Genomic DNA, 57,671 nt, shown 5'->3' with positions numbered 1-57,671 from the left:
GTTACTGTTGGAATGTAAAGACCATCCATATTATCCATCACTTCATTAATTGATGGTAATAATGTTTTATCTTTAGAAACCCAATCAGTTGTATAACCATTATCATCTGTACGACGGATACTTATACCGCTCGCAGTTCCTACAAAGTTATCTTCTGGAGTAAATTCAATATCTACGTTATTACTGTTTGGAGTAATTTTATATTTACCTTCTCCTGGTATTACATAATATCCATCAGCTTTTGGATTTACTACTTGTTTCGTTCTATTATCAATAATAACTGGAGCTACAGTTTGATCGATTTCTGCATTTTTATCACGGCTGTACTTGGATAGTCCTTGAGCCGTGAAAGCAACTGTTGCTGTTTGTGTCGCTCCTTGAACATCGATTGTTTCTTTACGTTCACCTTTTGGAGGGAAAGTAATTTGAGTTTTAAAGTCTTCTACTTCTCCAGATAAAGCTAAACCTGTTGGGTTTTCAATATCTGATTGATTACTAGCAATACGAACACGTGTACCTAATTCAGTAACACTTGGATCAATCATTGTTTTTGCATTTCTGAATTCAAGTCTAACTGTTCCATCTTTTGTAACAGTTGCCAAGTCAGAACGTTCATCCTCATCGAATGTTCCATTTTGGTTAAAGTCGATCCAACCGTAAACATACGCTTTAGCAGCACCATCAGTATGTGCTTCAACATCTAAAGTATACGTTCCTGGACGAGTACGGTCTAATTTAATCATATCATTAGTTTGACCTTTTAAGTTATCAGGTACGATTTGATCAACACCTTCATCAGCAGAAATAGTGTTATCATCACCTGTCCAGTCATTTGCGTTATTTTCATCCATATCAGGACTTACAGTTCCTAAGTATGGTTGAGCAAGTTTTGTACCTGTTACACCGTCTACCGTTCCAATTGAGTGTTGTGCTTTTCCATAACTTTCTGGAGCGTCTCCTTCATCAAGAGGGAAGAATCCAAGCATAGCAGATTGTTTACCTGATGATGCGATATAAAGTCCCACTTCTGAAGCTCCTTGAGTCATAACTAGAGGTACTGAAAAACGGCTAGCAGACACGTTCGGTCCGAAAACTCCAGTTCCTAATCCACCCGTAACTTGGTCTGGACTACCAAAGTATTTCCACGCTACTGGTTTTTTATCTGGGCCAACCTCATTAGCATTACGAAGTAATTCCAAGTTTAGTCCTGATATTCTAGCACCATTTACATCAACAAATTTTGATCTACTATAGTTATTTGCGGGATCAAAATAATTGTGTGTGTCTTGAACTACATACGTTTCAGTATTAGAAGCTTTTTTCCATTCTCCGATATGTTTCCAACCAGCACCATTTGTAGTGAATAACACTAATTCACCAGGGTTAGCTGACTCACCATCAGCAGCTACTACTGCAGGTTTTACTGATTTACCACGGAATGTTGCAGAAATCTCAAATTGAACACCGATATTCGCACCATTATACTCTGATGAAATTGTTGTTCGTTTTGAACCAGTATCAATTCCTTCTTGACGAATTTCAGTCCAACGATTTTGAGCGTCTGCTACTACTAATGCTTCTTCTCTGTTTGCGAAAGCTGCTCTAGTTGTAGGATCTCCAATAGTTCCAATGTATCCATTTTTTGCATTTGGATCATATGTAGCTTTTTCAGCTTCTGTAGCACCTTGTGCTTCCATACGGTTTTTATAAATTTCAGTTGCTTGGAATGGTTTAAGACTCTTAACCTTAATGTTAACTATATATCCAGGCATAATTTCTTTAGTGTAAGTTGATCCTACTTGAAGAGCTGTTCTACCGTCTTTAGATGTTGTAGTATTGGTCCAAGCAGTTGTATCTCCAAAATCTAACCAGTTAATTTGTTTAACTAGTTCTTTTGCATTAATTTTAGAAAATTCTGTTGGTTTTTCAACTTTTGGAGTTGAGGTTGCGTCTTCTACATCATCACCAATCAAGTTTGGATCATTGGCATCACCAAGGGCACGACGTGTACGACGTCGACCAGAAGTTTCTGCTGTTACAACAGGTTGCTCTACAGCAGATGCTTCGGCACCACTTGAAAGAGCATTCGTTGTAGAAGCTTCTGCTTGAACGTCCACACCTTGTGCTTCAGATGCTGTTTCTGAAGCAGGTGTCTCAGATGATGCTGATGTAACAGAGGCTGTCGTTGAAACTCCCGTAGTATTGCCTACACTTGTAGAGTCAGCAACACTAGTGGTAGATGCTGCAGTACTTGCTGACGTTGACGAAGCTGCTTGAGATGTTGTCTCACTAGAAGCTTGTGTTGTAGACGTTTCAGAAGTAGCTGCGCTAGCATTTGAAACGGTTTGAGACTGACTATTAGTCTCATAACTTGATAAGAGATTTGCGACTTCCGTCGAAGCTTGAGTAGCAACAGCATTCTGAGAAGATGTCTCATCACTCACTGTAGCAGTAGTGCTAGCTACATCTCCTGCTTGGACTAGGTTAGCTGTTTCATCGGCAGATACTTGACTAGCAGTACCAACCATAACCAGAGTTCCAAGAAGAACGGAGCAAACCCCTACATTCAGCTTACGAATCGAAAATCGACTTATACTATCATTAAATAAATCTTTACCCACTTTGGTAATCCTCCACACTTATACTATTAAGTATCTCACCCCTCAATGAGATTAAAAGTATTTAAAAATACTAATCGTTAAATATTTTAACAAAATTCCTAATATTTGTTAAAAGAAATGCTCTTATTTTCAATTTTTTTATAAGGTTCACTTAAAAATAATCATGTAAACAGTAGAATGATTATAGATATTACTATTTTTATAAACGTTTCAATTAATAATTTTATAATTATTTATTTTTAGAATTATCAGTAAAAAGAAACTTATGATTTCATTTTTTTCAAAAATCGATTTTCAGAATTAATAATTCATTAGAACTTTTAAATTAATAAGTCATTATTGAAATAAAAATGGTTGGTTATCTACTCAGTCCTTCTAAAAAATATAGCTTATAACCATCTTAACTATAGTTTAGAAGTCTATTTAACGACATTTTTTTATCCTGTTGTTTTCAAGAAAAACAAAATTTCTTTGAAAAGATAATTTCCCTCTTCTCTAAAGACCTTCTAAGTCATATGACACTTAGAACTAAATCTGTTGAAAATACAAACCAAATCAGCCATCTTGCTTTAAACCATTCGGAATAAATATGATATTCTTCACTTTTTCACTTGTTATTATTATCCAATTCATTTACCTAGCTAGGAAAAAAGCTCTATAATCTCTTCAATAGTTTAACCTACTAAATCGATTATAGAGCCAAAAAAAGAAGATCCAAAGACCTTCTTTCAATTTAAGTTCTACTTAAATTATTTTACTGTGCGGATACGCATAGTGTTTGTACCACCTGTACCTACTGGAACACCAGCAACGATAACAATGTTATCACCAGATTCTACAAGACCTGATTCCAATGCAACTTTTTCAGCAACATCAAACATATCATCAGTTGAGCTTGGTTTTTCAGTAACTACTGGAATAACACCCCAGTTAAGCATCAATGATTTTTGAGTAATTTCATCGAATGTTACAGCCAAGATATCAGCTTCTGGACGATATTTAGAAATCAAACGAGCAGTGTTACCTGATTCAGTAAGAGCAACAACAAGTTTGATATCCATTGAGTTAGTAGCATCTTTAACTGCAGACGCAACTACTTCAGTCTTAGTTGAACGGTCAAATGTTGATGAATCAAGACGACCATACTCTTTAAGAAGAGTTTGAGCGTTTTTATCAATTGTAGCCATTGTACGAACTGATTCAACTGGGTATTTACCATTTGCAGATTCACCAGAAAGCATTGTAGCATCTGTACCATCGATAACTGCGTTGAATACGTCAGATACTTCAGAACGAGTTGCACGTGGTTTTTCTGTCATTGTTTCAAGCATGTTAGTAGCTGTAACAACAACTTTACCAGCAGCGTTTACTTTTGTGATGATCATTTTTTGGTAAACTGGAACCATTTCGAATGGTACTTCGATACCCATGTCACCACGAGCAATCATAATACCGTCAGCAGCTTCGATGATTTCATCAATGTTATCGATACCTTGTTGGTTTTCGATTTTAGCCAACAATTGAACGTGTCCATTACCAGTTTCTTCACAGATAGCACGAACTTCTTGTACATCTTTTGCAGTACGTACGAATGAGATAGCGATAAAGTTAAGACCTTGTTCAAGACCAAAACGGATATCAGCGTTATCACGTTCAGCAAGTGCTGGGAAAGGAATTTTAGTGTAAGGGATGTTTACACCTTTTTGTTTAGCGATGATACCATCATTTTCAACATCAACGATGAATTCACGTTTTTCAGCATCTTTGTCTACAACACGAAGACCAAGTTTACCATCATCGACAAGAACTTGTTTACCAACTTCTACATCGTCAAAAACGTCAAGTGCACCTGCAACGTTCAAAGCGATAACGTCGCGAGTTGATTTGATACCTTGTTTAGTAGCAACACGAATTTGTTCACCAGTTTTGTATGCATACTCTTTAGCATCACCTTCGAACAATTCAGTACGGATTTCAGGTCCTTTTGTATCAAGAAGGAAACCTACTTTTTGACCAGCAAGGTCTTCTGCCATACGAACGACATCCATACGTTCACCTTGTTCAGCGTGGTCACCATGTGAGAAGTTGAAACGGAAAACGTTGGCACCTTCCTTGATCAATTGAGCAATGTTTTTAGCAGATGCTTCACGGTCAAGTTTTTCACCCCAGTAACCATCTTCACCAAATTTTTTGCCGCCACGGATTTCAACCGCAGGACCAAGTGTTGCAACGATTTTTACACGTTTATTCATGATAAATAAAACTCCCTTATATTTTTTGTCGCATTAGCGACGGATTAACAATAATTTAAGTAACTGAGATTAGCTCAAGTTAGACAATGAACGGTTAAGGTCTGCAAAGTCAAGACGTGCTTTGTGAGGATTGTTGACGATAATTTTACCGTCTTTAGTAAGACTGAACAAAGCTCCTTCTTCTGCTGTACCAAGGATTGGGCTTTCAACAAGCTCTTCATTGTGGATACCAACAGCTACACCACCAATACCTTGTTTAAGGAGGTCAACCGCATGTGCACCCATCCATGAAGCAAGAACACGGTCACGCGCAGTTGGTGAACCACCACGAACCACGTGTCCAATGTTTGTTGCACGAAGATCTGAAGTATCTCCAGCTTCTTTCATTTTAGCTGCAAATTCTTCAGCACCCATGACACCTTCAGCAACTACGATTACATGGTGAGTTTTAGCACCTGATTCGTAACCTTCTTTAACTTTACGTACAACTTCATTAATATCATACTCTTCTTCAGGTACGATAATTTGGTCTGCACCAGAAGCAATACCAGCCCAAAGAGCGATATCACCAGCGTTACGTCCCATAACTTCAACGACAAAAGTACGTCCGTGACTGAAAGCAGTGTCTTGAATCTTATCGATAGCTTCTGTTGCTGTTGCAACAGCAGTATCAAAACCAATTGTGTAGTCTGTACCAACGATATCGTTATCGATAGTTCCTGGAAGACCAACAGCTGGGAAACCATGTTCAGTCAAACGCATAGCACCATGGTAAGAACCATCTCCACCAATAACTACTACACCTTCGATTCCATGTTTTTTAAGTTGCTCAATACCTTTAAGTTGACCCTCAAGTTGGGCAAACTCAGGATAGCGAGCAGACTGAAGGAAAGTTCCACCACGGCTGAGGATGTTGTCTACGCCTTTGGCATCAAGTTGGAAGATATCTCCTTCAACCATACCAGCGTATCCACGGTTAATGCCGAAGACCTCAATTCCTTCAGAAATTGCTTTGAGAACAACTGCACGAGCGGCAGCGTTCATACCAGGGGCATCTCCACCACTAGTTAAAACAGCAATACGTTTCATTATTCCTGATACTCCTTTTATATATTTAACATTTTCATTATAACACAAAGAATTCTAAATGGCTTTAAATTTGAAAATATTTATTGTTTTTTTACCGTAAAACCGTTTTCAGCACATAAGGTGCTAATTCCCGATTAAGTTCCTCGTTCTTAGTTACTCTGTATCTTTGACTAACGATAGTTTCCTTACTTCCTTGATAACGGATAATGACAGGAATGTGTCCAGGATACTTAGCTAATATTTGAGAAACTTCTATGTCTTTATCATGATTCTCAAGTAAAATCCAGAAACGCTCCGTGCTAGCTTCCTCCATGTTTGACAAGATTAACTGAATGCGTCCATCACGCTCCTGGGTCCGTCCATCAAGATAAAAGAGACCACCTTCACTTAATTTATCCTTATTATAGAAATAAGTTTCTGGAAATAGGGTAACATCAAGTTTATTGATCCCATCAGTGACGTTCAGAAAGGCCATCTGATCACCTTTTTTAGTTCTGATAATTCGAACGGATTCTATCTGAACCAAAACCGTTGCCTTAGTATTAACAGCCAAATCAGAAATGGCTTGATAGGGACGAGAGGCCATTTTTTGAGCCAAGTGTAAAGGATGGGGGCTAAGCCCAACTCCTAGTAACTCCTGTTCTAAATTATAACGATCCGTCTGACTATAGTCTTCATAATCAACCCAAGAGTAAGATGACTCTGCAAACAAACTTCCTAACTCATTGACAAAAGTAAAGAGGTTGCTTAAATTACCAATGATTTTCTGACGATTTGGTTCAAAAATATCAAACAAACCAATCTGGATAAGAGGTGTCAGACTATCGACTTTCTGATATTTGCTAGGAATACGTGTCAAAAAGTCTTCTATAGAAATGTATTTACCATTTTGTTTGCGATCCTCAATAATCCAAAGGGCAAAATCTCTTGGCAAGCCTTTGATAGTCTTAAGACCTAATACAATCTTTCCATCTGAAATCTTGTCCAGATAGGGAATTCTATTAATATCAAGGCTGGCTAGAGAAAAGCCATTTTCAATTGCATCCTTAATGTAATCACTAGACGAATAGTTTAACATGATGTCATAGAAAATCTGAGGGTAATGCGTTTTGAAATAGGCTAATTGAAAGGCTAGTGCTGAATAAGCATAGGCATGACTTCTATTAAAGCCATAACCTGCAAACTTAGCCATCATACTAAAGAGTCGTTCAGCAATCTGTGGGTTACGTCCCAACCGACGACTTCCTTCCATGAACTCTTCGGACATCTTGGACATTTCATTGGCATCTTTTTTCGACATTGCCCGACGAAGCAAATCGGCTTTTCCGAGTGTAAAGCCTGCAAATACTTGGGCAATTTGCATAACCTGCTCTTGATAAAGCATGATGCCATACGTAGGCTCAAGGATTGGTGCAACTACTGGATCAATCAAATCTACTTTTTCCTTACCATACTTACGAGCGATGAAATTATCTGTATAATCGCTAGCTCCAGGTCGGTTAAGAGAGGTTGTCGCTACCACTTCTTCGAACTTAGCGGGTTTAATCCGTTTAAGAAGGTTAATAGCACCCGCCTGCTCAAACTGAAATATTCCCTTAGTTTTCCCCTTGGCAAAAAGAGCTAGGGTCTGTGGATCTTCCAAATCAATTGATTTGATATCTATAGCGACTCCATGCTCTTCTTCAAGTTTCTCCTTCATTTTTTGAACAAAGGTCAAATTACGGAGGCCCAAGAAATCCATCTTAAGCAAGCCATTGGCTTCGATTGCGGAGGCATCGTACTGAGTAATCATCATATCCTCACCAGCTTTTAGAGGAATATGGTTGGTCAGGTCATCGTCACTCATCACAATACCAGCAGCATGGATTGAAGTCTGTCTTGGCTGACCTTCAATAGCCTTAGCAATCTCAAAAGCTCTCTGAAATTCTTGTCTTTGATTAATCAACTGTCTAAATGACATATTCTTCTCATAGACAGAAGTCAAGGTGTCACGAAAAGAAATCTTTTTACTAAGTTGTGACAGTTCAAATTCCTTGGCTCCGAAACGTTTAAAAACATCTCGGATAGCCTGTTTGGCCCCAAAAGTTGAAAAAGTAACAATCTGAGCAGAGTGCTTACTACCATAACGGTTCCTAACATAATGAAGAAACTCGCTTCGATAGATATCAGGCAGGTCGATATCTATATCAGGCATGCTATAACGTTCTTCATTTAGAAAACGCTCGAAAAGCAAGTCATTTTTAACGGGATCAATTCCAGTAATATCAAGGACATAAGCTACCAAGCTTCCTGCAGCAGACCCACGTCCCATTCCCATATAATAACCACGGCTACGCCCAAAGCGTAATAAGTCCCAGACAATCAAGAAATAATCATCAAAGCCCATCTGATGAATGATAGACAATTCTTTGTCTAAACGTTCCTGATAAACTGCTGCGCTTAACTTTTTAGTTTCTAATCCAGATTGGGCTAATTGACGTAATTGGTCAACTGCTGGCATATCACGATTAAAACGGGGAAGCTTCAAATCCGTATCAAATTGATAAGTAATATCTGAAACAAGTTGCTCCAAATTGTTCAAAGCCTCTGGAATATCACTATATGCACTTTCCATTTCTTGAGGCGAGAAAAGAAGCTGATTCATAGGACAAATAGAGGCCTCTGACAAGGAAACGTTTTGTGAGATGGCGTGTAACATCTGAATTGTCGAGCGATCTACATTCTCAAAATAACGCACTGTATGTAAAGGAATTACAGGATAATCAAACTCTTTGCCAGCATCTTCTGGCCTTATCCCAATAAAAACCTCTGAACCAAGAGTCATTCCTGGCTCCCACTCTTCACTCGGAAGGATGAGGGCAATAGCATTCAGATAGTCCGAAAAAGCTGTAAACTCGCGTTGCCCTGAGGAGAGCTCTGTTGCCAACTTCATCAAATTTTTATAGCCCTGATTATTTTTTGCTAATAGACGAAAAGGAATTTTTCTGCCCTCGTAAAATAGATTAGCTTCCATACCAATCAAAGGACGTAAACCCTTGCTACTTGCAAACTGAGCAAAATGATAAGCAGCATAGAGATTGTCACGATCCATCAAGCCAAGGGCTTGATAGCCAAGCTTTTTGGCACGCTCAACGTAGGTGGTCAAATCTACAACACTATCCATGAAACTATAGACGGATTTTGTATCCAATTGTGCAAACATGAAGGCCTCCTTTCTATCTTTCTATTATAGCATACGCTCCTTGTAAAAACGCCTCTACCATGTTAACTGTTGCAAACAAAAAGAATGAGATAGAACAACACCTTAAACATTGTCCTTATCCCATTCTTTTAAGTCCTCATTATTATTTTACATACACATCATTGTTTCTTATTGCCAATATGATGGGCGTTGTTTTTCATAGGCAGCAATCAAATCTTCATATTGAAGAGTGATTCCAATATCGTCAAGCCCTTCAACCAATTTACGTTTCCACTCATGATCGATATCAAATGGAAACTCTCCTGCTGAAGATTTAATCACTTGGTTTGGAAGGTCAATCGTAATTTCCTCACCTGCAGGAAGAGCAGCCAATTTTTGACGTACTTCCAAGGGTTGAACGATTGGTAACATACCATTCTTCAATTCATTGTTATAGTGAATATCTGAAAATGATCCAGCAATAACACAACGGAAACCGTAATCTTCCAATGCCCATGCAGCGTGTTCACGAGATGACCCCGAACCAAAGTTATCACCAGTAACCAAAATGGTCGCATCGCGATACTCAGGTTTATTGAAGACGAAATCAGGATTTTCATCGTAATCATCATTAAGGTAACGCCATTCAAACATCAAATTCTTACCGAAACCTTTTTTATCAACAGCTTTCAAGAATTGTTTGGGAATGAGTTGGTCCGTATCGATGTTATCATTCATCAAAGGTACTGATTTCCCTGTATAGACGGTAAATTTTTCCATTATCTTCTCCCTTATGCTTGAACTTCTGGCATATCGCGCACATCTACAAATTTACCAGCGATTGCTGCAGCTGCTGCCATTGCTGGGCTACAAAGGTGAGTACGAGCACCATATCCTTGACGTCCCTCGAAGTTACGGTTACTTGTAGATGCACAATGCACACCTTCTGGAACATGGTCTGGGTTCATACCAAGACACATTGAACAACCTGGATCGCGCCATTCAAATCCTGCATCCATGAAAATTTTATCCAAACCAAGACGTTCAGCTTCTTTCTTAACTGGACGCGAACCTGGAACAACAATAGCTGTCAATGTCGGTGAGATATGTTTTCCTTTAACGAATTTAGCAGCTAACTCAAGGTCGCTAAGACGTGCGTTAGTACAAGAACCAATGAAGACATAGCCAAGATCAATATCTTTAGCATATTCACCAGGCTTAACGTCCATATACTCGTAGGCACGTTCATCATTAAAGTCCTTGATTTCTGGGAATGGTTGATCAAACTCAACACCCATTTCAGGGTTAGTTCCCCATGTAACCATAGGTGCCAATTCTGAAACATCAATAGTAATCACTTTATCATATTCAGCATCTGGATCTGAAACCAAAGTTTTCCAGTCGGCTACTGCTTCTTCGAATTTCTCACCCTTAGGTGCGCATGGACGCCCCTCAACATAATCATAAGTTTTTTGGTCTGGATTCATAAGACCCATCTTAGCACCAAATTCAATAGACATGTTACAGATGGTCATGCGTTCATCCATTGAAAGAGCATCGATAGCTTCACCACAATATTCAACTGCGTATCCTACACCAGCATCAACGCCATAGCGTGCAATGAGTGCAAGAATAAAGTCTTTTGAATAAACACCTGGCTGTGGTTTACCAACAAATTCAACCTTCATTTTCTTCGGTTTCACTTGCCACAAACATTGTGTCGCAAAGACATGTTCTACCTCAGATGTACCAATACCAAAGGCAATAGCACCAAAGGCACCATGAGTAGCCGTATGACTATCACCACAAACGACAAATTTTCCTGGTTGACTACGACCTGTTTCAGGACCAACCATGTGGACAATCCCCTGACGAGCAGTACCGTGGGTAGCCGCATCAATACCAAATTCCTCAACGTTTTTCGCCAAAGTATCAATTTGGTTTTTAGAAATAAGGTCACGAATGTTAAAAATATCAACCGTAGGAACGTTGTGGTCTGTCGTACCAAAAGTTAAATCTGGGCGACGAACTTTACGTCCAGCATCACGAAGTCCTTGAAAGGCCTGTGGACTTGTAACCTCGTGAATATAATGCTGATCCACATACATCAATTGTGGTTCGCCCTCATTTCCAGTAACGACGTGGCGTTCCCAAAGTTTATCAAAAATTGATTTTCCGCTCATAAAATACTCCAATTATAATCTAAGGATTAGCTAATCCGAAAGTCTTGTTAGAATAAGGTATAAAAGAAAGACATCTATAACAATTCCTATAAGCCAGCAAAGCTTAAAGTACCATTTGTTAATTTTATGTCTAAAAAGTCTCCCACCTAGAAAGGCACCAATACCACCAAAGATCAGTGTCTGTAATAATAATGCCTTCTCAGAAATCCGTCTCTTATGTCGGATAGCCTTATGTTTATCAAGGCCATAAACCAATAAGACGACAATATTCCATACCAACAAAACACTTAGTAACACTAGTTTTAGTGTCATGAGTTTAGAGATTGCCAATAATAGCTGCTGTCATTTCAGCAGTCGAAGCCTGACCACCCAAATCACGTGTCAAGATGCCTTGATTCAAGGTCTTATCAACAGCATTTTCAATCAATTCTGCCCCTTCAGTTTCATTGAAACTTTCACGTAACATCATAGCTACTGACAAAATCATTGAAATTGGATTGGCAATACCTTGACCAGCGATATCTGGTGCTGAACCATGAATAGGTTCATAAAGACTTGGACCATTTTCAGAATGACTGGCAGATGGCATAACACCTAAAGTTCCTGGAAGGACACTTGATTCATCAGACAAGATATCACCAAAAAGGTTTTCTGTCACAACCACATCAAAACGAGCTGGGTTGGTAATCATAATCATTGCGGCACTATCAACGAGCTGATGTTCAAGGGTTACATCTGGAAACTCCAAAGAAACTTCATCAGCAACCTTACGCCACAATTTAGAAGTTGCCAAAACATTTTGTTTATCAATGCTAGTGACCTTTTTGCCACGACCTTGAGCAATCTTGAAGGCACGACGCATGATACGACGAATCTCATCTGCTGAATAATCATTGATATCGCGAGCTTTATCTTCTTCCAAAATGTGCTCACCAAAGTAAATACCACCTGTGAGCTCACGAACAACGACGAAGTCTACGCCCTCAATACGCTCAGGTTTAAGAGGTGACAAGTGTTTCAAAGCATCAAAGATGCGGACAGGACGGATATTAGCAAAGAGATTCAACTCCTTACGAATGGCCAAAAGTCCTTGTTCAGGACGAACTGGCGCATTGTCATATTTAGGTCCACCAATTGCAGCCAAGAGGATAGCATCTGCTGATTTAGCAGCATCCAAAGTTGACTTAGGAAGTGGATGACCCTCGGCATCAATGCCAGCACCACCAAATGGTTTAGCATCGATGTCGTAATCAAATCCAATTTTTGAAGCTACTTTTTCAAGAACTTCAAGACCTGCTGCCATAATCTCAGGTCCAATTCCATCACCTGAAAGTGTTACAATTTTCTTTGTCATGTTTAACTCCTCTTCGGCTTATGGAAGGTCACGATAAGAAACCTTACGTGCCATCTCACCAGCATTTTCTTTTTGAACCAATGTATTAGCATTGATATAGGCAATTGCTGATGCTTTCAAGACGTCAAAGTCTAAACCAGATGCATTGAAAATAGTATCTGTATCTACATTTTCTACAGTTACAAGTACACGCGCTTGCGCATCAATACCATCAGTTACTGCGTCAATATTATAAGAAGTCAAGCGAACTGTTTGGTTGAAGAATTTGTCAATAGCATTGAAGATAGCTTCAACTGACCCTTGGCCATTTGCCAAAAATTCAACAGATTCACCATCTTCATTAGCCAAGCTTACTGTAGCAGTGATTGTTTCATCAGCATTAGTAGTCAAACGAAGATCTTCGAAGTGGAAACCTTCTGGATTATCTACACTTGTACCAGCAACAAGTGCACGAATATCTGCGTCAGTAATATCATGTTTTTTCCCAGCCAAGACTTTAAATTTGGCAAAGAGTGGTTTGATATCTTCTTCCACAAAGTCAAGCTCAAGTTCTTTCAATTTTTCAACAAAGGCATGACGTCCTGACAATTTACCAAGAGGAAGACTGTTACTCTTCACACCTACCAATTCTGGTGTGAAAATTTCATAAGTTTGTGGGTTCTTAAGAACGCCATCTTGGTGGATACCTGATTCATGAGAGAAGGCATTTCCACCAACAACAGCTTTATTTTTAGGAACAGGAATTCCAGAGAAGCGAGAAACAAGCTCTGAAGTATTCATTGTTTCATTAAGAACAATATCACTTGTTGCTTGGAAAAAGTCTTCACGAATTTTCAAAGCAACAGCTACTTCTTCAAGAGCAACATTACCCGCACGTTCACCGATACCATTAACAGTTCCCTGTACACGTCCAGCACCGTGTTTAATTGCTGTCAAAGTATTTGCAGTTGCCATACCGAGGTCATCGTGACAGTGAACACCAAAAACAACTTTATGGTCTGATTTAATATTTTCAGTCAAATGATCAAAAATACGTGCAAACTCTTCTGGAGTCGTAAATCCTACTGTATCTGGAATATTAATATATGATGCACCAGCATCAACCGCTGTTTGAACAACTTCAGTCAAGAAATCAAGCTCAGTACGAGTAGCATCCTCTGGTGAAAACTCAACAACATCGAAACGTTCTCGCGCATAAGTCACATGCTCTTTTACAGCTTCAAGAATTTCTTCTTTTGATTTCTTCAATTTAAACTCACGGTGAATCGGACTTGTTGCGATAAAGACATGAATTTGTGGATACTTGGCATCTTTCAAAGCCTCATAACAAGCATCAATGTCAGATTTTACTGAGCGTGCCAAGCCGGTAACAGAAGTTGTTGTCATAGCTTCTGCAATTTGTTTTACTGCCTCAAATGAATCTGGGCTAGCTGCAGGAAAACCTGCTTCGATTACAGAAATTCCCCATTTTTCAAGTTGCTTAGCAATGGCAACTTTTTCTTTGATTGAAAAGTTAACACCTGGTGTTTGTTCCCCATCACGAAGACTTGTATCAAAAAATTCAACTTTACGCATAGACAATCCTCTTTCTAAAAGTAAAAACGATAGTAGTAAAAAAACATCTCACTCGGAAACCCAAGCGAGATGTTTTTACCTCCCGCTTGGTAAGCCAAACAGGACTAATGCTTTTGCACTAGCCCTCATTACGCAATAGCAAAACAGTTGTAGTTGCGAATGTCATTTGACTCATTTCCTTTCGATGTATCTTGGTTAATATGATACATCTTTCCAACTTGAAAGTCAAGGAAAAATTACTGAATTGACTGACTTTTCTGACCACTTTTTACATTTCTTTTTCAAGAAAAGAAAAAAGCTGACCGAAGTCAATTTTTTATTTGTTAATGATAACTACTTATCTCAGCTTATTTTCCGAGGTAGTATTCGCTAACAACGTTCAATTTTTCGTCAAATTCGAATACCAATGGTGGGAAGTTTGGAATTTCAACATCCATGATTTCGTCATCTGACAAGCCTTTGATGTGTTTTACAAGGGCACGGATTGAGTTACCGTGTGCACCTACGAATACGTTTTTACCATCTTTAAGAGCTGGAGCGATTTTATCCTCCCAGAATGGAAGGGCACGTTCCAAACTAACTTTCAAGTTTTCAGCATCTGGAATTACTGAGTCATCAAGTGAAGCGTAACGACGGTCAGTGTGTGCTGAGTGCTCATCATCACGATCCATAAATCAAATTTCATTTCAGATTATAGATTAATTTACTGCCTAACCCCAGAAAGCATCTTCTACTGCTTGATCTGATGAAAAGAGCCAAACTTCCTTGATCTTTCCATCATCCATGCGAAAAAGATCAATACCATTCATGTTGAGTTCCTCGCCGTCTGGGCGAGTTCCAACAAAGGTCACATTGGCTGCTACAAGGTCAATATTTTCAGACACCCAGTTAGTCAATACTTTGAAGGTACCGTTTGTTTTTTCTGAAAATTGAGCCAAGTGTGCTCCAAGTGCTTCTTTTCCAACAACTGTACCGGAATTACTATGCTGACCTGGCTGGTGCCAGATAATATCATCTGCCATAGTCTCAAAAACAGCTGGAAAATCACCTGTTATAAGACCATTGTTATATGCATTGAAAATTTCTAAATTTACTGACATGAGTTACTCCTCGTTTCTTTTATTTATGATATAATATTATCACTTACTAACAAAAAGACAAGTAGGCACTTTATTGTTATCTAGTATCAAATACGATACTATTATTGTCAAATAAGAGAATAATTTTAAAAAATTTGGAGGAATTATGGTAACCAAAGTCAGTGAATACGGAATTTGTCCTTTTGCCACGACGCAGCGTGTACTAACAGGCAAATGGGCTCTAGTCATCATCTATCAACTCAGTACGGGGACTAAGCGTTTTAATGAACTACAACGTCTAATTCCTGGCATTACCCAAACCATTCTAACACGACACCTCAGACAGCTCGAGAAGGATAAAATCGTGGAGCGTAAAGTCTATGCTGAAGTTCCCCCACGGGTCGAATACAGTCTAACTGAAATGGGTAGAAAATTTCAAGGTGTCCTAGATGCCATTGAAAGTTGGGGACTGGAGTATATCGAAACTCTAGACTAATTATCTCCTTGGTTCATCTCACCTTACAAAGTGAGACGAACCGAGAGTCACTTCTCAAAAAAAGGCGGAATAAATCCCGCCTTTTATCTTTTATAATTATTTTCCGAGGTAGTATTCAGAAACAACGTTCAATTTTTCGTCAAATTCGAATACCAATGGTGGGAAGTTTGGAATTTCAACATCCATGATTTCGTCATCTGACAATTGTTTGATGTGTTTTACAAGGGCACGGATTGAGTTACCGTGTGCACCTACGAATACGTTTTTACCATCTTTAAGAGCTGGAGCGATTTTATCTTCCCAGAATGGAAGGGCACGTTCCAAAGTAACTTTCAAGTTTTCAGCATCTGGAATTACTGAGTCATCAAGTGAAGCGTAACGACGGTCAGTGTGTGCTGAGTGCTCATCATCACGATCCATTGCTGGAGGCAATACATCATATGAACGACGCCAGATGTGAACTTGCTCATCACCAAATTGCTCAGCAGCTTCTGCTTTGTTTTTACCAGTCAAACCACCGTAGTGACGTTCGTTCAAGCGCCATGATTTTTCAACTGGAACCCACAATTGGTCAGAAGCTTCAAGAGCCAAGTTAGTTGTTTTGATCGCACGTTTCAATACTGAAGTGTATGCTTGGTCAAATTCGATACCAGCTTCTTTAATCAATTTACCAGCGTCGATAGCTTGTTGAGTACCTTTTTCAGAAAGATCTACGTCAGCCCAACCTGTGAAAAGGTTAGCTTTGTTCCATTCAGACTCACCGTGGCGAGCGAAAACCAATTTTACCATTAGTTATGTCTCCTTTTTATTTTGGGTTAAACCCATTTACTGTATCTATTCTACCCAAAAAACCTTGAAAAAGCTAGCAAAATCCAAAAAATTCTGTAAAATTCTATTGCTTCTTGTTTTGGCAAAAAGAGACGATATCAGAATTTCGTTTTAGAGGCTTTAGCCCGTCCAATATTTCCTTGTTTTAGGCCCCTTTTCATGCTAAAATGAGATGAAATAGTAACATTTTACTTTGTGATCTTTAAGGAGGATCTTATGGTTTCTACTGCTACAAAAGTTGGTCAGTTTACGTTTAATAACTGTCTTATGAATGCCGCTGGTGTTCATTGTATGACTAAGGAAGAATTGGCAGAGGTTGATGCTTCGGCTGCAGGTTCATTTGTCACAAAAACAGGAACACTTGAGGCCCGTCCCGGTAATCCTGAACCACGTTATGTGAATGTACCTCTTGGGTCAATCAACTCAATGGGATTGCCAAATAACGGTTTCGAATACTACCTTGACTATGTCATTGAATTACAAAAGCAACCCAATACAAAAAATCATTTTCTTTCTCTCGTTGGTCTTTCACCTGAGGAAACACACACCATTCTTAAAAAAGTTCAAGAAAGTGACTATGAAGGACTGGTTGAACTCAACCTTTCATGTCCTAACGTTCCGGGTAAACCTCAAATCGCTTACGATTTTGAAACAACAACCGAGATCCTAACTGAAGTCTTTTCTTACTTTACGAAACCTCTTGGTGTGAAATTACCACCATACTTTGATATTGTCCACTTTGACCAAGCTGCTGCCGTTTTCAACCAATTCCCACTTGTCTTTGTTAACTGTGTGAACTCAATTGGTAATGGCCTTTACATTGAAGATGAGTCTGTTGTCATCAAACCTAAGAATGGTTTTGGTGGTATTGGGGGTGACTACATCAAACCTACTGCCTTGGCAAACGTTCATGCTTTCTACCAACGTTTGAAACCTGAAATCCAAATTATTGGTACTGGTGGTGTAAAATCTGGTCGTGATGCTTTTGAACACATCCTTTGTGGCGCAAGTATGGTACAAGTTGGTACTGCCCTTCAAAAAGAAGGTGTCGCTATTTTTGACCGTATTACTAAAGAACTTAAAGAAATCATGGAAGAAAAAGGTTACGAAACTCTTGAAGACTTCCGAGGAAAACTTCACTACATCGACTAGTCTATAAAAAAAGTTTGGAAAATCTTCCAAACTTTTTTTGTTATTTGATGAAGATTCTCTTATTAGACAAGACCATCATCATCGCGTTCATCCCAGTCTTCAAAAGGGTCCTTGCCCTCTTTTTCAGCTTGAAGACGTTTCTGACGCGCTTCTTCAATTTGTTCTTCACTTGGCTTCATCAGTTTGCTAATAGCAACAATACCTGATAGTTTAATAACAGTAAAAACCAAAAGAAAAATCAATACCACTGTTATGGTTTTCATAGATTTCCTTAACTTATTTCGTATAAATCAAAACCCCTAAAATCTTAGGGGTTTTTACATTATTTAACTGCGTCTTTAAGAGCTTTACCAGCTTTAAATGCAGGAACTTTAGAAGCTGCGATTGAGATAGCTTCACCAGTTTGTGGGTTACGACCTTGACGAGCAGCACGTTCGCGTACTTCAAAGTTACCGAAACCAATCAATTGTACTTTTTCACCTGCAGCAAGAAATTCTTCGATAGAAGCGAAAACTGCATCTACAGCTGCTGCTGAATCTTTTTTAGTAAGCTCAGTTGCTTCTGCAACTTTAGCGATCAAATCTTGTTTGTTAGCCATTGTAACAATCCTCCAATTTATTTCTAAGCGAATAGTTTTTTTAGCGCTTGAACAAGTATTATCTTATCCTAAAAGACCTATGAGGTCAAGTAATAAACGCTAATTTAATCGCTTTTTTGCAAAAAGTAAAGGCTTTTTAATTTATTGTCTTATAGATGTCAAATTCGATACGGTCATTAACCAAATCTAGGCTTTGAGCACGTGCTGTTATCCCCTTCTCATTCTTCATAGACTGAATATTTAGGGTAACCTTTCCCTTCTTACTATCGATTGCGATGTAATCAGGAAGGTTAGTCGAACGTTTAATCATCTTAAGGACATCCGAAACAGGCAGTTTCAAGGTTCCAGCTGAAAGCTCAGAAACATGCAGTACAATTGCTCCTGATTCACTAACAACCGGCGTAAAATAGACATATAGAGGAACAGCATGACCTAAAACCTTATAGCTACTTTCAAAAACAATTTTAGAATTGGTAACCTTGACCTTGAAACGCATCTTATCAGTCGAATAATCCTGGGCAAAGCCTGTAAGAGCAGCGTCAAGCTCATCCTTAGTCATACTATATTTTCCAATTTTAGTTGCTCCCTTGGGTAGGGATACAGAACTTGTCGTCTCCACTGGAGTCATGATTCTATATGTCACAACACTTACTAGGGCTAGATCTAAGGCCAAGAGTCCTAAAAATAGCCACTTCCATATCTTACTCACCTGACCACTCCTTCTTTGTTTGGTTAATACGTTTCAAAATGGCATCTGACATAATTTGATAACCTGTATTATTTGGATGAAAATGATCATCCTCAAAAAGAGCATCGTTCAGGCTATCTTGAGAAGATTTACTAGACTGAGAGGTATCATCAGAACTTGTAACACCGCCCTTACCATCAATTCCCTTATAAAGCAAATCATTTACAGGAACAAAATACACATTATCGTACTCTTTGCACACCTCTTCAGTAGACTGGTTCCAATTATCTACAATAGTTTGCATTTCTGTCATCTCTGGAAAATTAAGATAAAAAGGATTGTAAATACCAACAATATAAATTGGTAATGTTTTATTTTCCTTGCGAGCTAGCTCAATAATCTGTCTTAATCTCTTTTGATAGGCCTGAGCAGGCTTAGTGAAGGTAGCTACATTAAGATTCGTGATATTGTCCTTAATGACATGGATCACATCATTACCACCAACTGTCAGAGTCATCACTTTAGCCTTTTTGAGATCTCTTTGAATATCCTTCTTTTCTTGCATTCTTTTGAGAATTTGATTACTTGTATTCCCCGCAATACCGTAGTTACGAGAAGTTACTTGCCAGTCAAAATCTGACTCTAATGCCTGTGATAGCACAGGAACGAATCCTCCTTGATTACTACTATCACCTACCCCTTGAGTAAGGGAATCACCAATAGCAACATAGGTCACATTTTCATTTTTAATAGATTTAATCTTTTCTGCAATTTTTGATGACTGATGCGTACTAGGAACGATAAAAATGAAGAGGCCGACAAATAAGAGAAAAAGCAAGAAGAAGCCTACAAGGCTTCTAACTAATTCTGATTCTTTCCACTTATTCATAACGAACCATTACGGCAAAGGCGCCTTCACCAGTGTGCGTTTGAATGATGGAACCAGTCTCAAGGATTGAAATTGGAGCACCCAAACCCTCAAGTTTTTCAGCCAGTTCATGTGCTAAATCAGGTGTCCCTGCATAAGAAATACCAATCTCTGCCACTTTTAGGTCCTTATCCTTGATACCATTAATATAAGAATCTAACCATTTCGTGAAAGTCTTAGCTCCTCGCCCCTTAGCAACCGTATTCAACTGATAGTCTTTCAACTCCATGATGACACGGATATTGAGTAATGAAGACAGAAGACCTGTTACACGTCCAATACGACCACCTTTAACCAGATTCTCAAGGGTAGAAACACCAATATGAAGTTCTGATTTATTTTTCACTTCTTCAACATGGGCTACAATCTCATCAAGACTAGCTCCTGCTTCGGCTAATTTAGCTGCCTCAACAACTTGAAACTTGAGGCATTGATCCGTAAAGCCTGAATCGATGACAGTTACATCTGCTCCTGAAAGACTAGCTCCTTGACGTGAGGCTTCACATGTCCCAGAGAGTGTGTGCATAATGTGGATTGCCACAATTTGTTCTGCACCTTCTTTGACAAGATTTTCATATGTCTCAGCAAACAAACCTACAGGTGGTTGGCTTGTCTTTGGTAACTCTTTACTATGCTTCATCATTTCCAAGAAACGGCCTTCTTCTCGAAGATCACTATCTGAATAGATGACACCGTCCACCATTACCGACAATGGGACAACAGTGATATTATATTTTTTAACCAATTCTGGTTCAATCGTGATTGACGAATCGGTTACAATTCTGATTTTACTCATAATTTTCTCGCTTAACACAAATTTTTATTCTATTATAGCATGACTGGAAAGTTTTTCCCAAGTCTTTTCCTAAAGAGAGTCATCCACCTTTAACAAAGCTCTTGCTTGGCTCAAGGCAGCCTCCGTCACGTTATCACCTGCTAACATCTTAGCGATCTCTTGCACCCTTTCCTCAGGTGTCAAAAGACGAACACGAGAGACAGTTGTCTCATTATCGCTTTCCTTAGAAATAAAGAACTGATAATCAGCAATAGCAATAACTTGCGGAAGGTGACTGATGGCCAAGACCTGACCATGACTCCCAATCTTATGAATCTTCTGAGCGATGGCTTGGGCAACACGTCCTGAAACGCCAGTGTCAACCTCATCAAAGACGATACTTGTTTTATCTTCTTTGCGGGCAAAGGCTGACTTAATTGCTAACATGAGTCGAGATAATTCACCACCTGAAGCTACCTTAACAAGCGGTTTAAAGCCTTCACCTGGATTGGTTGAGATGTAAAACTCAACCTGCTCATTACCATCACGATTAAATTTCCCCTTAGTAAAGGTAACTTTAAAATCAGCCTTATCCATATAGAGGTCGCATAACTCGTTCTTAATCTCAGCTTCAAGAGCCGTAGCAATTTGATGGCGTGCTGTTTGTAGGGTCTCCGCAGACGCAAGCAGGTCCTTTTCAAGTTGCTTAAGCTCTTGTTCCATAGCATCTGACGAGCTAGAGTTTCCTGTCAGAAGATTGTATTCTTTACTTGAATTTTCCAGATAATCCAAGACGTCATCGACAGTCCCACCATATTTACGAGTAATGGCATTAATGGTATCTAAGCGGTGTTCAATCTCTTGTAAACGCCCAGCATCAAAGTCCAGATTATCCAAAAAATCACCTAGTTGCTTAGTGACATCTTCCAGAACATAATAGGCTTCTGATAGATTTCCAGAGAGTTCTTTGTAATCAGAGTCATACTCTTCAAGAGACTGGAGGTCATTCATGGCAGAACGAACATTTGAAAGGCTTGAAAAATCTTCATTATCCAGCATGACATAGGCATTTGTTAAGGTATCAGCAATCTGCTTATGATTAAGAAGCTTGTCTCGCTCCTGCATCAAAGCCAAATCTTCTCCTGATTTTAGAGAGACTGCTTCAATTTCTGCAATCTGAAATGCTAACATTTCAATTCGAGCCTTATGCTCCTGCTCATTTTTCTGCTTTTCAAGAACGGATTTTCTTAACTCACGATAGCGGTCAAAATACTCCTGGTACTCTTTCTTAGTCTGGAAAAATTCCTTGTCACCAAAGGCATCAAGCATGGTAATATGCAGAGCAGGTTTCATAAGCTCTTCCTGGTCATGTTGTCCATGGATATCTACCAAGAAATGCCCAACAGCCTTAAGCGTCGTTAAATTGACCATCTGCCCATTGATGCGACTAACACTTCTACCATTTTGGAAGATTTCACGACGGATAATCAATTCATCCTCAACAGGAATCCCATTATCTTCCAAGATACTAACCAAGGCAGGATTTTGTTCGATTGAAAAGAAGCCCTGAATTTCAGCCTTAGATGCTGAATGACGGACAACCTCACTAGAAGCCCTAGCACCCAACATAAGATTCATAGCATCTATAATAATGGACTTACCAGCACCTGTTTCACCAGTAAGGACGGTCATACCATTCTCAAAGTTTAGAGAAATCTCTTCAATAATTGCGAAATTCTTTATCGTAATTTCGAGAAGCATAGGCCCTCCTATTCTTCAACCCACTTAATGATTTGCCCCTGCAGTTCAATAGCTGCTAACTCTGACTGAGCCACTAAAAAGAGGGTATCATCATCAGCAATAACACTAAAAATCAAATGCTTGTACTCATCTAAAAGAATCTTCTTGATGAGGCGGCTTGTCCCAGGTTGAACAACGATATTCATAAAGGCATGTTGACGATCAACGCGCAACAAGCGACGAGTCGCAACAGAGGTTCCACCTACTCGTCTAGGAGCAGTTGAGAGCCCATAGATGTAAGATCCGTCTTCAGTTGGTACTTTGGTAATACCAATTTCATTGATATCACGCGATACAGTCGCTTGAGTAGCCTTTAATCCCTCATTTTGGAGTAATTTTACCAATTCTCCTTGAGTCGTAATTTTATTTTCTTGGACAATCTTTCGGATTAACTCCAAACGATCATTCTTCTTCATTCTTTTTAAACTCCTTGTGTGCTTGTGCTACAACTTCCTTAATAGAGGTTTGAGCATCATTTTGAGGAGAATTTGTCTTCTCCAAGTGTGCGAGAAACTCAATGTTACCATGACCACCTTGGATAGGTGAAAAGTCCAGCCCCTTAACTGAAAAGCCATAGTCAACCGCAAAAGCAGTCACTGTTTCTAACACTTTTTCATGGACACTGCTCTCACGGACAATCCCGTTTTTCCCAATTTGTTCACGGCCCGCCTCAAATTGTGGTTTCACAAGAGCAACAACTTGCCCCCCATCAACCAATATCTTAGCCAAAGCCGGTAGAATCAGATTAAGAGAGATGAAGCTGACATCGATTGATGCAAAAGACGGTAGTCCTTCTGTGAAATCGACAGGTTCAGCATAACGAAAATTATATTGCTCCATGGAACGAACACGCTCATCTTGACGCAATTTCCAAACCAACTGATTGGTACCGACATCAACAGCATAAACCAGTTTGGCCCCATTTTGAAGCATAACATCAGTAAACCCACCTGTTGAGGCTCCGATATCAATGGTCGTCATACCTTCAACTGACAGATTGAAAACTTCCAAAGCTTTTTCAAGTTTGAGTCCTCCACGACTCACATACTTAAGTTTTTCACCTTTAAGCTTCAACTCTGTACCGTCGTCGATTTTTTCACCAGGTTTATCGTAACGCTCACCATTGATAACATTAACAACTAAACCTGCCATTACGCCACGTTTTGCTTGTTCTCGTGTTTCAAAAAGGCCTTGTTTATAAGCCAAGACGTCTACTCTTTCCTTAGGCATGGAGTCGTAACCTTTCTATGATTTCTATAATACTGTCTTTCTTGAAACCTTGAGTCTCAGCTAGATTTTGGAAAATAGCCTCCGCTTTATTGAGTGATTCCTCGAGGATAGCATGTGATTTTTCCAGACCAAGAAGAGCCGGATAGGTTGATTTCCCAGCTACTACATCTTTTCCAGGTGTCTTTCCAAGTTCTTCGAAATCAGCAGTCACATCCAAAATATCATCACGTACTTGAAAGGCAAGACCAATCAGGCGACCAGCTTCTTTCAGATTTTCCAAAACCTCTAGATTTTTTTGAGCAACAATACCAGCCGCCACAAAAGGAAAGGTTAAAAGCTTACCTGTCTTATGCTCATGAATTTTAGACAGTTGCGATAAATCAAGTTCCTGACCTTCCCCCTTCATATCCAACATCTGGCCACCAACCATACCGAAGGTGCCTGAGGAATGAGACAATGCTTGAATCAATTGAACTCGAATTTCTGCTGATAGCTCTGTTTGGGACAGGAGATCAAAGGGATCCAAAAAGAGAGAATCGCCAGCCAATATCGCCGTTGCTTCATCAAATTTCTTATGGTTGGTTAAACGTCCTCGACGGTAATCATCATCATCCATAGCCGGCAGATCATCGTGAATCAGACTTCCAGTATGAATCATTTCAAGACTCGCTGCAACATCGAAATGACTAGGAGTTAGCTCTAAACCAAATCCTTCAAGTAAATCTAAGAAAATCAGTGGACGAATACGCTTACCGCCACTATCAACTGAATAAAGAATAGCAGTGATTAAATCACTTGATACAGGAAGATTATTTTTTTGGTAGTAATCACGGATAGCCGCATCAATTTTATTTAGCTTGCTCATTAGGCATCCATTTCCGTTTCTGTACCATCTGCTTGCATAACCTTAACTAGTGTTTTTTCAGCATCTTCCAAGGTCTTCTGCAAATCCTTAGACAAGGCCATACCTTTTTGGAACTCAGCAATAGCATCCTCAAGAGCAACATCTCCTGTTTCGAGCTTAGTGACAATGGCTTCTAAGTCCTGTAAATTTTCCTCAAATGTTTTTTTAGTTGACATTTTTTACCTCTACTTCTAGTTCTCCATCTCTCATTTGGACGGTTAATTGATCACCTTCGGTAATATTCTTGGTACTGGTTAAAGGTTTATCATCTTTTTTGACAATGGCATAGCCCCTTGCAACAATACGGCTAGTATCTAGAGACAATAAAGCATCCTGTGCCTTTTCTAATCTCACACGGTTACCATTAATGGTGTTCTTGGTTGTGGTCACCAATAAACGTTGCAAAGACTCTCGACGGTCTTGATAGTTCTGAACACTGCTCAGAAGATTTAAGCCTTGTAAGCGTTGTTTCAAAAGTTCCGCTTTTTTTTGCTTTCGCTCGAAATCTTGACTCACGAAGGTTTCAAGCCTTGTTGTTAGTCGATCCAACTTTTGTAAATAACCATCATATAGGCGCTCAGGTTGCCTAAAGACAACAGATTGTGACAGTTTAGCTAAACGTTCTTGATTGTACTGTATACGTCTCAAACAGGCTTGATAAGCTCTATTTTGTCTTTCACGAATCCAAACCAAGGTATCGGCCTTTGATACCGGAGTAGCAAGTTCTGCCGCTGCTGTAGGTGTGGCAGCCCTTCGATCTGCAACAAAGTCAGCCAAAGTCGTATCTGTTTCGTGACCAACACTTGAAATCACAGGTAGACGACTCCCAAAAATGGACTGAACAACAATTTCCTCGTTAAAAGCCCAGAGGTCTTCAATAGAACCTCCACCACGACCAACGATAAGTAAATCTAAGTCATCCCTTTGATTGGCTTTTTGAATATTTTCAGCAATTTCCTGTGCAGCTCCTTCACCTTGAACCTTGGTAGGGAAAAGTAAGATTTCTACCCCTGGAAAACGACGACTAACGGTCGTAATAATATCTCGAATAACCGCACCACTAGGACTTGTGACAACCCCGATTTTTTTGACAAAATTAGGCAGCGCTTGCTTATGACGATCATCAAAGTAGCCTTCTGCAGTCAATTTTTTACGAAGCTGTTCAAACTGGATAGCCAAAGCTCCAATACCATCCGGCTCAGCCTTCTCTATAATAATGGAATAAGAGCCACTAGGCTCATAAATCTGGACACGACCTACGACATTGATCTTCATCCCTTCTTCGAGTTCAAAACCAAGTTTTTTGAAAACTCCAGCCCAAATCGTCGCCTGAATAACAGCTCCTTCATCCTTAAGCGAAAAATATTGGTGACTCGGGCGGCGACGAAAATTGGAAACCTGTCCCGTCAAATATACCCTCTCTAAATAAGGATCACGGTCAAATTTCATTTTCAAATATTTGGTTAAGGATGTGACCGATAAATAGTCTGACACGACAACTCTCCTTTATTTAACCTATCCTCGAAAACCTGAAGACATTAAAAAAGTTCTGCAGAACTATCATCCCCAAATCTTCTCAGTCGGCTTTTTAATTGTATACACGATTACTTAAAATTATACCAAAAAAGACTGTCAAAAGACAGTCTCAACCACCATTGTCAGGTGTTTTATATGGTTTCATTAATCGGTTGTATATTTTTTTGAAACAACGTCCCAAGAATCGCTTGAACCATCAATACCACCATAGGCTTCGAGTTGTCCCTTCTTGTCCACACGGAAAAGAAGAACATCATTACCATAGGCATCATAAAGTTGAGCATAAACTAGGTTATCATCATCATCCGTCCAAGAATAGACTTTCCAACCTAGATTTTTATAATTTTCTCCTGTTGACCCTTGTTCTTTAGCATAAGTAGAAACTACCCAGTCTTCTAACTGTTGGTCAGACAAGGATGAGGTATCAACTTGAGAGGATTGGTTATCAGATGATGCTGCTGCTTGTTCCTTACTTTTAGCTAACTGACCATTTTTCCATGGATTTGTTACACTCTCTTTTTGGTTATTACTATACCACATCAAGGTAACCACAGGAATAACCACTGCAAGTACTGCAACAACTCCAATTACCCATCTAATGATTTTAGGATCTTTGAGTTTATCAAAACTCGAAACTTTTCTTCCCTTTGTAGTTTCATTTTTACGACGTCTAAATTCGCTCACAGCTTTTTCCTCTTTTTCTTGAAAGTAGTCCCTTTTTTTCTTTTCCTCTTGTTCCAAGAGTTTTTGCACTTCCCTACGACCCTGCGGATCACTCGTTTGAGCCAATGAAATCTGCAACTGAAAAATACGATTATCCAAAGCTTGCTCATATTCTTTGGCTGCTTCTCTATCACCATTATCAGCTAAGGCTCTCAGATACTCTTCATTACTGAATTCAGCCATTCACTATATCGCTCCTGCTTCTAAATCGTTTCTTCTATTTTCTTAAAGCCTGAGACTTTTGTCAAGTTACTAGTTTGTAACAAATTCTTACAGCTGTAAAAAGCCGAAGAAAGTCACATTCTCCAGCTTATTTCTTGGTTGTTTCTTTATAATACTTACAATAACTTTGAAGAGGACATGTCTGGCATTTAGGATTCTTAGCCAAGCAATGATAACGTCCAAAGAAAATCATACGGTGATGACTGATAATCCAATCCCTCTTTGGGATTTTCTTCATCAGTTCTGCTTCAATTTCCTCTACACTAGCATCCTCTGGCACGATATTTAGCCTCTTAGATACACGTGAGACATGCGTATCTACAGCAATAGAAGGAATACCATAAACCTCAGCTAAAACCACGTTAGCTGTTTTTCGTCCCACACCAGGTAGACTTTCCAATTCCTTATGCGTTTTCGGAACCTGTCCATCAAAATTCATTAAAACAGCTCTAGCAGTCTTGATGATGTTCTTTGCTTTATTCTTGTAAAGACCAATCGTTCGCAAACACATCTCAACATCATCGAGGTTGGCAGAAGCCAAATCCTCAATTTCTGGATAACGCGCCCACAAGCCTGGTGTAATTTTATTAACAGCCTTATCAGTTGTCTGGGCTGATAAAATAACAGCAACTAACAGTTGGAAAGGAGTTTCCCACTCCAACTCTCCATGAGCATTGGGAAACATCTCCCCCATGAGAGCTAGAGCCTCATTAACACGTTTTCTTCCTAACATTATTGGCCACCCCATAATTGACGGGCTGCATCCATTCCTGTTTTGAAGTCATCCGAAACTTGGTGATGGTGCTTCTTACCTTGATGCTCCAAACGACGCTCTTCAACTTGAATTTTCGTCGTAATACCACTCAATTTCCAGTTACGCAGAACCCCTTTGATGTAATTCCAATTTGTCTTGCGGTTAAATACTGCTTCTTTCAGAGCTTCACGGATAAGTTCGGGATCAGTATGCTCTTCTTGAATTTCCTTGTTTAAATCTTCGATAACCATAGGATTCAAGATTCCCAAAGCTTGTTCTAACTCATCTGTTAACTGCTTGATGAGCTGTGTATTTGTAGGCTGACCAACTACAGGCCCCGTCGTTGTCTTTTCATTGCTCACTAACTTATCCAAAACTGCCAAGGCAGGTGAAGCATCTACAACCATCTCAATTTCATTATTAACCTTAATAGTCGTGAAATCAAGGAGTCCAGCCTCAGTCAATGTCGTAATACTTTTATTAACCTCAGTTGGTGTCTTTCCAGTTGCTTGCGCTATCTGACTAGAAGCCACTTCTCCAATCTGAGTTGTCGTTTGTAGATAGAGAAACTGCCAAACCAGAAAGTCATCCGCAGATGGAAAAATATCCTTAAAGTGGAAAAATAAAGCATTAGGAAGGACCAGATTGCCTGATCGATACTGTTCAAAAAAACTCATATTTACCTTTCAGAGTAGCTAGACACCTAAAAAGTCTTTATGCGCTCACATAAGTCTTTTGAGACTGTCTACTACAAATAACCGTAGAATGAAAAATCGTCTTCCAACTCTTCTAAACGATAAGGTGTTTCTTGATATACCGCATAGTTAATCCAATTGCTAAAGAAGGCCGATGCCGCAAGATTCCAACGCAGTTTAGGTTCCTGACTTGGATCATCCTCTGGGAAATAGTTTGCCGGTACGTCTGGATCGATCCCGGCATCCAAATCTCTTCGGTATTCTCTGGCCAGAGTATCACGGTCATATTCAAAATGACCGAAACTATATACTTCACGAAGATTCTTACTTGCTAAGATGGATAAACCGACCTCTGGTCCTGACACAACAATATCTAAATCCGTCTTGTTTTTAATATCCTCGAGCGTAACCTCAGTATAGCGAGAGTGTGGTGACACAAAGCTATCATCAAAGCCATTCATAAGGAAGTTTTCAGGCATGTCAACCGTTTGTTTATAGATACCAGATAATTTCTCTGACAATGGGACCTTGTCAACTCCATGCTTATAATAGAGACCTGCTTGAGCTCCCCAACACAGATGAAGTGTTGAATAGACATGCTTTTTAGACCAATCAAAAACTTGTGTTAATTCTTGCCAATAATCCACTTCCTCAAATGGCATTTGCTCAACAGGTGCACCTGTTACGATGAGACCATCATAATACTTATGCTTAATTTCATCAAAAGTCTTATAAAAGGTTTCCATATGTTCGGCATGGGTATTTTTTGACTTATGACTAGCCATATAAAGAAACTCGACGTTAATTTGAAGTGGCGTATTGGCCAAAAGACGTAGCAATTGAGTTTCCGTAACTTCTTTAGTAGGCATAAGATTAAGGATTAAGACCTCCATTGGTCGAATATCCTGGCTACTAGCTCTGTTCTCATCCATGATGAAGACATTTTCCGAACGCAATACATCAAGAGCTGGTAACTTATTATCAAGTTTTATAGGCATAACAATATCTCCATCCTTATTTATTCTATCTTCATATTATAAACCGGGGAGGTATTGTTATCAAATATATATTTTCTCTAGTTAGCTATAGCTTTAAACTATATTTAGAGGCTACCTTTGTTTTAAAAGAGTTAAAAAGGCCCTAAGGCCTTTTGTTAGTTCATAGATAGATTTATCCTGGGAAGTTCATCAATACTTTAGTATCGTAACCTTCAATAGCTTCACGTCCATTAAGACCATCAAGCTCAATCAAGAAGGCACAACCAGCAACGACACCACCTAGGCGCTCAATCATTTCAATTGTAGCTTTGACGGTACCACCAGTTGCCAAGAGATCATCAACGATAAGTACACGTTGGCCTGGCTTGATTGCATCGGCATGCATACAAAGTGTATCGACACCATACTCTTTTTCGTAATCGGCTGAAATCACTTCACGTGGCAATTTACCAGGTTTACGAACAGGAGCAAAACCAATACCAAGTTCAAAAGCAACTGGACAACCAACGATGAAACCACGCGCTTCGGGACCAACAATCATGTCAATCTTCTTATCAGTCGCATACTGAACGATTTCACGGATAGCATAGCTATAAGCATTTCCATCAGCCATCAAAGGACTAATATCACGGAAAGTAACCCCTTCTTTAGGGTAGTTTTCAATAGATGCAATATAATCTTCTAATTTCATTTGTTCTTCCTATAGGCTTTTCGCCAAAAAATATTTACATACCATTATAACATGAAATAGTAAATTTAGAAAATGCTAACCCTCATTTCGAGACGAATCCTTTGGATTAAAACTCCCCTACTTATAAAGCCAATCATAAATTTCCTGTGGTGTTCCCAAAGCCATGAGTTCTTGGAACTTAACTAGTCGTTTCAGATCTTGGAAAATCTGACTGTCCTCAATCTCACGTTTTTCAGCTTCTTTATTGACTGTCATAACACCATTATCAATAGTCACAAAATCCAATTCATCAAAGATTTGAATCATCTTAATCAGAAGAATCTTGTCGATTTTAAGGTAATGACTGAGTTCATCCAATTTATAGCGAACATCGAATTCTGGGAATTGGTAAATGGTTTTATAGAGCCTTGCAAATTGCCCTCTTGTTCCATAACCTGTCAGATAATAGGCTTCCTTTATACTATTTTTAAAATAGATAGCCTGGAAATCTTTACCTTCAAACCACTCTTTTAATTCCGTCGCTGATTCAGGTAGGGTGTTGAGGATAACCGCAGGCTCTGTGTCTGCTGCTTCTTCTACCGATGGTAGACCTTCAGGAAGTGCCATATTTTTTGAGCGGAAATCAAATAATTGAACACCATCTACACGCGCATCTTCTAGCATGAGCTGTAGCGTTGTCTGACCATTCCAAACATTAACAGACAAGGTCACTGCCAATTCCAAACCTTGAGCTTGTTGAAATTCTTGAAGCAGATTACCTTTATTAAAAGCGGCAACGTCAAAGCTATCCTTGCCTTGCTTCACCTTAAACTTAAGATGGGCTCCATTTTGTCCCATTGTCCTAGCTTGAGTAACGGTAATATCATGTAGCCAAAAGACTGGCTTTTTATTATCCATACCAAAAGGTGCTAGTTTTTCAAGGCTCTTAATGGTATCCAAGCTAAGCTCACTGAGTTGGAGCTCCTCGTCTAAATTAAGCGTATTTTTGGCAGTCGTATCAATGTCATTATCGTAGACATAATTGCACAAAATATCTGAGAGTTGACCAAGATTTTCCTCCGGAAGGGTCATCCCAGCGGCTCCAGCGTGTCCTCCAAATGCAGTAAAGATGTCTCGGTGGTCATCAAGCGCATGGAAGATATTGATAGATTCCAAACTACGGGCTGAACCCTTAGCCAGACCATCTTCAATATTCAAAACCACTACTGTCTGGCTGATTTGTTCCATGATGCGCCCCGCTACAATACCTAGAACACCAGGATGCCAACCTTCCTTGGCCAAAACCTGAACTGGTTTGTCCAAGTCTACCATGGTCATAGCTTCATCAAAGATTTTTTGAACAACTTCCTTACGTTCTTCATTTTTAGCATTGATTTCCAGAGCAATGGCTTGTGCTTCCTCATCGTCAAATCCGGTCAACAGTTCAATGGCTGGATTTGGATCATCTAAGCGTCCCAAGGCATTGAGTTGAGGAGCCAGTTTGAAGCCTACCGTTTCTTCGGAAATCGTTGTTGGGTCTACATCTGAGATGCGGAGCAATTCTTGAAGCCCAATACGCTCAGTAGTCTTGAGAATTTCCAGGCCGACCTTGACCATAATACGATTTTCATCCGTTAAGCTAACCATATCAGCAATGGTACCAATGGCTACCAAATCCAACATCTCTGTAGGAATAGTTTCAAGGAGGGCCGTTGCCAATTTGAAAGCTACACCACATCCTGCCAAATACTTAAAAGGATAATCGGCATCTGGATGCTCTGGATGGACAATGGCATAGGCATCTGGAAGCTGTGCCGGCATACTATGGTGGTCTGTAACGATAACGTCCACACCTTGCTCTTGCGCATAAGCAATAGCTTCATTTCCCGCAACCCCATTATCCACTGTAACAATGAGTGAAATGCCTTCCTGCTCAATGAAATACTTATAGACACTTTCGTTTGGCCCATAACCATCTGTGAAACGGTTAGGCAAATAGACTCGAGCCTCAGCGCCCATCATTTCAAGGGCTTCCTTGACAATCGATGCTGATGTCATCCCATCCGCATCATAGTCTCCATAGACTAAGATTTGCTCGTAATTTTCAATGGCCTGACGAATTCTAGCAACCGCCTTGTCCATATCATGAAGAAGATATGGATCATGAAGGTGTGATAAATCAGCCTTAAGAAAGTCTTCAAGGGCCTCTTCTGTCGTCACGCCACGTTCATAGGCAATCTTAGCTGCTGTTTCTGCCAGTCCATGTTCTTTAGCAAGTTTAAAAAAGCCAGCATCTGGCTCTTTTGTGTTTATTTTCCAATCATACGTTGATGTAATCATGTTTTTATATTTTCTCCCTGTCATCTAGTCAACCTATTATAACATGAAAAAATTTATCATAGTGAATAGAAGCCTAAGTTTCCTAGAAAGAGAATGGAAAACATCGAAAGGTGCTTCGACTCGTGCTATATTTCCAATCAAGACCTGCTTTTCTGGATAAAATAAAAAACTAGGTATTGCTCCTTATTTGACTTATGTTTTCTCAAATATTCTTCTCTTCTTTTTATCTAGCTCTATTCTACTATCATTTTCAAGTAATATTAGAAAAAACAAGAAAAAGATTCCCTATTTGGAAATCCTTTACATCAATATTTATAAATCATCCCTGTACAAGCTTGCTCTGAAAGTTCGATAAAGCCCAGAGATTGGTAAAAAGCTAGATTTTTCTCGCTACGTTCAGTGACAAGGAGTCGTTGATAGACATTGGGAAAAGTTGCTAAAGCCTCTTCTAAGAGTTTCTTTCCGATTCCTTGGCGCTGATGATCTGGTCGCACCAAGAGGTCCTGCACCAAAAGAACAGAGTGTCCATCTCCTACCAAGCGAATGTAGGCTACTAACTCTTCCTCATCATAAACTGCCAACTGCCAGAGACTAGCTTTGACAGCTTCTTCTAGCATAGCTGGGTTGTTGGTATAATTGGTCCAGCCGACTGAACTGTACAGTGCGAGTAGGTCTGTTATCGCTGGAATCTCTTTTTTATAATTTAACATCTTAACTCCTTTTTAACCTATAATGCTGGAAGAAGGCGATATCCCGATAAGGGGATTCTTGGCAGACCGCCAGCTCCATCTTGAGCATAGACTCTCGCCATCCCTCTTGGTCTTTGAAGCGATTGTCCTGCAAGGCGTATTATACCTGTCCTCAGGGTTTCCGGATGGTTTCTAAATAGACTTGAATATTGACTGCCATCTACCATTCCCCTATTTGTAGTTAAACACATTGGTAGCTAGTTTGTCCGAGATGCGTGGAAATAGCGTATATCCTTTGTGGGCAACTGATAAGAGTCGTGGTAGATTGACTTCACGTTTGTTTTTACCCAGAATACGAACAATCTTTTTAGCCACGTATTTAGGACTGAGGACAAACTTCTTAACACTCTCAAGATAGGCTCCAGAGGGATCTGCTTGGTCAAAGAAGCTTGTCTCAATTGGACCAGGATTGACTGTAGTCACATAGACTCCCTTATCAGCCAGCTCTAGACGAAGGGCATCTGAGAAGCCAATTACAGCAAACTTTGTCGCTGCATAGACACTTGAGTTGGCTGTCGCAATTTTTCCCGCCATACTGGCGATATTGATGATATGGCCATGGCCTTGCTCCACCATTTTCTCAGCCATCAGACGTGAAAAGGTCATCGTCGCAAAGGTATTGATATCAAACATATCACGGACCTCTTGGCTAGTGTAATGATCATAAGACTTGAATTCACCGAAACCAGCATTATTGATAAAGACATCAATACGTCCAAATCGTTGATAGAGATAATCGACCATTTCTTTAATGGCACTGTCGTCTCTAAGGTCAATGGCAAGGCAAGTTTTATTTTCAACATGGCGATAACATTTCTCAAGTTTATCCTTGTCTCTTCCTAAGAGGATAATGCCATCACTGGGTGAGAGCTGCTTGACAATTTCTTGTGCAAGCCCTCCTGAAGCACCAGTAATAGCGATAATACGTTGTTTAGCCATTAAATCTCTACCTCTTCCAAGTCACGAACGATGTGGGTGTTTTCGAAAATTGTTTTAGCATCTGCTGCCATCTTACCGATATCACGCCCCAAGAAACGAGCTGATACGTGATTTAGAAGAAGACGTTTAGCTGACGCATCTTTAGCGACCTGTGCTGCTTGCATGTTGGTTGAATGCCCATGGCTCTTGGCAATTTTTTCGTCACCTTTACCATAAGTAGACTCGTGCACCAAGACATCTGCTCCCAAGCCAAGACGAACACTGGCATTCGTCTTACGAGTGTCACCTAAGATAGTGATAACCTTACCTTTCTTAGGTGCGGAAATAAAGTCCTTGGCAATGATTTTGGTTCCATCTTCAAGAACCACGTCTTGCCCATTCTTAATTTGACCAAAAAGCGGACCAAATGGCACACCTGCTGCTTTAAGGGCCTCAGCATCCAAGGTTCCTTCAAGATCCTTTTGAACCACACGGTAACCAATACAAAAAATGGTATGATCCAACTTATCTGCATAAACAGCGAACTTGTCATTTTCCATAACCAAGCCAAGCTTATGCTCATCAATTTCCTTAAAATGCACATGGTAAGGGAGGCGTGTTCCAGAGGTACGAAGACTAGTCATAACATATTGTTTAATGCCGACTGGACCATAAACCTCTAAATCTGTTTGTTCTTCACTCGATTGGAAAGAACGGCTAGCCAAGAAACCAGGTAGGCCAAAGATATGGTCTCCATGCATATGTGTGATAAAGATTTTTTTAACTTTACGAGGTTTGATTGTTGTTTCTAAAATCTGACGTTGGGTACCTTCTCCACAGTCAAACATCCAGACCTCATTGATTTCATCGAGTAACTTCAGAACCAGACTCGACACGTTACGGGCCTTGGAGGGCTGCCCGGCACCCGTCCCTAAAAATTGTAATTCCATGACTTCCTATACTTTCTATCTATCGTTTTTTATTTCTGGACAATATAAGCCAGGCATTCACGCTGAGCAAAGCCGTAATAAACGGTTTGCCCTTTATATTGAGACAAAAGTTCCACTAATTCATCTTGATTGAAGCTAGCCAACTTAATGACATTCCCCTTCAACTTAGTTACACGACTAAGTAACTGTGTCTCAGGTGTCAACTCTTCCAATACTTCTTCGTCAAAATCAACCTTGGCCATCTTAATTTGAGTGCCTTCAAGATAAACCTTATACTGCGGGAAAACTTGAGCAAGCTCAAACAAAATGCTAGCCGTTGGAACCTCTAAATGCTCTGCAAAGACTAAGGCTACCTCATCAGCATTTTCATAGCAAAATCCATAGGATTTTCCTGACAAATTGAGGCGAATAAATGGCTTGTGCTCATCAAAAGATGGTGCAGGGTTAAAGAGGTTCAACTCCTTTGAAAGGTCCAAATAGTAATCCGTCGCTGCTTCAGGAGATTGTTTTTGGTAAATCTCTGCAAAATAAGCATTAATCACGCTTGGTGGTGGCGTAATGAAAGCCAATTTTTGACTGTCCGAAAGGTCTGACAAGGTATTTTTCAAATAGACCTTATCTAAACTTGTAAAACCACCATATTTTAAAGCTAAATCCATATAATCAGTCATAAAATTCTTCCAATTTCCATTTATTTTTCGGTGAAATATAACCTGTAATTTCTTCCACTTCTGTCTCAAAAGTGTAGCTATCTAGCAAGGCTAATTGACTCAACTGATAAAGTTTATAAGCTTGATCCTGATGGACCTTAATACTAAAAGGTTCAAAAATCTGTTGAATTTCATCAATCAAGAGTCTTCTTAGTGCCTCACGACTTCCCTTGTCACGTGCTGAGAGACGAACATTTGGAAAGACTGTTGCTACTAGGTTATCAGCTACATCCATCTTATTGTAAATTGCTAGGCGAGGAATATCAGTCATGTCTAAGTCTTTTAGAATGTCTAAGACCACCTTTTCATGCTCTTCGTGATTAGGATCACTCGCATCAATAACATGCAAAAGAAGATCCACATTACGACTTTCTTCAAGTGTTGACTTAAAGGCAGCAACCAATTCTGTTGGCAAGTCCTGGATAAAACCAACCGTATCTGTCAAGGTCACTTGAAACTGATCCTTTAAGTAAATTTTCTTAGTCGTTGCATCCAAGGTCGCGAAAAGTTCATTAGCCTCATATTGCTTATCATCCGTCATAAGGTTCATGATTGTTGATTTCCCAGCATTGGTATAACCAATCAAACCAATTTTAAAGGCACTTGAATCAACACGCTTTTCGCGAATGGTTTCTCGGTTCTTCTCAACAACCTTTAACTGGCGTTCAATATCAGCAATCTGGTTACGAATCGAACGACGATTGAGCTCCAATTGACTTTCACCAGGTCCACGGCTACCAATGCCCCCTGCTTGACGGCTGAGCATAATCCCTTGACCAGCTAAACGGGGCAACATGTATTTTAGTTGAGCTAGGTGAACCTGAAGTTTCCCTTCATGGCTTCTAGCCCTCATGGCAAAGATATCCAAAATTAATTGCATACGATCAATAACTTTTACGCCAAATGCTGCTTCAAGATTGGTATTTTGACGAGGTGTTAAACGGTTATTGACAATGACCGTAGTAATCTCATCCGCATCCACCATGGCCTTGATTTCTTCTAATTTTCCTGAACCTACGAAAGACTTACTATCATAGCGTTCACGTTTTTGGGTATAGCTAGCTACAACCTCTGCTCCTGCAGTTTTGGCAAGACTGGCAAGTTCCTCCATTGACATGTCAAAATGCTCTGTTTCTTGCAATTCAACACCTACTAAAATAGCACGTTCTTGCTGTTTGGCTGTCTCTATCATAGCAAACCCCTTTTCAAAATAGTCAACTTTTATTATACCACAGGCAGGGGCAAAGAAAAGGTCACAGACCTTAATTTTTTTCAAGATAAATTGTAAAATATAGTGCAACAAAAAAACTCATAGCGTTTCATTGGTGTAAACTGTAAGTAACCACACAAACAGAACCCGAGGAAACACTATGAGCTACTCCCATCTTACCATAACCGAGCGAATAAAGATAGAAGCCTATTTGGAATTAGGTTTGAAACCTTGCCAAATTGCCAACAAACTTGGCGTACATAGATCCACCATCTCAAGAGAGTTAAGACGATGCCAAAATGGCTATTCCGCAGCCTTAGCACAGGAACAGTACGACCACAGGGCTAAACAAAAAGGTCGGAAGTCTTGTTTGACACCAGAGTTGAAAAAGGAAATTGAGGACGGTTTAAAATCCTCCTGGTCGCCTGAACAGATTTGTGGCCGCTATCAGCTTGAACAAAAGCCAATGGTAGCTTTTAAAACCATCTATAACTGGCTCTACGCCGGTTTGATTGATCTGGATTTAAGCGTCCTGCGTCGTAAAGGAAAGACTCGACAACCCAAAGAAACACGTGGGACATTTAGGATTGGCACATCAATTGCCAAACGTCCTAAAGAGGTCAGGAATCGTGAGACTTTTGGCCACTGGGAGCTTGATACTGTGGTGTCTTCCAGAGGCAAAAGCAGGGGCTGTTTAGCGACCTTTCTGGAGCGAAAAACGCGCTTTTACTTAGCTTTCAAGATACCAGACAGAACAGCCAAATCCATGTTTTTAGCCATCAAACAACTTTGTAAGCTATTTCCAAAAGAGGCTCTTAAAACCTTCACTTCAGACAGGGGAAAAGAGTTTGCCTGCTATCCTCTGGTAGAGAACTTAGGAACTTCCTTTTTCTTTGCGGACGCCTATTCATCCTGGCAGAGAGGAAGCAATGAAAACGCAAATGGCTTACTAAGAGAATATTTCCCAAAGAAAACAGATTTAGCCGCTATCTCTGAGGAGGCTTTGAACAAAGCCTTATATGATATCAATCACAGACCGCGAAAATGTTTAGCTTACAGAACTGCTTGTGAAGCTCTAGAGGATGAGTTCGAGTAAATGTTGCACTTATTCTTGCAATTTATCTCAAAGAAAAACAAGTTGGATTAACCAACTTGTTTTCTCTTAATGTTTACGTGTCGGTTTCTTTTTCGAACCCTTACGACGCTTGCCTTGATGAATGCTTGGCGTATTTTGAGAAATGGTTTGACGCATTTTCTCAGTGGCCTTATCAACCTTATCTTTAGCCTTGACCAATTCTTGAGAGGCCTTAGTAACACTCTTCGAAGGCTTATTTTTCTTAGACTTGCTCTTAGAAACAGGTTTCACTTGACTAGTTCCAGACGTACGCATACGACGAGACATAGCCAGGAGAATTTTATTTTCCTCGTTGAGGTTGGTTTGATAAGCCATTGAAAGCACCAAACCAACACCAATCAAGTTAGAGATGAGTGATGACCCCCCTTGAGAAATAAAGGGCAAAGGAATACCTGTCAAAGGAAGAATTCCCACTGCTGCCCCAATATTTTCAAAAATATGGAAGACAATCATCATGATAAAACCTGTCGAAATAAAGGTATAGAAACGATTGTTAGACCTGAATGTCACCCGCAACATGCGATAAATAAGGAAGAGATAGGTTAGAAGAACCAATCCACCACCTACCAAACCAAAGTCTTCCGCAATAACTGTGAAAATCATGTCACTCTCACGAACCGGTACGTTCAACTCCAGATGATTAAAGCCTTTACCATAGATTCCTCCAGTACCAATCGAAATCATCCCCTGTGTCTGTTGAAAGGCGATACCATCTGCATAAGTGAAAGGATCCAACCAAGCTGAGATACGGTTAATCTGGTAGGTTTGTACCCCCATCTTGAGCATAGCTTCCTTACCCCAATCTGTGGTAAATACCATTACAAACAAGCCTAATCCCACTGCAAAAGCTAGAACTACCGGCAAGATAATACGCCAGGATATCCCCGAAACAACTATTATACCTGCTAAAATAGCGAGGAAGACTAAGGCTGTCCCCATATCACCTTGAAGAACCAGTAAACCTAGGACAGGAAGCGTGACCGCTACATATTGGAAAAGTAGCAACCAGTCATCTTGAAGTTCAGTTACTTCCTTTCCTTGTTTAGCCCAAACACCTATTCTCGAAAGAAAAAGGATGTAGGATATCTTCATAAATTCTGATGGTTGGAAAAGGGTGACTGATCCAATGCTGACCCAGTTTTTTGCCCCTGTCGAGGCAACCAAAGCAGGTGAATAGAAAACGAGAGGTAGAACCATAAGTCCCAGGCCAAAAATATAGAGCCAGGGGGTTGCCTTCCAAAGAAACTCTGTATTAAATAACATGACAACAAAAGCAAGTACTGAACCTAGAAAAATCCATAGTACTTGCTGAGACATGACTTGCACAAGATTCTTTGGGTAATCAAAATTTGTCGCGATAAATACCGAGACCAGACCAACCAGTAGTAGAATAAGGACTGGCAAGAGAATCGAGTAATCTATCCGACTTTCAATAGTATTTTTTGACTTAGCCATGTGTACTCCAAAATAAAGATTTAGCAAGAGTTATTATACCACTTTTTGGCCAGACAAATGACCTGAATGTATAAAAGTTTGACAATTTTTTACGAAAAAAGCAACCACAAAAAGTGATTGACTTCTTTCATTCATTAATCTTAATTTGACACGTAGCCTTTTCCTTGAGCGTTAAAGTATACCCATTGCCCTGAAGGAATTTTAACCCAACGATTAATAGCCTTTTCCCCTGTATGAACATCATAGTAAGAGATTGAGCCATCAGGATTCGCAGCTGTTGCACCTTTCACTTGCTTACCAGTTTGGTCAAAGTAAAGGTTTTGGCCGTTGATCGTCTGTTCGCCAACAACAAGTTCACCTTTGGCATCAGCATAGTACCAGTTGTTGTCTCCAGTAGTGAAGAAGGTTGAGACTAACTTATTACCAGTAGCTCCATGGTAGTATGAACGGCTGCCATTCGCATTTGTTGCAAAGTCACCTTTAACCTGTTTACCATCAGTAGCAAAGAAGAGTTTTTGACCGTTAATCACTTGAGCTCCTGTAACGACATTTCCCTTATCATCAGCATAATACCATCTATCATGACCGGTAGTGAAGAAGGTTGATACCAATTTATCACCAGTATTCCAATGGTAGAATGAACGACTACCGTCAGTGTTCGTTACGAAGCCACCCTTAACTTGACGACCATTTGCATCAAAGTAGAGGTGTTGACCATTGATGACCTGAGCACCTGTGACATTACGTCCATGTGAGTCTGCATAGAACCAGTTGTTGTCCCCAGTAGTATAGAAGCCTGGTGTATGTGCCTTAGTCACAACACCCTTAGCATCGATATTAAAGGTTTGACCATTAACTACTAGTGATGTATCCACAAGTTTCACACCTGTAATGGCATCGTAGTATGAAGTCGTACCATCAGGATTGTTCACAAACTCACCTTTAACTTGTTTACCTGACTCATCAAAGTAGAGCTCGTCACCATTGATGGTTTGCGCACCACGAAGAACATCACCTTCGTTATTTGCATAGTAAGTGGCATCACCAACTTGGAAGAAGCGATTCTTAACTTGAACACCTTTTTCATTGAAGTAAAGGTTTTGTTTACCTACCTTAGTAAATCCAGTGGCAACATAGCCCTTATCATTAGCGTAGTACCAGTTACCATCTTGTTCAAAGAAGCCTGAGTACTTACGTTCACCTGAATCGCCACAGAAGAACATCAAGTGGCCGTCTTTTGTAGGAATGAAGATGCCTTTAGCTTGGTAACCATTGTCATAGAAGTATTTTTCCTTACCTTCTACTTCAGTCAAACCAGTAGCCATGATGCCACCTTTGAAGAAGTATTGGTAGAATTTCTCTTCCTTACCACTATCATCTTTAACAGTAACTTCTTTCCAACCAGTTTGAGTCGTCAATTTACCTGACTTACCATAAACCAATGATTGACCTTTGGCATTTTTAATAACACCATCAGTAAACATAACACCATTTGGCAAGAAGAAATAGTTTGAACCGTCGATAGCTTGTTCACCAGTTACAAGGTAACCCTTATCGTTAAAGTAGTACTGTTTGCCATTATATGTCACAAATTGACTCTTAGCTTGAGTACCAGATGTTGTATAATAAGTTACCCCTGTACCATCATAAGCAAATCCAGTTTTAGCTTTTGTATCACCAGTCAAGGCAGCTGGAAGGAAGGTACCTTTATCGTTAACGGTGAAGTACAATTTACCATCGCTGAGAACGTAGTCTGAACCACGTTTTTGGATGTTTGTACCGTTAAAGTACTTAGCTTCCCATTGTTTAATCTTCACAGATGGATCAATTGTCTTACCTGACGCTTCCATAACTTCTTTGAAGATTTCTGGATAAAGTTTTTGAAGTTTGTCGAGGAAGGCCCCACCATACTGTGCTTGGAAATCATTTCCTGATGACTTGGTATTTGTCACATAGAGCTTATTAACCAAGCTAGTATCATCAAGCACCTTACCATGCGTATCTGTACGAGTAGCTGTCACTACTTCTTTACCTGGGAGAGTATACAATTGGTCTGGAACCCAGTCAGCAATGACTTGAATACCTTGTTTGTGAAGAGCCTTGAGGGCATCACGAAGATCTTCTTTTGAACCATATTTATTGTTTTTGCTCATGGCAAAGTCGTAACGGTCTGTGAAGGCATAACCATTTTCAATAATAGAATCAAGGAAAGTGCCATCCTTAGATGAGACATATTGAGGTGCAATCTCAAATGACGTAATACCCCATGACTTGAAGAGGTCTGCGTTAGCTGCAATCAATTTGTTAGTATATTGACTATCCTCTTTGACAAAGTCTTGGAAGTTTGAGAAACCTTCGTAAATCACTTGTGCTTCAAGTGCTGCAGAAGAGCTATAAACCTTATCCCCTTCTTTGTAGGCTTTTGTTGATGGTTTGGCAAGAACGTTTTGATCGTCAGTCGCACCTACTGGTACCCAAACTGAAAGGTAACCACTCATATCAACAGTCTTAAAGCCTTTGATTTCATCAGCTGTGAAGACAAGATTTCCTTGTGCATCTGTGTATTTAACAATCTTAGTATCTGAATCATTCAATGAGGACACGATACCTTTATCCGTACCAAGCAAGAGTGGACGGTAGGCTTGGTTCTTGTGGGCTGCACCCATATTTACAGTAATTGTTTCACCATCTGCTAATTTCAAATCTGGGTTATTAGCAATGAGGGTCAACATACCAGAATTACGACCGTATTTTCCACCTTCTGTATCAGTCTTAGACATCAAATCTTGACCATAACGGACAGAAACCAAAACTTCTTTATTGTCTTTAGCAGACGATACGCCATCTCCAGCAAGATTGTGGATATAAGATGTTTGTCCACCAGCTACATATTTAGGACGCGCTTTAAGAAGAGTTGTGATTTGATCAAAGTATGGTGATTTCTTAGCCATGTACTGACCATTATCAGTATACAAGTCTCCATAATAAACACGTGTTGCTGCACCCATTGTTTGAAGCATCAAAGCATAAGCTCCAGGAATATTTGAATGCGTATATTCCTTATCCACTTTCAACATATCAGCATTATAAATGTCAAAAGCTTGTTTCAATTGATCTAATGTAAAAGTAAATCCATCTGTTGTAGGATCAATTTTTTTGCTGATAATGTCTGCGATAACCGTTTGAACTTCTGAGTCGTGTGCACGAACAAAGAGATAGGTTGCAAAACCAAGTTGATCATATGATGTAACTTCCGCACGGTTTGAAAGACCGAAATAACCACCGTTAATAAGGTCCTTCATTGATGCATTACGAGCACCTGTACCTTTATTAGTTACTGGACGAGTCAATCCATGAACAATAGACAAACGGAGACCATTATCCATAGAAAGGGCAGCTGTATTATGTTCGTCCACATAATATGGGTCGTTTTGAGACCAAGCTTCAAGAATTGAGATATTAGCAAGGGCACGTGCTTCAGACTCATTGACCTTGTAAGCAGCCTTCATGTATGAAGACACTAATTGAAGCATATCGATGCTGACATTGTCCACAGCATCAACACGGATACCATCAAAGTGAGCATCTTTGTCCTTGTCACCAAAGACGATTTGTCCCCAGTTCATGAAGTAATACAATTGGTTAAGCATTTCAGCTTGCACAATTGGGTTTGAGTTGTCGATATCGCTTGATAGCAAGAACTCATAACCAGCATCACTACCACTCTTGATCTTATCGTTTGCCAAACGACTTGTTGCCGTTTGGTCAAGTTTACGGTAGTCTGAGTTAGCCCACTTCGTTAAATCACTATTAACAAAGAGGAGAGCCCCTTTTTGGAAGTGTTCTTTACCTGGAGATTCAGAGTTAATGTCCCATTTATCTTGGTCTTTAACAAAGGCCTCGATTGACTGACGCAACCAGTCTGTTGACTTATTAGCAGCAATCTTAACCTCAATCTTACGTTGAATGATTTGAGCAGCGGCATTCAAGCTAGCTTGAGAATTTTCAATCGTAAAGACATCTTTTGTTTCTTCACCATTGCTAAGAGCCTTAGTCATGTAGTTCAAGTAAGCTACTTGAGTATCCTTATCAGGCCACCAAGACATCAAAAGTGGGCGAAAATCTTTTTCAGTTGACGCTTTCCAAGTTGTTCCTGCTTCAAGGATTTCTTTTGGACGGTACCAACTATCAGCTGTCAAATAACCATCAACAAGTTCAAAGCTTGCTTTTGTTGAATCGTAAGCAGCATTGTTTTTAGTAAAATCAGTGACAAGATTTGTTGTTTCTTGTGTGAATGAATAAGTTGATGTGCTTGAAAGGACACCATTCTCATCAAAATAAAGGACCTGACCATTTACAGTAATGGCAAAGTTTTTCTTATGTGATCCATCTTCTAAAAGATAGTAATATTTACCATCTTTTTCTTTTTTAATATTATCGAGTGAGACTGCAGCTTTAATTTCAGCTTCAGAAAGCTCTTTAGACTTCTCAGTCGTTGGAGCGGCTACTCCAGCATTTGCAGCTACTTCAGATGTTGTAGCTGTTTCTGGTTTAGCGGCTACTTCTGGCTTAGCAGTCGTTTCAGGTTTGGCTTCAACCTCTACTGCTGCAGCTCTATCACTAGTTGCTCCTGAATTTGGTTGAACTGTCGTTTCAGCTGGTTTATCAGCAGTAACTGCTGCTCGGTCTGTTGTTGTGGCATTTGAAGTATTTGCCACCTCTGTTGTTGTGCCTACCTCTTTTTCAACCACAGGATTTGTATTTTCCCCGACTGTAGTTGTTGAAGGTGATCCATTAGTATTATTTATTTCTTCTGCCGAAACAAGTGAAGACGTGGTAACACTAGCACCAACAATGGTAGCCAAGGCTACTGAAGCAACCGCTAAAGTAACCCATTGCTTCTTCACTTTGTGCAGTTTATAGCGTACTTTATTTTCCATATTCAATTTTTCCCCAATATATTTTTTGTCTAAAAATCTACACCTTAAAGACTCATTCATTATATCATTTTTTAGCGCCAAAAAAACTTGATAAATCTTATTTTAACGAGTTTTTTACTATCTTAATGAAAGATTAAATAATTGTCATGTAATCGAATTGGATACTGTCAATAATTTTGTGTAAACACTCAAGTAGAGTTGAAGAATGTTAATCAAATAAGCTTTCAAGTGTGTCAGCACATTGGCCAAACCCTTTGTGGATACGTTGACTTTGCTTGAAATTATAATTTTCAAACAAAGTAACTAAATAACGTTCCAGAGCCTCCTCGTTAGGAGAGTGGGACAGAAATCGGTAATTCGTTAGAAGTCGATTTCGTCGTCACACCTCCGCACAGTTGAGTAGGGCTGTAAAAACTGATGAAATCAGCGTAGTAGAGCCCACTCAACCACTGCGTCTTGCTCGACAATCCAAAGACAATTAAGAGGCTAGGACTATTGTCCCAGCCTCGTTTGACGTTTGATTTCTTTGTTAAGAGACTCAATGAGGTTTGTCGAATAAATGCTGTGCCAAATCTGGTAGGGAAACTGATAAAAAGTTAAAAGATTATCCGTATTCTCCAGACTTTCCATGACTTTCCTATACTTTGGTTTCCATTCAGCGATAAAGTCCTCCAAAGCTAGGACTGCTATTTCTAAATTTTCAGTACGATAAATCGTTTTAAATTGCTTCAAAATAACCGCTCTATCTGCTCGTTTCACTTTACTAGCTAGATTTCGACTAATATGAATTAAGCAACGTTGTTGTTTAGCTAATGGGTAAGCCTGACTGATCATCTGCTCAAGCCCCTTGAAGCAATCGGTCGCTACATGAGAAACCTGTTGAATGCCTTGTTTTTGAAGCTTATCTAACAGGGTGGACCATGAATCATTGTTTTCATTTGGGGCGATTTCATATCCAAGAACAACCTTCTGTCCTTCTGGTGTAATGCCAAGTGCGATATGAATACATTCTTTATTAACGGCTCCACGTCTTAATGGAAGATAGGTTCCATCAAGAAATAAAACAGAGTAATTGGCTTCTAAGCTTCTCTCATGAAAAGCAGAGACATTCTCCTGAGTTGTTTTTGAGATATTAGAAATTGTGGCAGGACTATAGTGATGACCATCCATTCGCTCGATGATGTCGCTAATTTCTCGAGTCGTTACGCTGGTTTGATAGAGTTTGATAACCATCTCTTCCAAGTGGTCATCTCGACGTCCATAAGAGGGGATCAAAGCTGGACTAAAGTTTCCATTACGACTATTACCAGAATTATAGCCTACTTTATCGTAAGGCTCATACCCTAAAAGGGCTGACAATTCTGCTTGAAGCGGATCATTCATCGCCGTTTCAAGAGAAGTACGGAAAAATTCATCAATATCTTGCTTTTGGGCTAAGAAGTTAAGTAGTTCTGTGCTAAACTGAGTCATAGGAATAAATCTCTTTCTAGTAATGTTTCGCAACTCTACTATAACGGATTTATTCCTTTTTGTGTTTACAGAACATATTGTATACTATCCTCTGCAAAATATAGATATAAACATTTTATTCTATTTTGTACAGAAAATAACAACAAATGACCATATTCCTTGCCTATTTTCAATCATTTTGATACTCTACAATTGGAGGTATATATGACTAAACAAAAAATAAATCAAATTGTCGGTTCCATTGGGGCCTTTATCGGGATTATTGTATTTATCGCCTACATCCCACAAATTTTTGCCAATTTACAAGGCAACAAAGCTCAACCATTCCAGCCTTTATCCGCAGCAGTATCTTGTTTAATTTGGGTTCTTTATGGATGGACAAAAGAACCCAAGAAAGATTGGATACTAATTATTCCAAACTCAGCTGGTGTGATTTTGGGTGGACTCACTTTTTTGACTTCACTTTAACAAATTTAATAGTATGTATAAAAAGCTGAGATGAGTTTCTCAGCTTTTTCTCTATTCTCAGATAATTAAACGCTGCACTCACTAACTTCCGCTTTTCCATTCACAATCATTCTCATGGTCATCAACTAGACCTGCCGCCTGTAGAAAACATACTAAGATTAGTAGTGAAGAAATCTCCGACGGGAGTGAGTACTCACTACTTTTTCTTTGTGTTAAAGTAGAGGTGTCTTGTGAAGTCGTGGCTTCTTTTGGCGCTAGACGCCGTAAAAAAACTGGCAAGACACCTGTTTTAGATGGAATTTTATCAAAGTATGTTGGACGCTAGACGTCGAGTATTGAAAATGAAATCACTAAAATAAGGAATCATTCAAGACAAAGAGGTAAACATAATGCGGACAGTTTTTGGAATTGATGTGAGTAAAGCAAGCTCAGAAGTCGCTATTCTTGTGAATGGTGAAAGGGTTCATGGCTATACTATGTCTAATGACATTATCGGATTTTCTCGTCTACTGAAGGACTAAAGACCGTGAGAAACCCCGAAATTATTTTCGAAGCTAATGGTGTCTACTCTTGTCGACTTCAGGCTTTTCTAGAAGAAAACAGCTATGACTATACACGTCTTAATCCTTTGGAAGCTAAAAAGCAACTTGACAGCTTACGAGTCCGGAAAACCGATAAAATTGACGCAGGGAAACTAGCTTCGTCACAATTCGTTTTAAACCGTAAGCCAATTTATGTTCAAGAAAAAGTCTATCAAAACTTGCATGATCTTAGCCGGTTCTACCAAAATCTGACAGAGGATATCGTAAGGACGAAGAATAGGCTGCACAAAGTTCTTCAAGTCGCCTTCCCAGAAATCGAGATTCTACTATCTACTCCTGCAGGTGAGCAATATTAGAATCTCGTGTCCATCTTCCCAACAAAGCATTAGGTGCTGGAATTATCGGAAGTTGAGTTGAAAGAGACTATTCGCCAGTCAACCTCTAAACGCATTTCAGAGAACAGAGTAGGTAACTTGGCTGAGAAGCTAGTTGGACTGGTAAAGCAATCTTATTCTGCCATTTCAAAAACCTCTCCTATAATAGAAGAGGTTAAGTATAATGCACAGAAACTTATAAGGTTGACAAGCCGTCGAGAACAAGTTTTAGAACAGTTGATAGAGTTAGCTAAACCTCTACCTGAATATGTGATTCTTCTCTCTATTCCTGGCATCGCAGAGACAACGGGTACAAGCGTTATTGGCGAATTAGGAGACATTCGTCGCTTTACGTCTGCTAATCAAATCAACGCTTTTATCGGTATTGATCTCAAACACTATGAGTCGGGAGATTTCCTAGGTCAAGAGCATATTACTAAGCGTGGGAATCCTTGTGCAAGAAAAATTCTGTACAAATCTATTCGCAATATCGCTTCAGCTAGCCATACCAATCCTTGTCATATCGCAGATTTCTATGAGAAACGAAACAGACAATCGACAATAGCTTCAACTAAGCCACATACGATTTCCTCTATACATCGTCTCATTCGAACAATGTATTACCTCATTACGCATAACAAACTTTACGATTACTCTTTGACCCAAAATCGATAAGGCTGTCTATGCCGTATTATGGTAACACCTTGTTTCAAAAAATACCAGATGAGGTGTTTTTTTAGCATGCCCATTTATGGATCAAAAAGTGTTAAAAATAAGACAGTAACCTCAGAATAGCCACTATCTTATCTCTTTTTTTACTTAAAGCCTTGATAGACTTGGCAAATGGTAGAAAAAGAGAACCGAAGTTCTCCTTTTTAAATCAATTAGTTTAGCACTCTAGGTGGGTAAGCAAGACCATTCTTATCAAAGTAAACGTAAACTCCTGGTTGAATTTCTACCCATGTGCTAACAGCTCTCTTACCACTATCACCATAGTAATAGCTGATTCGACCATTGCCAGCACTTACTGTTTGCCCTTTTACTTGTTTACCATCTTTAGCAAAGTAATAAGTATCGTCACCAATTTTAACTTCACCAGTCACTGACTTACCATTAGCACCGATATAGTACCAATTGTTGTCTCCTGTTGTGAAGAACTCATTAGTCAAGCGTTCACCTGTTGCAGCATCATACTTGCTATAAGTACCATCTGCATTCTTAACAATACCACCCTTAACTTGGCTTCCGTCTGCATTAAAGTAGAGGTGTTGTCCATTGATAACTTGAGCACCTGTAACAGTCTTACCATTAGCGCCTGCATAGTACCAAACATTGCCATCAGTTGTGAAGAATTCGTTAGTCACTAGCTCTCCAGAACCTTCTTTGTACTTACTATAAGTACCATCTGCATTCTTAACAACGCCACCTTTAACTTGACTTCCATCTTCATTAAAGTAAAGTTTTTGACCATTGATAACTTGAGCACCTGTAGCGGCAACACCATTTTCATCGAAGTGGTACCATTTACCATCGATGTTCCTCCAAGTGTTCTTGATAGCATTACCAGTATGAGCTTCGAAGTAATAAGTCTTACCTTTATAGGTTGCTAACTTATCTTTAGTTTGGAAACCATCTTCACCAAAGTATTGTGTGGAACCATCGATAACAGTAAGACCTTTAGCCATGACACCTTCATTAGTGAAGTAACGGAATTTCACAACCTTAGATTCATTACCATCTTTATCAGTTTCAGTTACATCAAATTTAGTGTAACCACCCTTGTACATTTGACCTTTATAGTTATAAAGGTAAGTATTACCGTTAGCATCAACATAGAAGGCATTGCTCAACATGATACCATTTGGCAAGAAACGATAAACATCTTTACCATTTGGTGAGTATTCACCATTTGTAACCATGTGACCACGTGCATCAAAGTAATAGGTATTTCCATTGAAAGTAACAAAGGCAGATTTAGCTTGATTACCACTTGTACCGAAGTAAGTGATTCCCTTACCATCATTTGAGAACCCAGTAACAGCCTTTTCATTTCCTGTCAATTGAAGAGGAATGAAGTTACCTTCTTTAGTGACAGTGAAATATTTACCAGTTGCTTCATCGCTAAGTACATAGCCAACACCGCGGTCAAGAACGTTTGTTCCGTTGAAGTATTTAGCCTTCCATTGTTTCAATTTAACAGAATCATCAATTGGTTTACCAGTTGAGATCATGTTTTCCGTGAACATTTTAGGGTACTTAGCTTTAAGTTCAGCTAAGAATTCGCCACCATATTGAGCTTGGTAATCCCTACCTGATGACTTAGAGTTAGCTACATAAAGTGAGTGATCAATGATAGCATCTGCAATCTTACGTCCTGCACCGTCAGTACGAGTCGCTGTTACGACTTCTTTACCTGGCAATTGGTAAATTTGGTCTGGAACCCAGTCAGCGATTGCTTGGATACCCGCTTTGTGAAGGGCTTTAAGAGCATCACGAAGATCTTCTTTAGAACCATATTTATTGTTCTTACTCATGGCAAGATCATAACGATCTGCAAAGGCATAACCATTTTGGATAACTGAGTCAAGGAAGGTACCGTCATCGGCAGATACAAATTGTGGTGCCATTTCAAATGATGTTACGCCCCATGATTTGAACAAATCAACATTTTCAGCAATCTTACGGTTAGTATAGACTGAAGGATCTGAACCATCCGGGATAGTTTGGAAGTTTGAGAATCCTTCGTAGATCAATTGTGAATCATAAGCCTCAGTCGCTTTAAGGGTCAATTCGCCTTCTTTTTTAGCTTCTGTTGAAGGTGCTACACGGATATCTTGATCATCTGAAGCTCCGACTGGAACCCAAACTGCTACGAAACCTGACATATCAAATGTTTCATAACCCTTGATGTCATTAGCGCCGAAAGTCAAGACACCATTGCTGTCTGTTTCTTTCACGTAACCTGCTGCGATTGCCTCTGCATCAGATGTAAAGTTCTTGATACCATCAGCTGTACCAACAATCAAAGCACGGTATTTCTGGTTGGCATGGATTTTACCCATTTCAACATTAAGTTTAGCTGACTCATGCAAAGTCAATTTTGGATTATTCACTACAAGAGTTACCTGACCAGAGGTACGGCTGTATTTAGAACCTTCTGTATCGTCAGCTGTCATGATGTCTTTACCATAACGTACTGAAGTGTAGACTTCACTTGTGCGGTAAAGTTCAACATCTGAATTGTCCATCTTACCATCAGTTGGCAACCAGTAAGAACGTTGCGCTTGTCCACCAGATACATACTTGATACGGTTCTTCATCAAGTTAACGATGGTGTCGTGATATGGTGATTTAGTTTCCATATAGTGACCGTCATCTGTATAAAGGTCTCCATAGTAGACACGAGTGATCGTTTCCATGTTCTGCAACATTACAGCATAAGCTGCAGGGATGTTATTCAAGGTATATTTCTTATTGCTGCTGAGCATGTCTTTGTTGTAAATTTCAAATGCTTGCTTCATTTCAGAATCAGAGATAGTGAAACCATCTGATTTTTTATTGATTTCTTTCTTAATGATTTCAGCAATAATATCTTGAACGTTGTTATCATGGGCACGGATAAAGACGTAGTTTCCTGACGCGTCTCCGTATTTCTCATTGTATTTACCAATTGTAGACTGTTTAGCTGTACCGTCTTCGTTGTAGGCAGTGCTTCCATCTTTGTTAATCCAGTCAGTCTTAAAATCGCGTTGAGTCGTATTGAAAGTATTGTTATACAAAGGACTTACAGCTGGTGTACGATCCTTAATTGGTTTAGCCAATGAGAAAAGGAGGGCCAAACGTTGTTTATTTTCCATGGCAAGCGCAGCACCATCAGTCTTGTCATTGTAATGGTTGTCGTTAAGACTCCACGCTTCAAGAACTGAGATATGAGCAAGAGCTTGCGCCTCAGATTTATTTACACCATAGTACTCACGGAAATAGTTTGTGTAGAGTTGAAGCATGTCAGCATTGACATTATCTACCGCATCGACACGGATACCATCGAAGTTAGCATCCTTGTCACCCATAACAATTGAACCCCAGTTCATAAGGTAGTGAATTTGGTTCAATTGTTCCGCTTGAACAACTGGGTTAGATAAGTCTACGTCATTAGCAAGCAAGAAGTCGAAGCCACCCATGTGGTTTGGGTCAGACTGCTCATCAAGAACTGACTTATTAATCGTACCAGTCTGGTTAGTAGCCGTACGGTTCAAAAGACGATAGTTAGAATTTGCCCATGGTGTACGTGAGTCATTCACATAAAGAAGGGCTCCACCTTGAAGGTGATCCTCTCCTCCACCTTTTGAATAGTTTTCAGTTTCTTTGTCCCACTGTGGTTGTGTCTTAACAAAGGCAGAGATAGTTTCACGCAACCATTGTGTTGATTTTTCAGCCTGAATCTTTTGTTCAATCTTAACTTGGATATCCTTAGCAGCACGATTTAAGTCTGCTTGCTTATCTGTGCTTGTGTACTTAGCCTCCAAGTTGAAGACTTTAGACATGTAGTTCAAGTAATTAACTTGCGTATCTACATTTGGCCACCAAGCCATCAAAAGTGGACGGAAATCTTCTGCAGTTGATGCTTGCCAAGTCACACCATCTTTGATGATAGAAACTGGACGGTACCAGCTATCAGCAGTCAAATAACCATTAATCAATTCAAAACTTGCTTCAGATGAATCGTAGGCACGGTTATTGATTGAGAAACCATCAACAATATTTGTTGTTCCAGGTGTGAAAGAGTGTGTTGATGAACTTGTAAGGGCGCCATCTTTGCCGAAGTAAAGCAATTGACCATTTACAGTAATGGCAAAGTTTTCTTTGTGTGAACCATCTTCATTAACATAGTAATATTTACCATCAGTGTATTTGATGTTTTTCAAAGAAAGTGCTGCTTCCACTTCTGAATCTTTCAAAGCAGCTTGAGGAGCTTTAACTTCTGTATTGACGACTTCAGCCTTGACGGTAGCTGGCTGTTCTTCTGCTTTTTCAGTTGTAACAGCTGGTGCATCTGTTGTCACAACTGCTTCTTTATTTGGAACAGCTGCCACTGCTACATCAGCAGTTGTTGCTGTTGTAGCTGCTTCAGCTGTTGCTTGTGTGTTCGTTGTAGTTGCTGTTTCGGCAGCATTTGTTTCTTTAGCAGGCGTTAAAACATCTGCTTCTTTTGTATTTGTACGTTTATCGACTTCTTTGGTTGCTTCTGTAGAAGTAACTAAGTCGGCTGTTGTATCTGAATTTGGTTGAGTTACTGTCTTAACTTGAGTTTCATCCGCTGAAACTGAAGATGTTGTTGCAGACAATCCTCCTACGACAGTAGCAAGTGCTGCAGAGGCAACTGCAATTGTAACCCATTGCTTCTTAACTTTATGAAGCTTATAGTGTACCTTATTTTCCATTATAATTTTCCCCGTGATTTTATTTGTCAAAATCAGACTGAAATCTATCCGATTTCAAACAATTACATTATATCATTATTTTCTAACTATTTCTCGAATTAATTGTTTTTTTATAAAATATATGTAACATAATATTAATATTAGAAAATTTTTGTAATAAGCCTGTTTCATAGGTTTTCAATTCTCATTTTTATATCATTTGATAACTGAAACTATTTTTTTAGAAAATGTCTAGAACACTTGATTTAATAACATTTGTAGCCTTTCTGACTCAAAATTGATATTTGTCAGATTTTTTTCTTTAAGGAGCAAAAAAAGGTGAAATTTCTTTAAACGATTCTCGTTTTCAAGAAATTTCACCTATAAATTCATGTCAAATCATATCGTTTTTCCCTTAATCTCTCAGATTAAGATTAGATTGATTGATTATTTATCGAAATCAGCATAACCATTTTCATCGAAGAAGACAGTCTTACCGTCTTGGAAAGTGATCCATGTGTTTGTCACACGTTCGCCAAGAACTGATTCGTAGTATTCTACTCCTTTTGGTGTGCTGATTGGGCTACCTTTAACTTGGCGTCCCAATTTATCAAAGTAATATTCTTTACCATCGATATTTTGGCGTCCTGTTACAGCCTTACCGTCTTTGAAGTAGTACCAAACATTGTTACCAGTTGTCAAGAAACGGTTATTGAGACGCTCACCTGAATCTTTATCATAGTAAGAGAGTGATCCGTCAGCATTCTTAACAAAGTCACCTTTGACTTGACTACCATCTTCTTTGAAGTAATAGTTTTTACCACCAACACTATAGGCACCTGTCACGATTTCACCATTATCTTTGGCATAGTACCATGTCTTACCACCATCAAGAGTGAAGAAATCAGATTTAACTTGGCTACCATCAGCATTGAAGTAATAGTTAAGGTGGTCAATCGTTTGACGACCTGTGGCGAGGTTACCATCCTTATCAGCATGGTACCATTTACCGTTCACTTCGAAGAACTTGTCTTTTACTTTATAACCGTTATCTACAGTGTAGTAGCTGATCTTACCGTTTTCAGTAACAAAATCACCTTTAACTTGGGCACCATTTGCATGGAAGTAGTATTCGTGACCGTCCAAAGTAAGGGCACCTGTCACATTCTTACCAGCTGCATCACGGTAGAACCATGTTGAGCCATCCGTTGTGTAGAATTCACCCTTCTTAGCTTGTGCATAGCCTTGATCGTTGAATTCATACCAGATACCATCGATTTCTGCCCAACGATTTGTATAGGCATTACCTGAATTTTTATCGAAGAAGTAGAGTTTCCCATCTGGAGTCACATACTTAGTGCCTTTAGCTTGGAAGCCATTTTCATCAAAGTATTGTAATCCTCCACCAGCATAAGTCAAGCCAACTGCCATTTCTCCAGTTGATGAGAAATAACGGAATTTAGCTTCTGTTTCTGAAGTACCTTCTTTCGGTACATCGAATACAAAGTAACCATCTTTGTACTGCTCACCAAAGCTACCAAAGTAATAATATTTACCATCCTGTTGATAAATAGAATCACGAAGCTGGATACCGTTTGGCAAGAAGAAATAAGTCTTACCATCGATATCTTGACGACCAGTTAACATATAACCTTCTTTATCGAAGTAATAGTAATTTCCAGCATATTTAATGAAGGCATTCTTAGCTTGGAAACCACTATTATCAAAGTAGGCCATACCCTTACCATCATAGTAGAAACCTGTCTTACCACCTTGATCTGTCAAAGGTTTTGGCAAGAAGATGCCATTATCAGTAACTTGATAGTAGCGACCAGTAGCATCGTTACTGAGAACATAACGACTACCACGACCAAGGATATTAGTACCATTCATGTACTTAGCAGACCATTGCTTGATTTTAACAGATGGATCAATCTTCTTACCAGTTGATATCATCACATCTTCAAACAACTGTGGATATTTCTTTTGGAGCTCATCAAGGAACTCACCACCATATTGAGCTTGGAAGTCCTTACCTGATGATTTAGAATTTGCAACATATAAAGTGTTATTGATATAAGCATTGGCCTTTGGAGTACCATAACTATTAGCACGTGTTGCTGTTACAACTTCTTGTCCTGGCAATTGGTAAAGTTGATCTGGTACCCAGTCAGCAATTGCTTGAATACCTTGCTTGTGAAGGGCTTTAAGTGCATCACGAAGATCTTCTTTAGAACCGTATTTGTTATTCTTGCTCATGGCAAGGTCATATCGGTCAGTAAAGGCATAACCATTTTGGATAACAGAATCAAGGAAGGTACGGTCATCAGCCGATACAAATTGAGGAGCCATCTCGAATGATGTGATTCCCCATGACTTGAAGAGTTCTGCATTTTCTGCAATCAATTTATTAGTATATTGGCTATCTTTTTCAACAAAATCTTGGAAGTTTGAGAAACCTTCATAGATAACTTGTGAGTCCAATGCTTCAGTAGCAGAAAATGTCTTGTCAAGTTTCTTATCTGAACCTTTAACACGGATATCTTGGTTATCAGGCGCACCTACTGGTACCCAAACACCAAGATAACCTCTCATATCAACAGTTCGATACCCCTTGATTTCATCTCCACTGAAAGTCAAGTTCCCTTCAGCATCAGTGTATTTAATTTTTCCAGCTGCTGCCGCATCATTTTCGTAAGTGACAATTCCCTTATCAGTACCAAGAAGTAATGGACGGTAGGCTTGGTTAGCATGAAGTTTACCCATGTTAACTTTCAAAGTACCATCACCCAGTGAGAAATCCTGATTATTGGCAATAAGTGTCAACATACCAGAATGTTTACTTGTTTCTGCTACACCCGTAGTTTGGTCAGCAGTCATAATATCTTTACCGTAACGAACAGATGACAAGATTTCTTTTCCATTGAACGTGTCGACTTTCATCGATTGTCCACCTGAAACATATTTCATACGGTTCTTCAAGAGCGTTGTGATAGCATCGTAGTAAGGAGACTTGGTAGCCATATATTGGCCGTTATCCGTATAGAGATCTCCATAATAAACACGAGTTACCTGCTCCATATTTTGAAGAATCAAAGCATAGGCAGCTGGAATATTGTTAATAGTATAACGTTTTTCTGCCTTCTTCATATCTTCATTATAGATTTCAAAGGCACGTTTCAATTCAGCATCAGTCATGGTATAACCATCTGATTTTGGATTGATCTCTTTTTGAACAATATCACGAATGATATCTTGAACAAGGTTATCATGAGCACGTGCAAAGATATAGTTAGCTTGTGTATCTCCATACTTACTATTATTTGTACGGTCTGTCAAACTGCTAGTAATCAAATCTTTCAATGAAGAGCCCGATCCATAAAGTGCACCCATAATTGCATAACGAAGGTTATTATCCATGGCAAGGGCTGCACCATCATGTTTTTGATTATAAGCATTATCATTTAAATCCCAAGCTTCAAGGATAGAAATGTGAGCGAGTGCATTGGCTTCAGATTTATCCACACCAAAGGCTGCTCGGAAGTAGTTTGTATAAACTTGGAGAAGGTCAGCATCGACATTGTCAACTGCATCAACACGGATACCATCAAAGTTAGCATCCTTATCACCCATAACAATTGATCCCCAGTTCACAAGATAGTGAATTTGGTTCAACTGCTCAGCTTGCACAACTGGATTTGAGTTATCAACGTCATTGGCAAGTAGGAATTCATAACCACCCAAGTATCTTCCTGTACCATTTAGAGAACCATCTTGGTTACTTGGTGTACGGTTAAGCAAACGGTAATCAGAATTTGCCCAAGGTGTCTTGTCATTATTGACATAAAGAAGAGCTCCCCCTTGAAGGTGGTCAGCAAGGGTATAGTTTTCAGTTGTAGTATTCCACTGGTCTTGTTCTTTTACAAAAGACTCAATTGCTTGACGAAGCCATTCAGTTGATTTTTTAGCTGAAATTTCTTGTTCAATCTTAATTTGAATTGTCTTAGCAGCTGCATTCAATTCAGATTGACTTTGGCTGGTTGAATAAGTTGCGTTAAGGTTAAAGTGTTTAGAGAAAGTATTGAGGTAGGCAACTTGTGTATCTACATCAGGCCACCATGCCATCAAAAGTGGACGAAAGTCTTTCTCAGTTGATACACGCCATTTTTCACCATTTTCCAAAATAGTGACTGGACGATACCAGCTGTTTGGTGTCAAGTATCCATCTACCAACTCGAAGCTTTCTTTCTTAGAATCGTAAGCACGATTATGTGAAGAGAAAGCATCAACTAGATTAGTTGTACCTGGTGTGAACGAGTGTGTTGATGTGCTTGTCAAAGCACCATCTTTACCGAAGTAAAGCAACTGGCCATTAACTGAAACAGCAAAGTTTGTTTTGTATGAACCATCTTCTTTGACATAATAGTATTTACCATCAACTTGTTTGATGTTGTCCAAAGAGAGTGCTGCTGTTTCTTCTTTTTCAGTAACACCAGATTTTGGTTTTTCAGCTACTGTAAGCGTTGTATCTGTCGCTGCTGCAGCTGGTGTTTCTGTTGTCGCACCATTTGCTACTGCTGCACGATCAGTTGTTGCTGGTGTTGCGGTATTAGTAGTTGTATCTGCTGCAGTGGTTGCTGCCGCAGGAGTTTCGACTGT

Annotated in this window: 40 protein-coding genes and 7 pseudogenes (2 of these 47 only partly in view); 5 read left to right on the top strand and 42 right to left on the bottom strand. The window is 39.5% G+C overall.

Going from position 1 to position 57,671, the window contains the following annotated elements:
• The 11 genes and pseudogenes from BSR19_RS11900 to BSR19_RS04670 form a co-directional block, all read right to left on the bottom strand.
• A protein-coding gene (locus BSR19_RS11900; RefSeq protein WP_414820567.1) for a CshA/CshB family fibrillar adhesin-related protein crosses the window boundary here: on the bottom strand, positions 1-2,621 show its 5' portion. 286 nt of this gene lie to the left of the window's left edge; only the first 2,621 of its 2,907 coding nucleotides appear in the window; its start codon is at positions 2,619-2,621; its stop codon lies beyond the left edge, outside the window.
• 749 nt (positions 2,622-3,370) lie between these two features.
• Positions 3,371-4,873 carry a pyruvate kinase gene (pyk, locus tag BSR19_RS04715; protein WP_002890793.1) on the bottom strand — a complete coding sequence of 501 codons (1,503 nt, stop codon included), beginning with the start codon at positions 4,871-4,873 and terminating at the stop codon, positions 3,371-3,373.
• Positions 4,874-4,942: 69 nt separating this feature from the next.
• Positions 4,943-5,962 carry a 6-phosphofructokinase gene (gene pfkA / locus BSR19_RS04710; protein ID WP_156246654.1) on the bottom strand — a complete coding sequence of 340 codons (1,020 nt, stop codon included), beginning with the start codon at positions 5,960-5,962 and terminating at the stop codon, positions 4,943-4,945.
• Positions 5,963-6,053: 91 nt separating this feature from the next.
• Positions 6,054-9,164 (bottom strand): DNA polymerase III subunit alpha, encoded by a 3,111-nt coding sequence (locus BSR19_RS04705; protein WP_156246653.1) that lies wholly within the window; start codon positions 9,162-9,164, stop codon positions 6,054-6,056.
• A gap of 168 nt (positions 9,165-9,332) precedes the next feature.
• Positions 9,333-9,923, bottom strand: coding sequence for a 3-isopropylmalate dehydratase small subunit (gene leuD / locus BSR19_RS04700; RefSeq protein WP_002890790.1), 591 nt, complete (start codon positions 9,921-9,923; stop codon positions 9,333-9,335).
• An 11-nt stretch (positions 9,924-9,934) separates the two neighbouring features.
• Positions 9,935-11,326, bottom strand: a complete 1,392-nt coding sequence (gene leuC, locus BSR19_RS04695) for a 3-isopropylmalate dehydratase large subunit (RefSeq protein WP_037597711.1) — start codon at positions 11,324-11,326, stop codon at positions 9,935-9,937.
• Positions 11,327-11,356: 30 nt separating this feature from the next.
• Positions 11,357-11,638: a DUF1294 domain-containing protein gene (locus BSR19_RS04690; RefSeq protein WP_037598114.1), complete on the bottom strand. Its 282-nt coding sequence runs from the start codon at positions 11,636-11,638 to the stop codon at positions 11,357-11,359.
• Positions 11,639-11,642: 4 nt separating this feature from the next.
• Positions 11,643-12,680, bottom strand: coding sequence for a 3-isopropylmalate dehydrogenase (leuB, locus tag BSR19_RS04685; RefSeq protein WP_002890787.1), 1,038 nt, complete (start codon positions 12,678-12,680; stop codon positions 11,643-11,645).
• An 18-nt stretch (positions 12,681-12,698) separates the two neighbouring features.
• Positions 12,699-14,255 carry a 2-isopropylmalate synthase gene (locus BSR19_RS04680; RefSeq protein ID WP_060971493.1) on the bottom strand — a complete coding sequence of 519 codons (1,557 nt, stop codon included), beginning with the start codon at positions 14,253-14,255 and terminating at the stop codon, positions 12,699-12,701.
• A 347-nt stretch (positions 14,256-14,602) separates the two neighbouring features.
• A pseudogene (locus BSR19_RS04675) lies at positions 14,603-14,926 on the bottom strand (2,3-bisphosphoglycerate-dependent phosphoglycerate mutase); the annotation flags it as partial.
• 39 nt (positions 14,927-14,965) lie between these two features.
• A complete protein-coding gene (locus tag BSR19_RS04670) occupies positions 14,966-15,355 on the bottom strand; it encodes a nuclear transport factor 2 family protein (protein ID WP_002890784.1) in 390 nt (129 codons plus the stop codon).
• A 145-nt stretch (positions 15,356-15,500) separates the two neighbouring features.
• Between BSR19_RS04670 and BSR19_RS04665 the strand changes: the two genes are divergently transcribed.
• Positions 15,501-15,830: a winged helix-turn-helix transcriptional regulator gene (locus BSR19_RS04665; RefSeq protein ID WP_002890783.1), complete on the top strand. Its 330-nt coding sequence runs from the start codon at positions 15,501-15,503 to the stop codon at positions 15,828-15,830.
• 96 nt (positions 15,831-15,926) lie between these two features.
• On the opposite strand, the gene BSR19_RS04660 is transcribed toward BSR19_RS04665, so the two are convergent.
• A complete protein-coding gene (locus BSR19_RS04660; protein WP_000240128.1) occupies positions 15,927-16,619 on the bottom strand; it encodes a phosphoglycerate mutase in 693 nt (230 codons plus the stop codon).
• A 255-nt stretch (positions 16,620-16,874) separates the two neighbouring features.
• Here BSR19_RS04660 and BSR19_RS04655 point away from each other — a divergent pair, with 255 nt between their 5' ends.
• A complete protein-coding gene (locus tag BSR19_RS04655; protein WP_155198183.1) occupies positions 16,875-17,810 on the top strand; it encodes a dihydroorotate oxidase in 936 nt (311 codons plus the stop codon).
• 62 nt (positions 17,811-17,872) lie between these two features.
• Here the strand turns inward: BSR19_RS04655 and BSR19_RS04650 are convergent, their stop codons facing one another.
• The 23 genes and pseudogenes from BSR19_RS04650 to hflX all read right to left on the bottom strand — a co-directional run bounded on the left by BSR19_RS04650 (position 17,873) and on the right by hflX (position 37,190).
• Positions 17,873-18,073: a hypothetical protein gene (locus tag BSR19_RS04650; RefSeq protein ID WP_002890779.1), complete on the bottom strand. Its 201-nt coding sequence runs from the start codon at positions 18,071-18,073 to the stop codon at positions 17,873-17,875.
• Positions 18,074-18,132: 59 nt separating this feature from the next.
• Positions 18,133-18,408, bottom strand: coding sequence for an HU family DNA-binding protein (locus tag BSR19_RS04645; protein ID WP_002884048.1), 276 nt, complete (start codon positions 18,406-18,408; stop codon positions 18,133-18,135).
• 136 nt (positions 18,409-18,544) lie between these two features.
• The gene (locus BSR19_RS04640; protein ID WP_156246652.1) at positions 18,545-19,117 is read right to left on the bottom strand and encodes a YpmS family protein; all 573 of its coding nucleotides are present in this window, start codon (positions 19,115-19,117) and stop codon (positions 18,545-18,547) included.
• A complete protein-coding gene (locus BSR19_RS04635) occupies positions 19,110-19,985 on the bottom strand; it encodes an SGNH/GDSL hydrolase family protein (RefSeq protein ID WP_149561287.1) in 876 nt (291 codons plus the stop codon). Before BSR19_RS04635 ends, BSR19_RS04640 begins: the two co-directional genes overlap by 8 nt.
• Positions 19,978-20,820, bottom strand: a complete 843-nt coding sequence (locus BSR19_RS04630) for a DegV family protein (RefSeq protein WP_156246651.1) — start codon at positions 20,818-20,820, stop codon at positions 19,978-19,980. The genes BSR19_RS04635 and BSR19_RS04630 overlap by 8 nt, the downstream gene beginning before the upstream one ends.
• A 69-nt stretch (positions 20,821-20,889) precedes the next feature.
• Positions 20,890-22,560, bottom strand: coding sequence for a DNA repair protein RecN (recN, locus tag BSR19_RS04625; RefSeq protein ID WP_155211797.1), 1,671 nt, complete (start codon positions 22,558-22,560; stop codon positions 20,890-20,892).
• Between the two features lie 8 nt (positions 22,561-22,568).
• Positions 22,569-23,015 (bottom strand): arginine repressor, encoded by a 447-nt coding sequence (locus BSR19_RS04620; protein WP_002890762.1) that lies wholly within the window; start codon positions 23,013-23,015, stop codon positions 22,569-22,571.
• Positions 23,002-23,829 carry a TlyA family RNA methyltransferase gene (locus tag BSR19_RS04615; protein WP_002884054.1) on the bottom strand — a complete coding sequence of 276 codons (828 nt, stop codon included), beginning with the start codon at positions 23,827-23,829 and terminating at the stop codon, positions 23,002-23,004. Before BSR19_RS04615 ends, BSR19_RS04620 begins: the two co-directional genes overlap by 14 nt.
• A complete protein-coding gene (locus tag BSR19_RS04610; RefSeq protein WP_156246650.1) occupies positions 23,822-24,694 on the bottom strand; it encodes a polyprenyl synthetase family protein in 873 nt (290 codons plus the stop codon). Before BSR19_RS04610 ends, BSR19_RS04615 begins: the two co-directional genes overlap by 8 nt.
• Positions 24,694-24,909 carry an exodeoxyribonuclease VII small subunit gene (locus BSR19_RS04605; protein ID WP_002884058.1) on the bottom strand — a complete coding sequence of 72 codons (216 nt, stop codon included), beginning with the start codon at positions 24,907-24,909 and terminating at the stop codon, positions 24,694-24,696. The genes BSR19_RS04610 and BSR19_RS04605 overlap by 1 nt, the downstream gene beginning before the upstream one ends.
• Entirely contained in the window at positions 24,899-26,227 is a 1,329-nt protein-coding gene (gene xseA / locus BSR19_RS04600) for an exodeoxyribonuclease VII large subunit (RefSeq protein ID WP_107372968.1), read from the bottom strand. Before xseA ends, BSR19_RS04605 begins: the two co-directional genes overlap by 11 nt.
• Before the next feature lie 186 nt (positions 26,228-26,413).
• Complete coding sequence (locus BSR19_RS04595) at positions 26,414-27,175, bottom strand: hypothetical protein (protein WP_064521298.1); 762 nt, start codon at positions 27,173-27,175, stop codon at positions 26,414-26,416.
• 127 nt (positions 27,176-27,302) lie between these two features.
• On the bottom strand, positions 27,303-27,947 hold the full coding sequence (gene nth, locus BSR19_RS04590; RefSeq protein ID WP_002884001.1) for an endonuclease III: 645 nt from the start codon (positions 27,945-27,947) through the stop codon (positions 27,303-27,305).
• Positions 27,947-28,645 (bottom strand): DnaD domain-containing protein, encoded by a 699-nt coding sequence (locus BSR19_RS04585; protein WP_004182658.1) that lies wholly within the window; start codon positions 28,643-28,645, stop codon positions 27,947-27,949. The genes nth and BSR19_RS04585 overlap by 1 nt, the downstream gene beginning before the upstream one ends.
• Before the next feature lie 71 nt (positions 28,646-28,716).
• The gene (gene metA / locus BSR19_RS04580) at positions 28,717-29,661 is read right to left on the bottom strand and encodes a homoserine O-acetyltransferase MetA (protein ID WP_014634315.1); all 945 of its coding nucleotides are present in this window, start codon (positions 29,659-29,661) and stop codon (positions 28,717-28,719) included.
• Positions 29,662-29,833: 172 nt separating this feature from the next.
• Positions 29,834-30,352: an adenine phosphoribosyltransferase gene (locus BSR19_RS04575; protein WP_004182660.1), complete on the bottom strand. Its 519-nt coding sequence runs from the start codon at positions 30,350-30,352 to the stop codon at positions 29,834-29,836.
• A gap of 117 nt (positions 30,353-30,469) precedes the next feature.
• Complete coding sequence (gene recJ, locus BSR19_RS04570; RefSeq protein ID WP_156246649.1) at positions 30,470-32,671, bottom strand: single-stranded-DNA-specific exonuclease RecJ; 2,202 nt, start codon at positions 32,669-32,671, stop codon at positions 30,470-30,472.
• A gap of 305 nt (positions 32,672-32,976) precedes the next feature.
• Positions 32,977-33,381, bottom strand: coding sequence for a GNAT family N-acetyltransferase (locus tag BSR19_RS04565; RefSeq protein WP_064521295.1), 405 nt, complete (start codon positions 33,379-33,381; stop codon positions 32,977-32,979).
• Position 33,382: 1 nt separating this feature from the next.
• Positions 33,383-33,520 (bottom strand): annotated as a pseudogene (locus tag BSR19_RS11865) (class I SAM-dependent methyltransferase); the annotation flags it as partial.
• 71 nt (positions 33,521-33,591) lie between these two features.
• Positions 33,592-34,359 carry an SDR family NAD(P)-dependent oxidoreductase gene (locus BSR19_RS04555; RefSeq protein WP_156246648.1) on the bottom strand — a complete coding sequence of 256 codons (768 nt, stop codon included), beginning with the start codon at positions 34,357-34,359 and terminating at the stop codon, positions 33,592-33,594.
• Positions 34,359-35,288 (bottom strand): ribonuclease Z, encoded by a 930-nt coding sequence (rnz, locus tag BSR19_RS04550; protein ID WP_002884122.1) that lies wholly within the window; start codon positions 35,286-35,288, stop codon positions 34,359-34,361. The genes BSR19_RS04555 and rnz overlap by 1 nt, the downstream gene beginning before the upstream one ends.
• Before the next feature lie 29 nt (positions 35,289-35,317).
• Positions 35,318-35,959, bottom strand: coding sequence for a cystathionine beta-lyase (locus BSR19_RS04545; protein WP_156246647.1), 642 nt, complete (start codon positions 35,957-35,959; stop codon positions 35,318-35,320).
• Complete coding sequence (hflX, locus tag BSR19_RS04540; RefSeq protein ID WP_037598873.1) at positions 35,952-37,190, bottom strand: GTPase HflX; 1,239 nt, start codon at positions 37,188-37,190, stop codon at positions 35,952-35,954. The genes BSR19_RS04545 and hflX overlap by 8 nt, the downstream gene beginning before the upstream one ends.
• 178 nt (positions 37,191-37,368) lie before the next feature.
• On the opposite strand from hflX, the gene BSR19_RS04535 reads away from it, so the two are divergent.
• On the top strand, positions 37,369-38,304 hold the full coding sequence (locus BSR19_RS04535) for an IS30 family transposase (protein ID WP_156246646.1): 936 nt from the start codon (positions 37,369-37,371) through the stop codon (positions 38,302-38,304).
• A gap of 324 nt (positions 38,305-38,628) precedes the next feature.
• On the opposite strand, the pseudogene BSR19_RS04530 reads toward BSR19_RS04535, so the two are convergent.
• From BSR19_RS04530 to BSR19_RS04515, 4 genes and pseudogenes are all read right to left on the bottom strand, one after another.
• Positions 38,629-39,798, bottom strand: a pseudogene (locus tag BSR19_RS04530) (FtsW/RodA/SpoVE family cell cycle protein); the annotation flags it as partial.
• Between the two features lie 140 nt (positions 39,799-39,938).
• Positions 39,939-44,738, bottom strand: coding sequence for a glycoside hydrolase family 70 protein (locus BSR19_RS04525; protein WP_060972383.1), 4,800 nt, complete (start codon positions 44,736-44,738; stop codon positions 39,939-39,941).
• Positions 44,739-44,946: 208 nt separating this feature from the next.
• Positions 44,947-45,085, bottom strand: a pseudogene (locus tag BSR19_RS04520) (IS256 family transposase); the annotation flags it as partial.
• Between the two features lie 156 nt (positions 45,086-45,241).
• A pseudogene (locus tag BSR19_RS04515) lies at positions 45,242-46,157 on the bottom strand (IS256 family transposase); the annotation flags it as partial.
• 255 nt (positions 46,158-46,412) lie between these two features.
• Here BSR19_RS04515 and BSR19_RS04510 point away from each other — a divergent pair.
• Positions 46,413-46,676: a SemiSWEET family transporter gene (locus tag BSR19_RS04510; protein WP_037599404.1), complete on the top strand. Its 264-nt coding sequence runs from the start codon at positions 46,413-46,415 to the stop codon at positions 46,674-46,676.
• Positions 46,677-46,757: 81 nt separating this feature from the next.
• Here the strand turns inward: BSR19_RS04510 and BSR19_RS11860 are convergent.
• A pseudogene (locus tag BSR19_RS11860) lies at positions 46,758-46,823 on the bottom strand (DNA-3-methyladenine glycosylase I); the annotation flags it as partial.
• Positions 46,824-47,065: 242 nt separating this feature from the next.
• Here BSR19_RS11860 and BSR19_RS04505 point away from each other — a divergent pair.
• Positions 47,066-48,267, top strand: a pseudogene (locus tag BSR19_RS04505) (IS110 family RNA-guided transposase).
• A 209-nt stretch (positions 48,268-48,476) separates the two neighbouring features.
• Here BSR19_RS04505 and BSR19_RS04500 read toward each other — a convergent pair.
• Positions 48,477-53,033: a glycoside hydrolase family 70 protein gene (locus BSR19_RS04500; protein WP_156246645.1), complete on the bottom strand. Its 4,557-nt coding sequence runs from the start codon at positions 53,031-53,033 to the stop codon at positions 48,477-48,479.
• A 426-nt stretch (positions 53,034-53,459) separates the two neighbouring features.
• A protein-coding gene (locus BSR19_RS04495; protein WP_156246644.1) for a glycoside hydrolase family 70 protein crosses the window boundary here: on the bottom strand, positions 53,460-57,671 show its 3' portion. The gene runs 264 nt beyond the window's last position; the window shows 4,212 of its 4,476 coding nt (coding positions 265-4,476); the start codon falls outside the window, past its right edge — the gene reads right to left on this strand; it ends in the stop codon at positions 53,460-53,462.

Source organism: Streptococcus salivarius (genome assembly GCF_009738225.1).
GTDB lineage: Bacteria > Bacillota > Bacilli > Lactobacillales > Streptococcaceae > Streptococcus.
The sequence above is the reverse complement of the archived record's forward strand: the minus strand, read 5'-3'. Positions and strand labels throughout refer to the sequence as shown.

Excerpts from the sequence above, each read along its gene's own strand:
- pyk (WP_002890793.1), bottom strand. The coding sequence starts at position 4,873 with ATGAATAAACGTGTAAAAATCGTTGCAACACTTGGTCCTGCGGTTGAA.
- pfkA (WP_156246654.1), bottom strand. The coding sequence starts at position 5,962 with ATGAAACGTATTGCTGTTTTAACTAGTGGTGGAGATGCCCCTGGTATG.
- BSR19_RS04705 (WP_156246653.1), bottom strand. The coding sequence starts at position 9,164 with ATGTTTGCACAATTGGATACAAAATCCGTCTATAGTTTCATGGATAGT.
- leuD (WP_002890790.1), bottom strand. The coding sequence starts at position 9,923 with ATGGAAAAATTTACCGTCTATACAGGGAAATCAGTACCTTTGATGAAT.
- leuC (WP_037597711.1), bottom strand. The coding sequence starts at position 11,326 with ATGAGCGGAAAATCAATTTTTGATAAACTTTGGGAACGCCACGTCGTT.
- BSR19_RS04690 (WP_037598114.1), bottom strand. The coding sequence starts at position 11,638 with ATGACACTAAAACTAGTGTTACTAAGTGTTTTGTTGGTATGGAATATT.
- leuB (WP_002890787.1), bottom strand. The coding sequence starts at position 12,680 with ATGACAAAGAAAATTGTAACACTTTCAGGTGATGGAATTGGACCTGAG.
- BSR19_RS04680 (WP_060971493.1), bottom strand. The coding sequence starts at position 14,255 with ATGCGTAAAGTTGAATTTTTTGATACAAGTCTTCGTGATGGGGAACAA.
- BSR19_RS04670 (WP_002890784.1), bottom strand. The coding sequence starts at position 15,355 with ATGTCAGTAAATTTAGAAATTTTCAATGCATATAACAATGGTCTTATA.
- BSR19_RS04665 (WP_002890783.1), top strand. The coding sequence starts at position 15,501 with ATGGTAACCAAAGTCAGTGAATACGGAATTTGTCCTTTTGCCACGACG.
- BSR19_RS04660 (WP_000240128.1), bottom strand. The coding sequence starts at position 16,619 with ATGGTAAAATTGGTTTTCGCTCGCCACGGTGAGTCTGAATGGAACAAA.
- BSR19_RS04655 (WP_155198183.1), top strand. The coding sequence starts at position 16,875 with ATGGTTTCTACTGCTACAAAAGTTGGTCAGTTTACGTTTAATAACTGT.
- BSR19_RS04650 (WP_002890779.1), bottom strand. The coding sequence starts at position 18,073 with ATGAAAACCATAACAGTGGTATTGATTTTTCTTTTGGTTTTTACTGTT.
- BSR19_RS04645 (WP_002884048.1), bottom strand. The coding sequence starts at position 18,408 with ATGGCTAACAAACAAGATTTGATCGCTAAAGTTGCAGAAGCAACTGAG.
- BSR19_RS04635 (WP_149561287.1), bottom strand. The coding sequence starts at position 19,985 with ATGAATAAGTGGAAAGAATCAGAATTAGTTAGAAGCCTTGTAGGCTTC.
- BSR19_RS04630 (WP_156246651.1), bottom strand. The coding sequence starts at position 20,820 with ATGAGTAAAATCAGAATTGTAACCGATTCGTCAATCACGATTGAACCA.
- recN (WP_155211797.1), bottom strand. The coding sequence starts at position 22,560 with ATGCTTCTCGAAATTACGATAAAGAATTTCGCAATTATTGAAGAGATT.
- BSR19_RS04620 (WP_002890762.1), bottom strand. The coding sequence starts at position 23,015 with ATGAAGAAGAATGATCGTTTGGAGTTAATCCGAAAGATTGTCCAAGAA.
- BSR19_RS04615 (WP_002884054.1), bottom strand. The coding sequence starts at position 23,829 with ATGCCTAAGGAAAGAGTAGACGTCTTGGCTTATAAACAAGGCCTTTTT.
- BSR19_RS04610 (WP_156246650.1), bottom strand. The coding sequence starts at position 24,694 with ATGAGCAAGCTAAATAAAATTGATGCGGCTATCCGTGATTACTACCAA.
- BSR19_RS04605 (WP_002884058.1), bottom strand. The coding sequence starts at position 24,909 with ATGTCAACTAAAAAAACATTTGAGGAAAATTTACAGGACTTAGAAGCC.
- BSR19_RS04595 (WP_064521298.1), bottom strand. The coding sequence starts at position 27,175 with ATGGCTGAATTCAGTAATGAAGAGTATCTGAGAGCCTTAGCTGATAAT.
- nth (WP_002884001.1), bottom strand. The coding sequence starts at position 27,947 with ATGTTAGGAAGAAAACGTGTTAATGAGGCTCTAGCTCTCATGGGGGAG.
- BSR19_RS04585 (WP_004182658.1), bottom strand. The coding sequence starts at position 28,645 with ATGAGTTTTTTTGAACAGTATCGATCAGGCAATCTGGTCCTTCCTAAT.
- metA (WP_014634315.1), bottom strand. The coding sequence starts at position 29,661 with ATGCCTATAAAACTTGATAATAAGTTACCAGCTCTTGATGTATTGCGT.
- BSR19_RS04575 (WP_004182660.1), bottom strand. The coding sequence starts at position 30,352 with ATGAAATTAGAAGATTATATTGCATCTATTGAAAACTACCCTAAAGAA.
- recJ (WP_156246649.1), bottom strand. The coding sequence starts at position 32,671 with ATGATTACATCAACGTATGATTGGAAAATAAACACAAAAGAGCCAGAT.
- BSR19_RS04565 (WP_064521295.1), bottom strand. The coding sequence starts at position 33,381 with ATGTTAAATTATAAAAAAGAGATTCCAGCGATAACAGACCTACTCGCA.
- BSR19_RS04555 (WP_156246648.1), bottom strand. The coding sequence starts at position 34,359 with ATGGCTAAACAACGTATTATCGCTATTACTGGTGCTTCAGGAGGGCTT.
- rnz (WP_002884122.1), bottom strand. The coding sequence starts at position 35,288 with ATGGAATTACAATTTTTAGGGACGGGTGCCGGGCAGCCCTCCAAGGCC.
- BSR19_RS04545 (WP_156246647.1), bottom strand. The coding sequence starts at position 35,959 with ATGACTGATTATATGGATTTAGCTTTAAAATATGGTGGTTTTACAAGT.
- hflX (WP_037598873.1), bottom strand. The coding sequence starts at position 37,190 with ATGATAGAGACAGCCAAACAGCAAGAACGTGCTATTTTAGTAGGTGTT.
- BSR19_RS04535 (WP_156246646.1), top strand. The coding sequence starts at position 37,369 with ATGAGCTACTCCCATCTTACCATAACCGAGCGAATAAAGATAGAAGCC.
- BSR19_RS04525 (WP_060972383.1), bottom strand. The coding sequence starts at position 44,738 with ATGGAAAATAAAGTACGCTATAAACTGCACAAAGTGAAGAAGCAATGG.
- BSR19_RS04510 (WP_037599404.1), top strand. The coding sequence starts at position 46,413 with ATGACTAAACAAAAAATAAATCAAATTGTCGGTTCCATTGGGGCCTTT.
- BSR19_RS04500 (WP_156246645.1), bottom strand. The coding sequence starts at position 53,033 with ATGGAAAATAAGGTACACTATAAGCTTCATAAAGTTAAGAAGCAATGG.